This window comes from Streptomyces griseomycini (assembly GCF_014203535.1).
In the GTDB taxonomy this organism is placed as follows: Bacteria; Actinomycetota; Actinomycetes; order Streptomycetales; family Streptomycetaceae; genus Streptomyces; species Streptomyces griseomycini.
Window position 1 is genome coordinate 1 of sequence record NZ_JACHJI010000006.1, and the last position, 55,985, is coordinate 55,985.

The 55,985-nt window shown below is 74.1% G+C and carries 52 protein-coding genes (1 of these 52 running past the window's edge); 35 read left to right on the forward strand and 17 right to left on the reverse strand.

All coding sequences use genetic code 11. The features are described 5' to 3' along the window. The 4 genes from FHS37_RS17595 to FHS37_RS17610 form a co-directional block, all read left to right on the forward strand. Positions 1-276, forward strand: a 276-nt coding sequence (locus FHS37_RS17595; RefSeq protein WP_245005554.1) for an alpha-glucosidase C-terminal domain-containing protein, incomplete at its 5' end; no start/stop codon positions are given. 28 nt (positions 277-304) lie between these two features. Then, a complete protein-coding gene (locus tag FHS37_RS17600; protein WP_184822213.1) occupies positions 305-1,663 on the forward strand; it encodes a maltokinase N-terminal cap-like domain-containing protein in 1,359 nt (452 codons plus the stop codon). 4 nt (positions 1,664-1,667) lie between these two features. After that, positions 1,668-3,893 (forward strand): 1,4-alpha-glucan branching enzyme, encoded by a 2,226-nt coding sequence (gene glgB / locus FHS37_RS17605; RefSeq protein ID WP_184822215.1) that lies wholly within the window; start codon positions 1,668-1,670, stop codon positions 3,891-3,893. Positions 3,894-4,001: 108 nt separating this feature from the next. Beyond that, positions 4,002-5,090, forward strand: a complete 1,089-nt coding sequence (locus FHS37_RS17610) for a glutamate--cysteine ligase 2 (protein WP_184822217.1) — start codon at positions 4,002-4,004, stop codon at positions 5,088-5,090. A gap of 106 nt (positions 5,091-5,196) precedes the next feature. Here FHS37_RS17610 and FHS37_RS17615 read toward each other — a convergent pair whose 3' ends face one another. Continuing rightward, complete coding sequence (locus FHS37_RS17615) at positions 5,197-5,430, reverse strand: DUF6480 family protein (RefSeq protein ID WP_184822219.1); 234 nt, start codon at positions 5,428-5,430, stop codon at positions 5,197-5,199. Between the two features lie 152 nt (positions 5,431-5,582). Between FHS37_RS17615 and FHS37_RS17620 the strand changes: the two genes are divergently transcribed. After that, positions 5,583-7,487: an AMP-dependent synthetase/ligase gene (locus tag FHS37_RS17620; protein ID WP_184822221.1), complete on the forward strand. Its 1,905-nt coding sequence runs from the start codon at positions 5,583-5,585 to the stop codon at positions 7,485-7,487. A 266-nt stretch (positions 7,488-7,753) separates the two neighbouring features. Next, the gene (locus tag FHS37_RS17625; protein ID WP_184822222.1) at positions 7,754-8,188 is read left to right on the forward strand and encodes an ATP-binding protein; all 435 of its coding nucleotides are present in this window, start codon (positions 7,754-7,756) and stop codon (positions 8,186-8,188) included. Positions 8,189-8,210: 22 nt separating this feature from the next. Here the strand turns inward: FHS37_RS17625 and FHS37_RS17630 are convergent, their stop codons facing one another. After that, positions 8,211-8,582, reverse strand: a complete 372-nt coding sequence (locus tag FHS37_RS17630; protein WP_184822225.1) for a PRC-barrel domain-containing protein — start codon at positions 8,580-8,582, stop codon at positions 8,211-8,213. A 495-nt stretch (positions 8,583-9,077) separates the two neighbouring features. Between FHS37_RS17630 and FHS37_RS17635 the strand changes: the two genes are divergently transcribed. From FHS37_RS17635 to FHS37_RS17680, 10 genes are all read left to right on the forward strand, one after another. Continuing rightward, on the forward strand, positions 9,078-13,082 hold the full coding sequence (locus tag FHS37_RS17635; protein ID WP_184822227.1) for a HAMP domain-containing protein: 4,005 nt from the start codon (positions 9,078-9,080) through the stop codon (positions 13,080-13,082). A gap of 103 nt (positions 13,083-13,185) precedes the next feature. After that, entirely contained in the window at positions 13,186-15,672 is a 2,487-nt protein-coding gene (locus FHS37_RS17640) for a SpoIIE family protein phosphatase (protein ID WP_184822229.1), read from the forward strand. A gap of 244 nt (positions 15,673-15,916) precedes the next feature. Next, a complete protein-coding gene (locus FHS37_RS17645) occupies positions 15,917-16,318 on the forward strand; it encodes an STAS domain-containing protein (protein WP_184822231.1) in 402 nt (133 codons plus the stop codon). A 181-nt stretch (positions 16,319-16,499) separates the two neighbouring features. Continuing rightward, the gene (locus FHS37_RS17650; RefSeq protein WP_184822233.1) at positions 16,500-17,399 is read left to right on the forward strand and encodes an STAS domain-containing protein; all 900 of its coding nucleotides are present in this window, start codon (positions 16,500-16,502) and stop codon (positions 17,397-17,399) included. Beyond that, positions 17,396-17,815, forward strand: a complete 420-nt coding sequence (locus tag FHS37_RS17655) for an STAS domain-containing protein (protein WP_184822235.1) — start codon at positions 17,396-17,398, stop codon at positions 17,813-17,815. Before FHS37_RS17650 ends, FHS37_RS17655 begins: the two co-directional genes overlap by 4 nt. Beyond that, complete coding sequence (locus FHS37_RS17660; RefSeq protein WP_184822237.1) at positions 17,815-18,255, forward strand: anti-sigma regulatory factor; 441 nt, start codon at positions 17,815-17,817, stop codon at positions 18,253-18,255. The genes FHS37_RS17655 and FHS37_RS17660 overlap by 1 nt, the downstream gene beginning before the upstream one ends. Continuing rightward, positions 18,255-19,322, forward strand: a complete 1,068-nt coding sequence (locus FHS37_RS17665) for a SpoIIE family protein phosphatase (RefSeq protein ID WP_184822239.1) — start codon at positions 18,255-18,257, stop codon at positions 19,320-19,322. The genes FHS37_RS17660 and FHS37_RS17665 overlap by 1 nt, the downstream gene beginning before the upstream one ends. Next, positions 19,319-21,034 (forward strand): PP2C family protein-serine/threonine phosphatase, encoded by a 1,716-nt coding sequence (locus tag FHS37_RS17670; protein ID WP_184822241.1) that lies wholly within the window; start codon positions 19,319-19,321, stop codon positions 21,032-21,034. Before FHS37_RS17665 ends, FHS37_RS17670 begins: the two co-directional genes overlap by 4 nt. A 529-nt stretch (positions 21,035-21,563) precedes the next feature. Then, on the forward strand, positions 21,564-22,937 hold the full coding sequence (locus tag FHS37_RS17675) for an NAD(P)/FAD-dependent oxidoreductase (protein ID WP_184822244.1): 1,374 nt from the start codon (positions 21,564-21,566) through the stop codon (positions 22,935-22,937). Between the two features lie 79 nt (positions 22,938-23,016). After that, complete coding sequence (locus tag FHS37_RS17680) at positions 23,017-25,260, forward strand: FUSC family protein (protein ID WP_184822246.1); 2,244 nt, start codon at positions 23,017-23,019, stop codon at positions 25,258-25,260. An 18-nt stretch (positions 25,261-25,278) separates the two neighbouring features. On the opposite strand, the gene FHS37_RS17685 is transcribed toward FHS37_RS17680, so the two are convergent. The 5 genes from FHS37_RS17685 to FHS37_RS17705 form a co-directional block, all read right to left on the reverse strand. Then, positions 25,279-25,707 (reverse strand): hypothetical protein, encoded by a 429-nt coding sequence (locus tag FHS37_RS17685; protein WP_184822248.1) that lies wholly within the window; start codon positions 25,705-25,707, stop codon positions 25,279-25,281. Positions 25,708-25,735: 28 nt separating this feature from the next. Then, entirely contained in the window at positions 25,736-26,572 is an 837-nt protein-coding gene (locus FHS37_RS17690) for a DUF1206 domain-containing protein (protein WP_184822250.1), read from the reverse strand. 130 nt (positions 26,573-26,702) lie between these two features. Then, on the reverse strand, positions 26,703-27,005 hold the full coding sequence (locus FHS37_RS17695; RefSeq protein ID WP_184822252.1) for a DUF5133 domain-containing protein: 303 nt from the start codon (positions 27,003-27,005) through the stop codon (positions 26,703-26,705). 32 nt (positions 27,006-27,037) lie between these two features. Further along, positions 27,038-27,901 carry a SigB/SigF/SigG family RNA polymerase sigma factor gene (locus FHS37_RS17700; RefSeq protein WP_184822253.1) on the reverse strand — a complete coding sequence of 288 codons (864 nt, stop codon included), beginning with the start codon at positions 27,899-27,901 and terminating at the stop codon, positions 27,038-27,040. A 205-nt stretch (positions 27,902-28,106) separates the two neighbouring features. After that, positions 28,107-28,550, reverse strand: coding sequence for an ATP-binding protein (locus FHS37_RS17705; protein ID WP_184822255.1), 444 nt, complete (start codon positions 28,548-28,550; stop codon positions 28,107-28,109). A 283-nt stretch (positions 28,551-28,833) separates the two neighbouring features. Between FHS37_RS17705 and FHS37_RS17710 the strand changes: the two genes are divergently transcribed. The 3 genes from FHS37_RS17710 (at position 28,834) to FHS37_RS17720 (ending at position 31,329) form a co-directional block, all read left to right on the forward strand. Continuing rightward, positions 28,834-29,055, forward strand: coding sequence for a hypothetical protein (locus FHS37_RS17710; RefSeq protein ID WP_184822257.1), 222 nt, complete (start codon positions 28,834-28,836; stop codon positions 29,053-29,055). 67 nt (positions 29,056-29,122) lie between these two features. Then, positions 29,123-30,601, forward strand: coding sequence for an aminotransferase class I/II-fold pyridoxal phosphate-dependent enzyme (locus tag FHS37_RS17715; protein WP_184822259.1), 1,479 nt, complete (start codon positions 29,123-29,125; stop codon positions 30,599-30,601). Between the two features lie 272 nt (positions 30,602-30,873). Next, positions 30,874-31,329, forward strand: coding sequence for a cyclic nucleotide-binding domain-containing protein (locus FHS37_RS17720; protein ID WP_184822261.1), 456 nt, complete (start codon positions 30,874-30,876; stop codon positions 31,327-31,329). 7 nt (positions 31,330-31,336) lie between these two features. Here the strand turns inward: FHS37_RS17720 and FHS37_RS17725 are convergent, their stop codons facing one another. Both FHS37_RS17725 and FHS37_RS17730 read right to left on the reverse strand, forming a co-directional pair. Then, a complete protein-coding gene (locus FHS37_RS17725) occupies positions 31,337-32,635 on the reverse strand; it encodes an MFS transporter (RefSeq protein WP_373304227.1) in 1,299 nt (432 codons plus the stop codon). Between the two features lie 107 nt (positions 32,636-32,742). Then, the gene (locus FHS37_RS17730; protein ID WP_184822265.1) at positions 32,743-33,360 is read right to left on the reverse strand and encodes a LysE/ArgO family amino acid transporter; all 618 of its coding nucleotides are present in this window, start codon (positions 33,358-33,360) and stop codon (positions 32,743-32,745) included. A gap of 69 nt (positions 33,361-33,429) precedes the next feature. Here FHS37_RS17730 and FHS37_RS17735 point away from each other — a divergent pair, with 69 nt between their 5' ends. After that, positions 33,430-34,326 (forward strand): LysR family transcriptional regulator ArgP, encoded by an 897-nt coding sequence (locus FHS37_RS17735; RefSeq protein ID WP_184822266.1) that lies wholly within the window; start codon positions 33,430-33,432, stop codon positions 34,324-34,326. A 25-nt stretch (positions 34,327-34,351) separates the two neighbouring features. On the opposite strand, the gene FHS37_RS17740 is transcribed toward FHS37_RS17735, so the two are convergent. Further along, entirely contained in the window at positions 34,352-35,059 is a 708-nt protein-coding gene (locus FHS37_RS17740) for a TetR/AcrR family transcriptional regulator (protein ID WP_184822268.1), read from the reverse strand. A gap of 134 nt (positions 35,060-35,193) precedes the next feature. Here FHS37_RS17740 and FHS37_RS17745 point away from each other — a divergent pair, with 134 nt between their 5' ends. Then, positions 35,194-36,414 (forward strand): saccharopine dehydrogenase family protein, encoded by a 1,221-nt coding sequence (locus FHS37_RS17745; protein ID WP_184822270.1) that lies wholly within the window; start codon positions 35,194-35,196, stop codon positions 36,412-36,414. A gap of 104 nt (positions 36,415-36,518) precedes the next feature. Further along, on the forward strand, positions 36,519-36,770 hold the full coding sequence (locus FHS37_RS17750; protein WP_184822271.1) for a WhiB family transcriptional regulator: 252 nt from the start codon (positions 36,519-36,521) through the stop codon (positions 36,768-36,770). Between the two features lie 51 nt (positions 36,771-36,821). Here the strand turns inward: FHS37_RS17750 and FHS37_RS17755 are convergent, their stop codons facing one another. Further along, positions 36,822-37,271 carry a DUF6098 family protein gene (locus FHS37_RS17755; RefSeq protein WP_184822273.1) on the reverse strand — a complete coding sequence of 150 codons (450 nt, stop codon included), beginning with the start codon at positions 37,269-37,271 and terminating at the stop codon, positions 36,822-36,824. A gap of 164 nt (positions 37,272-37,435) precedes the next feature. On the opposite strand from FHS37_RS17755, the gene FHS37_RS17760 reads away from it, so the two are divergent. Beyond that, positions 37,436-37,786, forward strand: a complete 351-nt coding sequence (locus tag FHS37_RS17760) for a DUF488 domain-containing protein (protein WP_184822275.1) — start codon at positions 37,436-37,438, stop codon at positions 37,784-37,786. 23 nt (positions 37,787-37,809) lie between these two features. Here FHS37_RS17760 and FHS37_RS17765 read toward each other — a convergent pair whose 3' ends face one another. Together FHS37_RS17765 and FHS37_RS17770 are read right to left on the reverse strand one after the other, a co-directional pair. Continuing rightward, positions 37,810-39,483: an FAD-binding dehydrogenase gene (locus tag FHS37_RS17765; protein WP_184822277.1), complete on the reverse strand. Its 1,674-nt coding sequence runs from the start codon at positions 39,481-39,483 to the stop codon at positions 37,810-37,812. A 16-nt stretch (positions 39,484-39,499) separates the two neighbouring features. Next, entirely contained in the window at positions 39,500-40,141 is a 642-nt protein-coding gene (locus FHS37_RS17770) for a TetR/AcrR family transcriptional regulator (RefSeq protein ID WP_184822279.1), read from the reverse strand. Positions 40,142-40,317: 176 nt separating this feature from the next. Between FHS37_RS17770 and FHS37_RS17775 the strand changes: the two genes are divergently transcribed. The 3 genes from FHS37_RS17775 to FHS37_RS17785 are packed head-to-tail and all read left to right on the forward strand — an operon-like array spanning position 40,318 to position 43,626. Further along, positions 40,318-41,556 (forward strand): acyltransferase family protein, encoded by a 1,239-nt coding sequence (locus FHS37_RS17775; RefSeq protein WP_184822281.1) that lies wholly within the window; start codon positions 40,318-40,320, stop codon positions 41,554-41,556. A 49-nt stretch (positions 41,557-41,605) separates the two neighbouring features. Then, on the forward strand, positions 41,606-42,352 hold the full coding sequence (locus FHS37_RS17780) for an MBL fold metallo-hydrolase (RefSeq protein WP_184822283.1): 747 nt from the start codon (positions 41,606-41,608) through the stop codon (positions 42,350-42,352). Positions 42,353-42,393: 41 nt separating this feature from the next. Further along, complete coding sequence (locus FHS37_RS17785; protein WP_184822285.1) at positions 42,394-43,626, forward strand: DUF4032 domain-containing protein; 1,233 nt, start codon at positions 42,394-42,396, stop codon at positions 43,624-43,626. Position 43,627: 1 nt separating this feature from the next. Here the strand turns inward: FHS37_RS17785 and FHS37_RS17790 are convergent, their stop codons facing one another. Further along, complete coding sequence (locus FHS37_RS17790) at positions 43,628-44,500, reverse strand: universal stress protein (protein WP_184822287.1); 873 nt, start codon at positions 44,498-44,500, stop codon at positions 43,628-43,630. Between the two features lie 314 nt (positions 44,501-44,814). Here FHS37_RS17790 and FHS37_RS17795 point away from each other — a divergent pair, with 314 nt between their 5' ends. The 4 genes from FHS37_RS17795 (at position 44,815) to FHS37_RS17810 (ending at position 50,074) form a co-directional block, all read left to right on the forward strand. Beyond that, positions 44,815-46,158, forward strand: a complete 1,344-nt coding sequence (locus tag FHS37_RS17795) for a CAP domain-containing protein (RefSeq protein ID WP_184822289.1) — start codon at positions 44,815-44,817, stop codon at positions 46,156-46,158. 68 nt (positions 46,159-46,226) lie between these two features. Beyond that, positions 46,227-46,904: an AIM24 family protein gene (locus FHS37_RS17800; RefSeq protein ID WP_184822291.1), complete on the forward strand. Its 678-nt coding sequence runs from the start codon at positions 46,227-46,229 to the stop codon at positions 46,902-46,904. A gap of 454 nt (positions 46,905-47,358) precedes the next feature. Further along, a complete protein-coding gene (locus tag FHS37_RS17805; RefSeq protein WP_184822293.1) occupies positions 47,359-48,318 on the forward strand; it encodes a threonine/serine dehydratase family protein in 960 nt (319 codons plus the stop codon). A 139-nt stretch (positions 48,319-48,457) separates the two neighbouring features. Then, entirely contained in the window at positions 48,458-50,074 is a 1,617-nt protein-coding gene (locus FHS37_RS17810) for a serine/threonine-protein kinase (protein WP_184822295.1), read from the forward strand. Here FHS37_RS17810 and FHS37_RS17815 read toward each other — a convergent pair. Then, positions 50,048-51,553, reverse strand: coding sequence for a serine hydrolase domain-containing protein (locus FHS37_RS17815; RefSeq protein WP_184822297.1), 1,506 nt, complete (start codon positions 51,551-51,553; stop codon positions 50,048-50,050). The genes FHS37_RS17810 and FHS37_RS17815 overlap by 27 nt on opposite strands. Positions 51,554-51,624: 71 nt before the next feature. Here FHS37_RS17815 and FHS37_RS17820 point away from each other — a divergent pair, with 71 nt between their 5' ends. Both FHS37_RS17820 and FHS37_RS17825 read left to right on the forward strand, forming a co-directional pair. Further along, entirely contained in the window at positions 51,625-52,620 is a 996-nt protein-coding gene (locus FHS37_RS17820; protein WP_184822299.1) for an LLM class F420-dependent oxidoreductase, read from the forward strand. A gap of 86 nt (positions 52,621-52,706) precedes the next feature. Next, positions 52,707-53,132: an SsgA family sporulation/cell division regulator gene (locus FHS37_RS17825; protein ID WP_184822301.1), complete on the forward strand. Its 426-nt coding sequence runs from the start codon at positions 52,707-52,709 to the stop codon at positions 53,130-53,132. Positions 53,133-53,148: 16 nt separating this feature from the next. On the opposite strand, the gene FHS37_RS39625 is transcribed toward FHS37_RS17825, so the two are convergent. Then, a complete protein-coding gene (locus FHS37_RS39625; protein ID WP_184822303.1) occupies positions 53,149-53,646 on the reverse strand; it encodes a DUF6328 family protein in 498 nt (165 codons plus the stop codon). A gap of 163 nt (positions 53,647-53,809) precedes the next feature. Between FHS37_RS39625 and FHS37_RS17835 the strand changes: the two genes are divergently transcribed. Beyond that, positions 53,810-54,148 (forward strand): hypothetical protein, encoded by a 339-nt coding sequence (locus tag FHS37_RS17835; RefSeq protein ID WP_184822305.1) that lies wholly within the window; start codon positions 53,810-53,812, stop codon positions 54,146-54,148. Between the two features lie 18 nt (positions 54,149-54,166). Here FHS37_RS17835 and FHS37_RS17840 read toward each other — a convergent pair whose 3' ends face one another. After that, complete coding sequence (locus tag FHS37_RS17840; RefSeq protein WP_184822307.1) at positions 54,167-55,150, reverse strand: aldo/keto reductase; 984 nt, start codon at positions 55,148-55,150, stop codon at positions 54,167-54,169. A 347-nt stretch (positions 55,151-55,497) separates the two neighbouring features. Between FHS37_RS17840 and melC1 the strand changes: the two genes are divergently transcribed. Then, complete coding sequence (gene melC1, locus FHS37_RS17845) at positions 55,498-55,875, forward strand: apotyrosinase chaperone MelC1 (RefSeq protein WP_184822309.1); 378 nt, start codon at positions 55,498-55,500, stop codon at positions 55,873-55,875. A 40-nt stretch (positions 55,876-55,915) separates the two neighbouring features. After that, positions 55,916-55,985: the 5' portion of a tyrosinase MelC2 gene (gene melC2, locus FHS37_RS17850; protein WP_184822311.1), read on the forward strand. Its footprint extends 752 nt past the window's final position; the window shows 70 of its 822 coding nt (coding positions 1-70); it begins with the start codon at positions 55,916-55,918; the stop codon falls past the right edge of the window.

A 55,985-nucleotide genomic window follows, 5' to 3' on the forward strand; every position in this document is an offset into this window, starting at 1 on the left:
TCCTACACCGAACTGCCCTCCTCCAACCCCGCGGTCCTCGCCTTCCTGCGCGAGTACGAGGACGACCTGGTGCTCTGCGTCCACAACTTCTCCCGCTTCTCCCAGCCCACCGAACTCGACCTGAGCGAGTTCGACGGACGCCATCCGGTCGAGCTGTTCGGCGGGGTGCGCTTCCCGGCCATCGGCGAACTGCCGTACCTGCTGACCCTCGGGGGCCACGGCTTCTACTGGTTCCGGCTCACCCGAGTCGCATCCCGCATCGGCCGACGACTGTGAGCGTGTGCCGGCGAGAGGAGGCGTCACCATGACGAAGACCGCATTCCTGCTCCCGCGGAGCGCGCCCGCCGAACACATGGGGTCGCTCACCGGGCTGCTGCGCGAGTGGCTGCCGGGGCAGCGCTGGTTCGCCGGCAAGGACCGGCCCGTCACCGACCTCGGAGTGCTGTCGATGACGGAGCTGTTCCCGGGCTGCCTGCACGTGCTGGTCCACGCCGGCCACGGAGGCGTGCCCGCTCCCGGGGGGAACCCCCCGGCCGGCGACTGCTACCAGCTCCTCCTCGGCGTACGGGAGAACCCCTCGCCGCGCCTCGGCAGGGCGCTCATCGGACGGGTGCGGGACGGGCGGCTGGCCGGGACGACGGTCTACGACGCCCTCCACGACCCGCGCGCGGCCCAGCTGCTCCTGGAGCGGCTGCGCCACCCCGGTACCGCGGGCCCGCTGCGCTTCGAGAGCGACGCGTCCCAGCAGGTGCCCGCCGGACTGGTGCCGCGGCTGCTGGACGCCGAGCAGTCCAACTCCTCGCTGGTGTACGGCGACGAGTACATCCTGAAGGTCTTCCGGCGCATCCAGCCCGGGGTCAACCCCGACCTGGAGGTGCCGGGCGCGCTGGCCCGCCAGGGCTGCCACCGCGTCCCCGCGCCGGTGGCCTGGTTCCGCACCACGCACCCCTTCAAGGCGACGCTGGGCGTGCTCCAGCCGTACCTGCGCGACGCCTCCGACGGCTGGACGCTGGCCCTGGACGCGCTCGCCTCCGGTGACGACTTCACCGCGCAGGCGCGCGCGCTGGGCCGGGCCACGGCGGACGTGCACCTGGCGCTGGCCTCGGCCTTCCCGGTGGGCGCGCCCGGGGAGAACGGGCGGACGGCCGCGGGGATGACCGAGCGGCTGACGGCCGCGGCGCACTGCGTCCCCGCGCTCCAGCCCTTCGTGCCGGGACTGCGTGCCGCCTTCGCCGCGCTGACCACCTGCGATCCCGGGCCGCCCGCCCAGCGCATCCACGGCGACCTGCACCTGGGCCAGGTGCTGCGGGCCGGGCGCGAGTGGTTCGTCATCGACTTCGAGGGCGAGCCGTCCCGGCCGCTGACCGAACGGCGCAGCGCCCACTCCCCCGTGCGGGACATCGCCGGGATGCTGCGCTCCTTCGACTACGCCGCCCGGCAGCGCCGCCCCTGGCGCCCGGAGTGGGCGCGCCGCTGCCGGGAGGCCTACTGCGCGGGCTACGCGGCCCGCGCCGGCTGGGACCCGCGCAAGAAGCACGGCCTGCTCCGCGCCTACGAGACCGACCGGGCCGTGTACGAGGTGCTGTACGAGGCCCGGCACCGACCCGACTGGCTGCCCGTACCCATGGCGGCGATCGAGCGCCTCGCCGTGAGAGGAGACTGAAGCCGTGGCCCTGCGTGACACCCCGCTTCCCGAACCGGCCGGGCCCGCCCCGTCCGCCCCCGCGGCCCGCGAGGCCGCACCCCCCCTCGACCCGACCGACCGGGGACGCCTGCTGGCCGGCGCCCACCACGATCCGCACGCGCTGCTCGGCGCCCACCCGGTGCCGGGCGGGATCGCCTTCCGGGCGCTGCGCCCCTTCGCGCGCGAGGTGAGCGTGGTCGTCGGCGGCGAGCGCACCCCGCTCGTCTCGGAGGGCGACGGCCTGTTCTCCGGCGTGCTGCCGCTGGACGCGATCCCCGCGTACACGCTGACGGTGGCCTACGGGGATGACGCGGCCGTGGAGACGCACGACCCGTACCGGTTCCTGCCCGCGCTCGGCGAGCTCGACCTGCACCTGATCGGCGAGGGCCGGCACGAGGAGCTGTGGACGGCGCTCGGCGCGCACCCCATGACCCACCAGGGCGTGGCCGGCACCCGCTTCACGGTGTGGGCGCCGAACGCGCAGGGCGTGCGGCTCGCCGCGGACTTCACCCACTGGGACGGCACGGCGTTCCCGATGCGGTCGCTGGGCTCGTCCGGGGTGTGGGAGCTGTTCCTGCCGGGCGTCGGCGAGGGCACCCGCTACAAGTTCGAGATCCACTCCCGGTACGGCCACCGGTTCCTCAAGGCCGACCCGATGGCCCGCCGCGCGGAGGAGCCGCCGAACACGGCGTCCGTCGTGACGGCCTCGCACTACGAGTGGGGCGACGCCGAGTGGCTCCGGCGCCGGGCCGAGGTGCCCGTGCACGAGGCGCCGTTCTCGGTGTACGAGGTGCACCTGCCGTCCTGGCGGCCCGGACTGACCTACCGCGAACTGGCCGAGGTGCTGCCCGCCTACGTCAGTGACCTCGGCTTCACCCACGTGGAGCTGATGCCGGTCGCCGAGCACCCCTTCGGCCCGTCCTGGGGCTACCAGGTCACCGGCTTCTACGCGCCGACCGCGCGGCTCGGCTCGCCCGACGACTTCAGGTACCTGATCGACGCGCTGCACCGGGCCGGCATCGGTGTGATCATGGACTGGGTGCCGGCGCACTTCCCGAAGGACGACTGGGCGCTGGCCCGGTTCGACGGGGACCCGCTGTACGAACCCGGGGACTCCCGGCGCGCGGAGCACCCGGACTGGGGGACGTACACCTTCGACTTCGCCCGCACCGAGGTGCGCAACTTCCTGGTCGCGAACGCCGTGTACTGGTGCGAGGAGTTCCACATCGACGGCCTGCGGGTGGACGCGGTCGCCTCCATGCTCTACCTGGACTACTCGCGCGAGGACGGCGGGTGGGAGCCCAACGCGTACGGCGGGCGGGAGGACCTGGCGGCGGTGGCGTTCCTGCAGGAGATGAACGCGACCGTCTACCGGCGCTGCCCCGGCGTGGTGACGATCGCGGAGGAGTCGACGGCGTGGGGCGGGGTGACCCGGCCCACCGACACCGGCGGCCTCGGGTTCGGCCTGAAGTGGAACATGGGCTGGATGCACGACACGCTGGAGTACGTCTCCCACGAGCCGGTCCACCGCAAGTACCACCACCACGAGATGACCTTCGCGATGGTGTACGCCTACAGCGAGAACTACGTGCTGCCGATCTCCCACGACGAGGTGGTGCACGGCAAGCAGGCGCTGGTGTCGAAGATGCCCGGCGACTGGTGGCAGCGGCGCGCGAACGTCCGCGCCTACCTCGGCTTCATGTGGGCCCACCCCGGCAAGCAGCTGCTCTTCATGGGGCAGGAGTTCGCGCAGGGCGCCGAGTGGTCCGAGAAGCAGGGACCGGAGTGGTGGCTGCTCGACGACGGGTACCACTCCGCGGGCGACCACCGCGGGGTGCGGGACCTGGTCCGCGACCTCAATGCGCGCTACCGGGCGACCCCGGCGCTGTGGCAGCGCGACACCGATCCGTCCGGCTTCCGCTGGGTCGAGGTGGACGCCGCCGACGACAACGTCTTCGCCTTCCTGCGGTTCGACGCCGGGGGCCGGCCGCTGCTGGCGGTGTCGAACTTCTCCCCCGTGGTCCGGCACGACCACCGGCTCGGCGTCGGCGACGACGTGGTCGCCTGGCAGGAGGTCCTGAACACCGACGCCGCCCGCTACGGCGGCGGGGACGTCGTGAACCCGGACCCGGTCAAGCCCGAGGACGGCTGCCTCCGGCTCACGCTGCCGCCGCTCGCGACGGTGTGGCTGGTGCCGACCGCTCTGTGAGGCCCGGCGACGCCGCCAGGTGTCCGACGTCCCGAGCGGGGCATCCGGGGTCGTACGACCGAGGGCTTCTCGGCGTCGTCGCGGCAGGTCACAGAAAGGCGGCACCACGTGCGCACCGTCGGAGTGGAGGAGGAGCTCCTCCTGGTCGATCCGGAGACGGGTGAACCGCGGGCGATGTCCGCGGCGGTGCTCGCCCGCGCCGAGCGGGACGGCGCGGAGCGGGACGTCTTCGAGAAGGAACTGCACGAGCAGATGCTGGAGTTCGCCACGCATCCGCAGTCCTCGATGGAGAGCCTGCACGCGGAGATCGTCCGCTGTCGCAAGGAGGCGGCGGGGCACGCGGAGGAGATCGGCTGCACCGTCGCCGCGCTCGCCACCTCGCCGCTGCCGGTCAGCCCGTCCATCGGTGTCAGCCGGCGGTACCGGTGGATGGAGGAGCAGTACGGCATCGCCACCCGGGAGCAGCTCGTCCTGGGCTGCCACGTCCACGTCTCCGTCGAGTCCGACGAGGAGGGCGTCGGCGTCGTGGACCGGCTGCGGCCCTGGCTGTCGGTGCTGGCGGCGCTCAGCGCGAACTCGCCGTTCTGGCAGGGCAGGGACTCGGGGTACAGCAGTTACCGCAGCCGGGTCTGGCAGCGCTGGCCGTCGGCCGGTCCGACGGAGATCTTCGGCTCGGCCGAGCGGTACCACCGGCAGGTCGCCGACATGGTGGCCACCGGCGCCATCCTGGACGAGGCCATGGTCTACTTCGACGCGCGGCTGTCCCAGCGGTACCCCACGGTGGAGATCCGCGTCTCCGACGTCTGTCTGCACGCGGAGACCGCGGGGCTGATCGCCACCCTCGCCCGCGGGCTCGTGGAGACCGCCGCACGCGAGTGGAGGGCCGGCCGGGAGCCGCTCGACCCCGGTGTCAGCCTGCTCCGGCTGGCCGCGTGGCAGGCGGCCCGGTCGGGGCTGACGGGCGAGCTGCTGCATCCCGGGACCATGCACCGCATGCCCGCCGAGGCGGTCGTGCGGGCCCTGCTCGACCATGTCGCCGAGGCGCTGGAGGACGCCGGGGACCTCGAACGGGCCCGGGAGGGGTGTGCCGGGCTGCTGCGCGACGGCAACGGGGCACGGGTGCAGCGCGAGCTGCTGCGACGCACCGGAAGCCTGCGGGACGTCGTCACGGAGTGCGTGCGGCACACCCAGGGGTGAGGCGTCCCCGCGGGCCGTCCGGTTCTCGGGGAGGGGGTCCTGCCGGCGGGTTCCCCCGGGGCCGGGTTCCCGGCGGGCGGGTTCCCGGCGCGGGTCCGGCGGGTTCTCAGAGGATGAGCACGAGGGCGTAGGCGAGGAAGAAGGCCGCGATCAGCGCCACGAGGACGAGGATCAGGGTCAGGGGCGCCTTGGCCCAGCCCTTGGGCGGGTTGTGCGTCTCCTGGGGACCGGCCTCGGGCATGCTGCTCTCCGCGGGCGGGGTCTCGCCCGGGGGGACGCCGCCGCCCGGTTCGAGGCCGGTGGTGCGTTCCGGTTCGGGGTCTGGATTGACGTGGCTCATGCCGTCCGGGTCCCCGATCCCGCCGAGATCATCGGTGTGGGAACAGTTGTCGTGATCCCGGCCCCGGGGCGCTTCGGCTCGGCTACATTCAGGCACCGCCGATGACGGTGCTCGTCGGCCGAGTCACACCCCGTACACGTCAGGAGCAGTGCATGCGCGACCTCGCTCTCGCTCCCCCGTCCGCCCCGCCCCTGACCGGGGGCCTCGCCGACAGCCTGTTCGAGACGGCGGCCGAGAACCCCACCCTGCCGATGCTCGCCCGCCGCGCGTCCACGGCCTCCTCCACCTGGGAGGAGATCACCGCGGTGGAGTTCCGCGACGCGGTCGTCGATCTGGCCAAGGGGCTGATCGCGTCGGGGATCTCGCCCGGCCAACGGGTGGCGATCATGGCGCGCACCCGGTACGAGTGGACCGTCCTGTGCCACGCGCTGTGGACCGTGGGCGCCGAGGTCGTCCCGATCTACCCGACCTCCTCGCGCGACCAGGTGGAGTGGATCCTGCGGGACTCCGGGTGTGTGGCCGTGCTGGTCGAGGACGAGCAGGGCGTGATGACCGTGGGGTCCGTGTGTGCCTCGCTGCCGCTGCTGCGGCACGTCTGGCAGCTGGACGCGGGCGCGCTGGACCAGCTGGTGGCGCGCGGCGAGTACATTCCGCTGGCCACGGTCGACTCGATGCGCCGCATCGTGCTGCCGGACTCCACGGCCGTCATCGCCTACACCTCCGGCACCTCGGGTCACCCCACGGGCTGTGCCCTGAGCCACCGCAACCTGGCCTTCCCCTGCGACACGCTGCTGGCGGGCTGGGGGCACACGGCGGCACCGCCCGGGGAGCAGGGCGCCGTCCTCGCCTTCCTCCCCTTCTCCCACGTCTACGGCCTGATGATCCAGGGGCTGTGCGTGCGCGGCGGCCTGCTGATGGGGCACGAACCCGATCTCGGCGGGGAGTCCCTGTCCTCGGCCCTGCGCACCTTCCGGCCCACCTACCTGTACGCCGTCCCGTCGCTGCTGGAGAAGATCTACAAGAACTTCCTGCGCACGGCGCAGCAGGCGGGCCGCGGCACCCTGTTCGAGCGGGCCGCCGACACCGCACGGGACTTCGCCGCCGCACTGGAGCGGCACAGGCTGGGCCGCGGCCCGGGGCCGGGCCTCGATCTGCGGTTGCAGCACGCCCTGTACGAGCGCACGGTCTACCGCAGGCTGCGGGCCGCGCTGGGCGGCCGGGTGCGCCGGGCCACCTCCGGCGGTTCGCCGCTCAGCCGCGACCTCTCCCTCTTCTACGAGGGGATCGGCATCTACGTCCACGACGGCTACGGGCTCACCGAGACCGGCGGCGGGGTGACGATGCAGCCGTTCGGCCGGGAGAAGTCCGGCACCGTCGGGCAGGCGCTGCCGGGCGCCGAGATCCGGGTGGCCGACGACGGGGAGATCCTGGTGCGCGGGCCGTCCGTGTTCCAGGGGTACGTGGGCGACGAGACCGCCACCCGGGCCGCGCTGAGCGGCGGCTGGCTGGCCACCGGCGACCTCGGCCGGCTGGACGCCGAGGGCTACCTCACGATCACCGGCCGCAAGAAGGACACCATCGTCACCAGCAGCGGCAAGAGCGTGGCGCCGGCGGCGCTGGAGCAGCGGCTGCGGATGCACCCGCTCGTCCACCAGGCCGTCGTCGTGGGCGACAACCGGCCCTGTGTGGGTGCCCTGATCACCCTGGACCCGGAGTTCCTGACCCACTGGCGGGCGGCCCTGTCCCTGCCGGGCGACGCGCCGACCCGGGAGGCCCGGGAGGAGAACGCGCTGCGCGAGGAGATCGCGCGGGCGGTCGCCGCGGCCAACAGCAGTGTGTCGCGCTCGGAATCGATCCGGGTGTTCCGGGTGCTGCCGGAACCCTTCGACGTGACCAACGGGTTGCTCACGCCGTCGATGAAGCTGCGCCGGGACGAGATAGTGCGGCACTACGCGCTGGAGATCGACGCGATGTACCAGTCGCGTTCGCGTCCGCGGCGGACGCCGGACCACGAGGAGACGACGGGCTGGGACGACTCGGACAACGTGTTCCGCTGAGCGCCCGGCCCGCGAGGGGGTGCCCACCGGTGAGCCCGGTGGGCACCCCCCTCGTGCGTCCGGGACCGACGGCGTGTCCGGGGCCGACGGCGCACCGCGCGATCGCGGTCGCCCCGTTCCGTGCTCCGCGGCACCGGGTGACGTGTTTGTCACCGGCAGCTCACGGGCATGCGGGCGCGTAGGCTCCGCCAGCACGGGAACCCACAGACCGGAGATGCAGAGAAAGCAGGACTACCGCCCCGCGATGCCGGGGCCTGGAAGGCGAGATGGCAACCGAGCCGCATGGGGACAGGACACTGGCTGCCGAGGAGATCACGAGCCGCATCGCCAGCTTCCCCGGGGAGCTGCACGACGTCACGGACGCGCGCATGGTCGCGGAGGAGTTCCTCTTCGACCTGGCCCGCGTGTCGGCGCCGGCGGCCCCGGAGCACTGGGACGACATACTCCTGGTCGTCACGGAACTGGCAGCCAACGCGGTCCAGTACGCACCGGGACCCTTCCAGCTGCGGCTGCGCAGGACGTTCGACGGTGTGCACGTCGTGATGCACGACACGAGCACCACCGAGCCCGCCCCGCGGCCCTTCCAGCCGAGCCGCGGCGGGGGCGGCATCGGCTGGCACCTGATCCACACGTTGTGCGATCAGGTCAGTGTGGTCAGCGACGACCACGGCAAGGACATCCACGTCTTCCTGCCCTGGTGACCCCGGCCCGGCGGCACGGCACTCACCCGGTGGGGGTCTCACGCGGCGGCAGCCGGTGGTAGTAGTCGCCGACCCTGCCGAGGTACGCGGGGTCCATGGTCTCGCTGTCGGTCCGGAACCGGGGCGCGCCCTTCACCTCGGCCCTGCTGCACGACACCGCTATCCTCCGCTCCCCGGTGTCGATGCCCTCGACGACGCCCACCGGCACCAGGACGCTGCGGCCGAACACCCAGACGCCGGTGTCGACGACGAGATGCCGCATGCCGTGGTGGTCGGCCTGCCGGTCCACGTGGCCGATGGTGCCGTCGTTCGCGACGACGGTGTAGCCCGTCAGGTCCCGCTCCTGAACGTCGCTCAGGTCCGGCGCGTACGACCAGATGCTGTCGATGGGCACGCTGCTCCTTGCCTCCCCGATGAGTGCGGACACCCGGAGCGGGCGGCGGGTCCTGCGTGTGGTCGGCCGTCCGGCTCCACAGCAGCAAATACCCGGCCAGCGCGGGCGCATTCGGAGGGCGCGGGCCCAAAACCGCGCGCCGGCGGTCCCGCGTCGCCGCACCCCTCCCGGACCGGTCGCCTCCCGCGCGGAGAGCCGTCCCCCGGCCGGGAACCCGGCCGGAACCCTCGGTCGGACACCCTTGATCGAAATCCGGCCGGGTACCCCCGCACAACCGGGTCATGCGCGGTTCTCACGATTTTTTCCGGCCGGTTCCCGGGGCGGTCGCCACGCTTTGTCCCCTGCCCGGGAACTGGGTTAGCCTTCGGCGTATTTCTCATCACGCAGATCCGTGAACAGCGGAAACGCACACTTATTGGCCGGGCCGGGGACGGTTCGGAAGGGGTCTCGAGTTCTCGGTGCCGAGAGCTCATGGGGAGCGGAACGAGGGTGCGCATGACCGGCAAGAGCGCCGAGGGGACCGATGCGGTGCCGCGGGACCAGGAACTGAAACAACTCCTGGCGGGGCTGACGGCCGTACGGGACGGTGACTTCGGCACCCGGCTGCCGGACGACGCGGACGGCCTCATGGGGGACATCGCCAAGGTCTTCAACGGCATGGTGGACCAGCTGTCGGTGTTCACCTCCGAGGTGACGCGCGTGGCCCGCGAGGTCGGCACCGAGGGGGCGCTGGGCGGGCAGGCCCAGGTCCCCGGCGTCTCGGGCACCTGGGCCGACCTGACGGACTCGGTGAACGCCATGGCGGGCAACCTCACCGCGCAGGTCCGCAACGTCGCCCAGGTGACGACGGCCGTCGCCAAGGGCGACCTGTCCCAGAAGATCACCGTCGACGCGCGCGGCGAGATCCTCGAGCTCAAGAACACCATCAACACGATGGTCGACCAGCTCTCCGCCTTCGCCGACGAGGTCACCCGCGTCGCCCGCGAGGTCGGCACCGAGGGACGCCTCGGCGGACAGGCCGACGTGCAGGGCGTGAAGGGGACCTGGCGCGACCTCACCGACTCGGTGAACTTCATGGCGGGCAACCTCACCGGTCAGGTCCGCAACATCGCGCTGGTGGCGACGGCCGTCGCCAAGGGCGACCTGTCCCAGAAGATCACCGTCGACGCGCGCGGCGAGATCCTCGAGCTCAAGAACACCATCAACACGATGGTCGACCAGCTCTCCGCCTTCGCCGACGAGGTCACCCGCGTCGCCCGCGAGGTCGGCACCGAGGGACGCCTCGGCGGACAGGCCCAGGTGCGCGGCGTCTCCGGCACCTGGAAGGACCTCACGGACAACGTCAACGTGATGGCGTCCAACCTGACCGGCCAGGTCCGCTCCATCGCCCAGGTCGCGTCCGCCGTGGGCCGGGGCGACCTGTCGCAGCGGATCAGGGTGGAGGCCGCGGGCGAGGTCGCCGCGCTGGCCGACGTCATCAACACCATGGTCGACACGCTGTCGGCCTTCGCCGACGAGGTCACCCGCGTCGCCCGCGAGGTCGGCACCGAGGGACGCCTCGGCGGACAGGCCCGCGTGCCGAACGTCGCCGGCACCTGGAAGGACCTCACCGACAACGTCAACTCCATGGCCAACAACCTCACCGGCCAGGTGCGCAACATCGCGCTGGTGACGACCGCGGTGGCCCGGGGCGACCTGTCGAAGAAGATCGACGTCGACGCGCGCGGCGAGATCCTGGAGCTGAAGACGACCATCAACACGATGGTCGACCAGCTCTCCGCCTTCGCCGACGAGGTCACCCGCGTCGCCCGCGAGGTCGGCACCGAGGGACGCCTCGGCGGACAGGCCGAGGTGGAGGGCGTCTCGGGCACCTGGAAGCGGCTGACGGAGAACGTCAACGAGCTGGCCGGGAACCTCACCCGGCAGGTGCGGGCCATCGCGGAGGTCGCGAGCGCCGTCGCCGAGGGCGATCTGACGCGCTCGATCACCGTGGAGGCCTCCGGTGAGGTCGCCGAGCTCAAGGACAACATCAACTCGATGGTGGAGTCCCTGCGCGAGACCACCCGGGCCAACCAGGAGCAGGACTGGCTCAAGACCAACCTCGCCCGCGTCTCCGGCCTGATGCAGGGGCACCGCGACCTGCCGGTGGTCGCCGAGCTGATCATGGACGAGCTGGTGCCGCTGGTGTCGGCCCAGTACGGTGCCTTCTACCTCGCGGAGGACGGCGACGACGGCCCCGAGCTGCGGCTCGTCGGCTCCTACGGCTACCCCGACGACGAGACCCGGCCCACCCGGATCCCCTTCGGCCGCACCCTGGTCGGCCAGGCCGCCCGCAGCCGCCGCACCATCACGGTGGACGAGCTGCCGCCGGACTACGTGACCATCTCCTCGGGGCTCGGCCAGGTGGTGCCGACCGCGCTGGTGCTGCTGCCCATCGTGGTCGAGGGCCAGGTCCTCGGCGTCATCGAACTGGCGTCGGTGACCCCGTTCACCCAGATCCACCACGACTTCCTGGCCCAGCTGATGGAGACCGTCGGCGTCAACGTCAACACCATCGTGGCCAACGCCCGCACCGACGAGCTGCTGGCCGAGTCGCAGCGGCTGACCGCCGAACTCCAGGAACGCTCGGCGGAGTTGCAGTCGCAGCAGGAGGAACTCCAGCACTCCAACGCCGAGCTGGAGGAGAAGGCCGCGCTGCTGGCGACGCAGAACCGGGACATCGAGGCGAAGAACCTCCAGATCGAGCAGGCCCGGCAGGAGCTGGAGGCACGGGCCCAGCAGCTGTCGCTGGCCTCGAAGTACAAGTCGGAGTTCCTGGCGAACATGAGCCACGAGCTGCGCACCCCGCTGAACAGCCTGCTGATCCTGGCCCAGCTGCTCGCCCAGAACCCCTCGCGCAACCTCAGCCCGAAGCAGGTCGAGTACGCGCAGATCATCCACTCCGCGGGCTCGGACCTGCTGCAGCTGATCAACGACATCCTCGACCTGTCCAAGGTCGAGGCCGGGAAGATGGACGTCAGCCCCGAGCGGGTGACGCTGCGCCAGCTCATCGAGTACGTCGAGGCCACCTTCCGGCCCATGACGATGCAGAAGAGCCTGGACTTCACGGTGACCACGGCTCCCGGCGCACCGGCCGACCTGCTCACCGACGACTCCCGGCTGCGGCAGGTGCTGCGCAACCTGCTGTCCAACGCGGTCAAGTTCACCGAGCGGGGCAGCGTGGAGCTGCGCATCGAACCCGCGGCGGCCGACGAGGTGCCCGACGGCGTGGTGCGGGGCGGCTCCGTGGTGGCCTTCCGGGTGAAGGACACCGGTGTCGGCATCCAGGAACAGCACCTGGAGACGATCTTCGGCGCCTTCCAGCAGGCGGACGGCACGACCAGCCGCAAGTACGGGGGCACGGGGCTCGGCCTGTCCATCACCCGGGAGATCGCGCACCTGCTCGGCGGTGCGGTCACCGTGGACAGCGTCGCGGGCCAGGGCAGCACGTTCACGCTGTTCCTGCCCGTGGCCCGGCCGGACTTCGAGGCGCTGCTGCGGCCCGCCGCGCAGGCGGACCGCGGCCCGGCCGAGGACGCCGCGGACGCACCGGCCCGGCAACAGCCGGCGATCGAGGCGGGGACCGGCGCGGGACGGCGGCCGCGGCGGCTGCTCGTCGTGGAGGAGCGACCCCGGGGTCTGCTGACCCTGGTCGCGGAGAGCGTGGTCCAGGACGTCACGCACGGCGGGGGCGACGGCACCTCGCGGCCCCTGGTCGACATCATCACCGCCGTCGGCGCCCAGGAGGCGGCCGGTGCGCTGGCCGCCGAGCCGTGCCACTGCGTGGTGCTGGAACTCGGCATGGCGCAGGAGGAGGTCACCCGCTTCCTGGAGGCGCTGCGGGGGGATTCCGCCCTGACGAGCGTGCCGGTGCTGGTGCACAGCGGTCACCGGGCCGACGCGGCGGTGGAGGAGGCCCTGCGGTCCCGCGCCGAGGGCACGGCGCTGGAGTTCCTGTCCAGCCTCGACGAGCTGCGCGAACGCATCGCCCTGCACCTCTCCGCCGAGGAGCCCGGCGACGTCCTGTCCCTGGTGCGTCCGGACGAGGCGCAGCGTCCGGCCCCGCCGGCCGTCGTGGACGGCTCGTTCTCCGGCCGCACGATCCTCGTCGTCGACGACGACGCACGCAACCTCTTCGCGCTCAGCGGGATCCTGGAGCTGCACGGCTTCCGCGTCCTGCACGCGGAGAACGGCCGCAAGGGCATCGAGCGGCTCGTGGACAACCCGGACGTGGCGCTCGTGCTGATGGACGTGATGATGCCCGAGCTGGACGGCTACGCCGCCACCGCCGAGATCCGCGCCATGCCGCAGTACGCCGAGCTGCCCATCATCGCGGTCACCGCGAAGGCGATGCCCGGGGACCGGGAGAAGAGCCTCGCCTCGGGGGCCAGTGACTACGTCACCAAGCCGGTGGACACCCAGGACCTGATCGCCTGCGTCCGGCGCTGGCTGCCCGCATGACCCGCGCGACGACGCGCCGCGTCCCGCACACCGGCGGGACCGGCGCCCCGCCCCGCCTCCCCTTCCGCGCCCCAGGGCCCCGCCGCCGAGGAGCATCCGCACCGTGAGCATCAGCGAGCACCCGCCCGAACCGCAGTCCGGTGCCCCCGGACTCGGACCCGGCCGTCCCGCGTCCGCCGGCGCGCCGGTGCCGGCGGCCGGGCCCGCCCTCTCCCCGTCCCCCGCGGACGTCCCGTCGGCCGGGCCCGCCGGCGTGTCCGCCGACTCGCCCGTGGGCCGGCTCGCGGCCACCGTGGACCGGCTCAGCCGCGAGGTGCGCGCCGCCCAGGCCGAGGCCGAGGGGCGCGCCCTGATCGAACTCGCCAAGGGCATCCTCGTCGAGCGCCTGGGATGCGGCCCCTCCCAGGCCGCCCGTCAGCTCGCCGAGCTGACCGAACAGGCCGGGACGACCCCGCTGGAGTTCGCGGTCGAGGTCATCAACCAGGCCGCCCGGGACCGGATGTCCGAGGTGACGGACGCCTTCCTGGCCGCCACCCGGGCCGCCGACGACGCGCAGGCCGAGGCGGCCGCCGTGCGGCTGCGCGCGGCCGAGAGCGGGGCGCTGGCGGCGGACGACACCCAGGCGGTCGCCGAGTCGCTGCTCGAGCAGGCGCTGCGCCCGCTCGGTGCGACGGCGGTGGCCATCTGGGCGGCCGGCGCCGACGGGTCGCTCACGCTGGCGGGCAGCGCCGGGTTCTCCCCGGCCGAGGCGGCGCGCTGGTGCTACGTCCCGCCGGACGTGGCGACGGTCGCCCGCCGCGGGCTCATGGAACGCGACGGTCTGTGGATCACGTCGCTGGCCGACACGGGACTGCCCAGCGTCGGCCGGCCCCACCACCCGGACGGGGGCAGGGCGGCCCTGCCCGCCGGCGTCGGGGGACGCGTGCACGGCGTGCTGGAGATCGTCTGGCCGTCGCCGCTGCCCGAGCAGCCGCCGCAGATCGTCCGCCAGGTGGAGGCCCTGGCCGAGCTGTGCGCCCACACACTGGAGACGTACACGGCGCCGAGCGGACCGCCGCACCGGCCGCGGATGCTGCCGGACGCCGCGGAGCTGATGGACCTGGCCGACGGGCTGCACGACCCGGCGCTGGTCCTCCTGCCGCACCTGGACGCCTCCGGGAACCTGGTGGACTTCCGCATCCAGCACGTCAACGGCCGCTTCCTGGACCCGGCGGGCCGGCCGCGCGCCATGGTCAGCGGCGCCCTCCTCCTGGAGGCCTACCCGATGGCCGTCGGGGAGGGCGAGCTGTTCCAGCGGATCGAGCGGGTCTACGCCACGGGCGAGCCGTTCCGGGCCCGGCGCATGAACCTGACGGCGCTCGTCGGCCAGGTGCCGCTGTCGGCGGTCGCGGACATCAGCGTCAGCCGGCACGGCTCCGGCATCCTGTTCATCTGGCGCATCGAGGACGAGGCGGCCCGGCTGGCGAGCCTGCTCCAGCACGCCCAGCGGCTCGGCCGGATCGGCGGTTTCGAGGAGAACCTGCTCACCGGGGAGATCACCTGGAACGGGCAGCTGTTCGACCTGTACGGGCGCCCGCGGTCGAGTCCGCCCGTGCCGCTGGAGAACCTGCCCGCGCACGCCCACCCGGACGACGCCGTCACCATCGGCCGGTTCCTGCGCACCCTGCTGCACCGCCGGCGCCCCGCCTCGGCGGCCTTCCGGCTGCAGCGGCCCGACGGGGTGACCCGGCACATCCGGGTCGTCGCCGAACCGGTCCTGGACACCGACGACCGGCTGCTCACCGTCCGCGGCGCCTACCAGGACATCTCGGCGCAGCACTGGACGGAGGTGGCTCTGGCCGCCACCCGCGACCAGCTCGCGCACACCGAGCAGCAGGCCAGCGAACGCGACCGGCTGGCGCTGCAGTTGCAGCGCGCCATCATGCCGCCCGCCCAGGCGCCGTTGCAGGTGCCCGGTCTCGACGTGGCCGTCCGCTACCGCCCCGCGGAGACCGAGCAGTTGGTGGGCGGCGACTGGTACGACGCCGTGGTGCTGCCGTCCCGGCTGGTGCTGCTGTGCGTCGGCGACGTCGCCGGTCACGGCATAGAGGCGGCGACCAGCATGGTCGTCCTGCGCAACGCGCTGCGCGGTCTCGCCGTCACCGGTGCGGGCCCCGGGCAGCTGCTGTCGTGGCTGAACATCGTGGCGCACCATCTGACGGGCGCGGTCACCGCCACCGCGGTCTGCGGCCTGTACGACCCGGCCTCGCGCACGCTGCGATGGGCCAGGGCGGGCCATCTGCCGCCCGTGCTGGTGCGCGGCGCCGAGGCCGCTCCGCTGCCGCTGGTGCGCGGGCTGCTGCTCGGTGCCGTGCCCGATGCCTCGTACGAGGAGGCGGAGGTCCAACTGGCCCCGGAGGACAACCTGTTGATGTACACGGACGGTCTGATCGAGCGCCGGGACCTCAGCGTCGAGGAGTCCCTGACCCACCTGCTCACCACCGCCTCCACGGCCCTGGGCACGCTCGACCAGCGGCTGGACCGGCTGCTGACGTACAGCAGGTCGGACACGGACGACGACACCTGCATCGTGGGCATCCGGGTCGGGTGAGGCGGAGGGACGGGCGCCGGCGGCGGCCGAGGCATGGCACGGCGATTCGGGGGTACGCGCGGCTGCGCGGTGAGAGTCGACCGGCAGGCCGGCAGGTGAGACCGACAGGTGAGGGGGTGTCCGGCAGGTGAGGAAGCACAGGCCGCCGCCCCCGAGAGCGTGATCACCCCGTGCGTCCGGACCGGCGTGCGTCGACATCCCCGTAGGGGTAACCAGCCCTGGCCGTCGTTTGTTGGAGGTACTCGTGCCCATTGCCCAGAACCCTCTGTCCGTCGAGGTGACGCTTCCCCGGGAGGACGTGGCCCTGCTCACGGTGGAGGGGTACTTGGACGTCGACACCGCGACCGAGTTCCAGCACCACCTGGCGAACCAGCTCCATCACGGCCGGCGGCACTTCCTGCTCGACCTGTCCGCGGTCCCCTTCATGGACTCGTCCGGCATGAACATCATCCTCCGCGTCTACCAGGAGGCCCGCGAGCTGCCGGGGAGCGTGCACATCATCTCCCCCACGTCCGCGGTCCGCCGCATCCTGGACCTGACCGGCGTGAGCATCACGGTCCCGGTCTCCGAGAGCGTCGACGAGGCGCTGGGGCGCGTCGACCGGCTGCCGCGCGCCCTGGAGGAGGAAGGGGAACCCGAGGGCTGAACGGCGTACGCGCAAGGCCACCACGTCCCCGCGTCGGGCTCCGACGGGGGGACGAACGCGTGTGCGGGACACGGTGCCGTACGAGGTCGGGGCGTCGTTAGAGTGGTCTTCCGGCAGGCCCGATCGCCGTCTCGTCGCCCCGAACGGGCCCGACGCGCAACGAGGATGAGGAGAACGACAGGTGCCGGAGCACGAAGCGGGCGGAACGCTCGGAACGTCGACGCTCGAGGTGAGGGACTTCCTGCGCCGCCGACGTGAGCAGATCGCCCAGCGGTGGGCGGACGAGCCCCTGTTCCGTACGGTGTTCACCGTCTCACGCGACGAGGCGGTGGAGGCGGGCAAGGCGGTCGTCGACGCGCTGGCCCAGGTAGCCGACTCGCAGCGGGTCGAGGACCCGGACGCCGCGGGCTTCACGGGCGTGCGCGAGCAGCTGGCGCGGATGGGCGCGGCCCGCTCCCGCGCCGGGCTGTCGGCCACGCAGATGTCGAGCGAGCTGGCGGCACTGTGGCCGCCGGTGGAGAACCTCCTGGTCGCCGATCTGGACCAGGCGCCGCCCGAGGAACTGCGGGAGTGCTCGACCACGCTCAGCGTCCTCATGGGCACGCTGCGGCTGGTGGCCATGCAGACGGCGCTCAGCGAGGGGCAGGCCCTCATCGACCGGCAGCGCCTGCAGCTGCTGGAGGTGGCCACGCCGGTGATCAAGCTCTGGGACGGCATCGTGGCGGTCCCGCTGATCGGGACGCTCGACAGCGCCCGCAGCCAGGTGGTGATGGAGACGCTGCTGAACGCGGTCGTCGACCAGCACGCCCGGTTCGCGATCCTCGACATCACCGGTGTGCCGACCGTCGACTCCCTGGTGGCGCAGCACCTGATGAAGACGGTCGCCGCGGCCCGGCTGATGGGCGCGGAGTGCGTGGTGTCCGGCATCCGTCCGGCGATCGCGCAGACCATCGTGCACCTGGGTCTGGACCTCGGCACGGTGAAGACCCGCGCCTCCCTCGCCGACGCGCTCGGGTACTGCCTGCACGAGCTGGGGGCGAACATCGTGAACGCGACGCCCGACGGTGCGGGCCGCCGGTGAGCGAGGGGTTCTCCCGCCCGGTCGCGGGACACGTGCCGGTCCTCAGGCTCGGCGACGTTCTGCTGGTCACCCTCCAGGGGGACCTGCACGACAGCACGGCGCAGCAGCTCCAGCAGGACCTGTCCGAGACCATCGCCCACAGCCGGGTCACGGGTGTGGTCATCGACATCTCCGGAGTGGAGATCGTCGACTCCTTCCTCGGGCGTGTGCTGGCCGAGATCGCGGCCCAGGCCGAGCTGCTGGCCGCGCGGACCGTGGTGGCCGGCATGCGGCCCGCGGTCGCCATCACGCTGGTGGAGCTCGGTCTGACGCTGCCGGGGCTGCGGACCGCGCTCACCACCGAGGCGGCGATGGAGCTCCTCGCGCAGCCCATCGTGTCGTCCCGCTCCGGCGGCCTGCGCCAGGGGAGTCCGTGATGCACACTGCCGCGGGCGTCGAGGCCTGCCTGCCCATCCGGTCGGACATGGATCTGGTGTGGGTGCGCCAGCACGTGCGGCAGGCCGCCGCCCGGCTCGGCTTCGGTCTGGTGGACCAGACGAAGCTGGTGACCGCCGCCAGCGAGCTGGCGCGCAACACCCTGGTGCACGGCGGGGGCGGTCAGCTGGAGGTGTCGCTCGTCACCGCCGACGGCGTCAGCGGACTGCGGCTGGCCTTCAGCGACTCCGGACCGGGCATCCCCGACCTGGAGCGCGCGCTCAGCGACGGCTACACCTCGGGCGACGGGCTGGGCATGGGACTGGGCGGCGCACGGCGCCTGGTGCACGACTTCGAGGTGGAGAGCGTTCCCGGGTCGGGGACCACGGTGCGGGTGACGTCCTGGGTGGGCCGGCCGCCGCGTCCGCGCGAGGAGGTGTGATGCCCCGCGTCTGGGACGTCCCGGTGCAGGACTCGACCCGGGTGCGCGACGTCCGGGTCGCGGCGGAGGAGGCGGCGGCCCTGGCGGGGCTCGACGCGTCGCGCACCGCCACCGTGTCGCTGGTGGCGACCGAGCTGGCCACCAACCTCCTCAAGCACGCGCAGGCCGGCGAGGTCCTCGTCGACGTCGTGGACCCGCCCGTCCCGCGGGAGGGCCGGCCGGAGCGGGTCGTGCAGATCACCGCGGTCGACCACGGCCCGGGGATCGCCGACGTGGCCGCCGCGCTGCGGGACGGGTTCACCACGGCCCGTTCGCTCGGCGCGGGCCTGGGCACCTGCCGGCGCCTCGCCGACGACTTCGACCTGCACAGCGTGCTCGGCCGGGGCACGGTGGCGGTGGCCCGCGTGGGCGCCGCCGCCGACGGCGTGCCGTCCGGCGACGGCCCCCCGAAGGCGCCCGGCGTGCGCGCCGGTGGCGTCAACGTCCCGTTCGCCGGCGCGGACTTCTCGGGGGACGCCTGGGCCTGGGTCAGGTCCGGCGACCGTCTGACCCTGATGCTGGCGGACGGGCTGGGCCACGGCGGCGAGGCCGCCCGCGCCTCGACGGCCGCGGTCGAGGCCCTGCGCCGACGGCCCGGGCTGTCGCCCGCCGAGGCGCTGACGGAGATCCACGGAGCACTGGCCGGTACCCGGGGCGCGGCCGTCGCCGTGGCCCAGCTGGACCTGTGGGCCGGCCGGCTGCGGTTCGCGGGCATCGGCAACGTGGGGGCCCGGCTGCGCGAGGGTGACCGCTGGCGGTCGCTGCTGTCCCGGCCCGGCATCGTCGGCGTGCACCGGCCCCGCACCCTGCGCGAGGACGACGTCGCCTGGTCCGGGGAGAGCCTGCTGATCCTGCACACCGACGGCCTGCCCAGCCGCTGGAACCCGTCCGCGGACACCGGGGTGCCGTCGGCCGACCCGGCCGTGACGGCCGCCGTGACGATCCGGGACGCCGGAAGCCCCGCGCGCCCGGTGCGGGACGACACCGCCGTGGCCGTGCTGGCCCCCACCCCGGCGGACCGCTCATGACACACGCATGGCAGATCAGCACCGTCACCGACGCGGCACGCGCCCGTATCGCCGTCGCGCGGCTGGCCGCGGAGTGCGGGGTGCCCACCGTCGAGCGCGCCCGGCTGACCGCTGCGCTCAGCGGCCGGCTGCGGCAGTGCCTCACCAAGGGCGGCACCTGGGTGCTCACCCTGGACGCGTCCGGCTCCCCGGCCGGGGAGGGGACGCTGCACGCCGTGCTGACGCCCTCGCCCGGCGCGGGGGCCGCCGACCGGACGCCGTGGACGGTGACCGTCCCCTGCCCCGAGCCGGTCCGGGCGTCCGGCGGCGCCGCGGTGGCCGAGGATCCGGCCGACCTGTCCGAGGCGCTGCTGGGCGCCGACGAGGACACCGCCGTCGTGCTGGACAAGCTCACCGAGCAGGAGGAACTGGTCGCCTTCCACCGGGAGGAGCTGCACCAGACCAACCAGGGCGTGCTGGCGCTGCACGCCGAACTGGACGCGGCGGGGCGCGCGCAGCGCGAGGCGTTCGCCGCCGAGCGGCGCGCGCGCAACGAGGCGGAGGAGGCCCGCAACAGGCTGACGTTCCTGGCGGACGCGAGCCCGGTGCTGAACGCCTCGCTGAACCACGACGAGATCGTGCGCCGGCTGCCGGAGCTGCTGGTGCCCCGGTACGCCCGCAGCGCCGACGTGTGGCTGTTCGACGACGGGGACGACCGGCACCGGTCCGCGCACCACCCGGCCGCGGCGGTCCGCGCGGCCCGCACCGGGCGGCCGCAGTACGCCGCCGACCACCCCGGCGGCCTGCCCGGCGTCGACGACCGGCCGCCGTCGGCCCTGGATCCCGAGAGGCCCCTGCTCTGCATCCCGCTGCTGACCCGCCGTGCGCCGCTGGGCGTGCTGACCCTGTCGCCCCCCGGTGAGCGCTGGGACCCGGACGACGCCGTGATGCTGATCGAGTTCGCCCGGCGGGCCGGCATCGCCATCGACAACGCCCGCCGCTTCGAGCACAACCGGGACATCGCCGAGACGCTGCAGCGCGCCCTGCTCACGGACCTTCCGGTCACGCCGCGGCTGAGCCTGGCCGCACGCTACCTGCCGGCCACGCACGGGCTGAACATCGGCGGCGACTGGTACGACGCGTTCCGTCAGCGGGACGGCAGCCTGATCACCGTGATCGGTGACGTGACCGGGCACGGGCTGCACGCGGCGGTGATGATGAGCCAGCTGCGCACCGCGCTGCGCGCCTACGCGGTCGACGGCGGCAGCCCCGGCCGGCTGCTGACCCGGCTGCACGGGTTCCTGCACCACCTGCAGCCCGATCTGTACGCCACCGCCGTCATCGCCCGGTTCCACCCGGACGAGCCCACGCTGACGTGGGCCGCCGCGGGCCATCCGCCGCCGGTGCTGCGGCTGCCCGACGGGCGGGTGCGCACGCTGGACGCCAAGCCGGGCGCGATGCTCGGCATACCGCTGAAGCAGGAGATCGCGGACCACACCGAGCGGCTGACGCCGGGCTCGACGCTCGCGCTCTACACGGACGGGCTGGTCGAGCGGCGGGCCCGGGGCATCGACCCGGGCATCGAGCGGCTCGCGGCGGCCCTCGGTTCGTTCGGTCCCGAGGAGCTGGACGCGGACCTGGAGGGCTCGGCGGACCGGATCCTCCGTCCCCTGCTGAGCGACTCCGAGCGCGACGACGACGTCTGCCTGCTGCTGTGCCACCTGCACGGCTGAACCCGAGGCGCTGACCGGGGCACTGCCCCGGAACACCGACGGCGGCCGGTCGTCCGGCGGCGGCCGGGCGCACGGCGTGTGCGGCCGGCCACCGGGTCTCCGTCCGCCGTGCCGCACCCTGCGGCGGGCCCGGCGGCCCCTGCCCCGGGCCCGCCGGCACGGGCTCCCGGGGTCCAGGAGCGCCGGGCGGGACCGAACCGGTGCGGAACGGACCGGCGGAGTCCCTGCGGGACGGCCGGGCCGCCGCGGCCCGTGGCGGCCGCCGCGCCCGTCATCGCCCGGGGCACGGCACCGCGGTGGGCGCACAGCGGCCACCGGACCGTCCGTGGCACAGGCCCGAGGTGCCGGCGCGGGGGCCGGCGGCGGGGTGTTCTCCGAGGTCGCGACCGGACCGTGCACCGCCGGACCGCCGCACGCCCCCGCCCACTTCCCGGTGCGGTCCGGCGCGTGTACGGGCATCGTGGTGCCGAAGAGGGGCACGCGAGAGGTGCGGGCGTTCGACGCGGACCGCCTGGAGCCACAGGAAGGAATGGACACCGTGACACGACCCAGGATCCTGGTGGTGGGCGCAGGCTTCGCCGGTGTGGCGTGCGTGCGCCGGCTGGAGCGCAGGCTCGCCCCCGAGGAGGCCGACCTCACGCTGGTGACGCCGTTCTCCTACCAGCTCTACCTGCCGTTGCTCCCCCAGGTCGCCTCCGGGGTGCTGACCCCGCAGTCGATCGCCCTCTCCCTGCGCCGCAGCGAGAAGTACCGCACCCGGATCATCCCGGGCGGGGCCATCGGCGTGGACCTGAGGTCCAAGGTCTGCGTCGTCCGCACCATCACCGACGAGATCGTCAACCAGCCCTACGACTACATCGTGCTCGCCCCCGGCAGCATCACCCGCACCTTCGACATCCCGGGGCTGACCGACCACGCGTTCGGGATGAAGACGCTGGCCGAGGCCGCCTACCTCCGTGACCACGTCATCTCCCAGCTCGACCTCGCCGACGCCAGCCACGATCCGGCCGAGCGGGCCTCGCGGCTGCAGTTCGTGGTGGTCGGCGGCGGCTACGCGGGGACCGAGACCGCGGCCTGCCTGCAGCGGCTGACGCACGCCGCCGTCAGGCGCTACCCGCGGCTGGACCCCGGCCTGATCAAGTGGCATCTGATCGACATCGCCCCGAAGCTCATGCCCGAGCTGGGCGAGAAGCTCGGACGCAGCGCGCAGGAGGTCCTGACGCGCCGCGGCATCGAGATCTCCCTGGGCGTGTCCATCGCGAAGGCGGGCCCCGAGGAGGTCACCTTCACCAACGGCCGGGTGGTCCCCACCCGCACCCTGATCTGGACCGCCGGGGTCGTCGCCAGCCCGCTCATCGCCACGCTCGGCGCGGAGACCGTCAGGGGCCGGCTCGCGGTCAACGCGGACATGTGCCTGCCGGGCCACGACGGGGTGTTCGCGCTCGGCGACGCCGCGGCGGTGCCCGACGAGGCCAAGGGCGACGGCGCGGTGTGCCCGCCGACCGCGCAGCACGCCCTGCGGCAGGGCAGGCAGGTGGCCGACAACGTCATCGCGACGCTGCGCGGCCAGCCGATGCGGCCCTACCACCACAAGGACCTCGGACTGGTGGTGGACCTCGGCGGCACCGACGCGGTCTCCAAGCCGCTCGGCCTGGAACTGCGCGGCCTGCCCGCCCAGGCGGTGGCCCGCGGCTACCACTTCGCGGCGCTGCGCACCAACGTCGCCAAGGTCCGGGTGGCGACCAACTGGCTGCTGAACGCGGTCGCCGGTGACGATTTCGTCCGCACCGGCTTCCAGGCGCGCAAGCCGGCCAAACTGCACGACTTCGAGTACACGGACGCGTACCTGACGCCGGAGCAGGTCCGGGCGCACGTCGAGGAAGCGGGCCGGGCGGTGCGGTGACGCGGCCCGTGGACGGCCGCCCGCGTCCTGCGGGACCGGCCTTCGGACCGACGCCCGCGGCGGGAGAGAGCACGGCGGCGTGAAAGCGGCGGGACGCCCGGTGCGGGCACGGCTGCGGGACCGCCTCGCGGCGTCCGACCCCGGGCTGCTGCGGCTGACCGCCGGACTGCGCACGGTGGGCGCCATCGCGCTGACCCTGGCCGTGCTCGCCGCGCTGGGCTTCGGGATCACCCGTCTGGTGACGGGGGCCATGGCGGCGATGGTCGCCACCTTCTCCGTCCGGGAGAGGCAGCGCGCCGCCCAGGCCGTCACGCTGGCCCTCGGGCTGCCGGTGGCGCTCGCGTCCGTGTCGCTGGGCGCGGTGCTCAGCGAGCGGGTCGTGGCCGGTGACGCCTTCGCCGTCGTCCTCGTCTTCTGCGCGGTCTACGGCCGCCGGTTCGGCGACCGCGGGACCGCGCTCGGCCTGATCGGCTTCCAGCTCTACTTCGTGTCCCTGTTCGTCGGCGCCTCCGCCGCGGAGCTGCCCGATCTGTGGGTGGCCCTGACCGTCGCCTTCGCGTGCAGTGCCGTGGTGCGGTTCGCCGTCGTCCCCGTGGCGCCCGCCGGTCTGCTCGCGCGGCTGCGCCAGGCCTTCCGGGCCCGGCTGGCCCAGCTCGTCTCCGCGCAGCTCGCGCTGCTCGACGCCGGCCCGGACGAGGTGGACAAGGCGCTGGAGGACGTGCGCACGGGTACCTCCCGGCTGCACGAGACGGCTCTGATGATCCAGACGCGGCTGGAGGAGGGCACACCGGACGAGTCGGCGGCGCGGCTGGTGCAGCGCCGGATCGCGGACGCCGAGATCGCCGCCGAGCGGCTCGGCCTGCTCCTGCTGTCCGCCCGCAGCGCCGAACGGGCGGACACCCTCACCCTGCACCTGCCCGGCGCGTCCGCCCCGGAGGTCGGCCGGCTGCCCGGGCCGGAGGAGGCCACCGCCCTGCTGCGCCGCGACCTGCTCGCGCTGCGCGCGCTCGTGCTGCGCACCGGGGCGCCCGGGGTGGCCGTGGCCCAGATGCGCAACCGGCTGCTCGGCTACCGGGACGAGGAGAACCTGCCGGCCACGACGCCGGCCGTACGGGACGTGTTCCGGGCCGTCGGCGAGGCCGCCCGCGCCGTCATGGGGCTGCGCATCGCTCTGGACGGCCCGCAGGACGAATCGGACGACACCCCGGCGACGGCCCGCTCCCGGGAGGAGCTGGACGCCGAGGACGCCGCCATCGACGCGGGCGAGGAGACCGAGCCGGCCGAGCTGCCGAAGGGGCTGCAGCGGCCCACCACGCGCGCCGCCGTGCAGATCGCCGTGGGCTCGACGCTGGCCATCGTCGGCGGCGAGCTGCTGTCCGCGGACCGCTGGTACTGGGCCGTGCTCACCTGCTGGATCGTCTTCCTCAACACCGCCTCGACCGGCGAGATCCTGGTCAAGGGCTACCGGCGGCTGCTGGGCACGCTGTTCGGCGTCGTCGCCGGCATCGCGCTGGCCGCTCTGGTGGGCCGGCACACCTGGACGGCGTTCGCCCTGGTGCTGGTGCTGATCTTCGTGATGTTCTACGCGGCACCGCTGTCCTACACGCTGACGTCGTTCTTCGCCACCGCGATGCTCGGGCTGCTCTACACCCTGCTGCACACCTACAGCTGGGAGGTGCTGGTCCTGCGCCTGGAGGAGACGGCGCTGGGCGCGGCCTGCGGGGTCGTCGCGGCGGCGCTGGTGCTGCCGGTGCGCACCGACCGGCGGACGAACGAGCTGCTGGTCACCGCGCTGGAGCGGCTCTCCGAGGTCACCGAGGCCGCCGTCGGGCAGCTCAGCGGCGGGCCCGCGGAGGACCTGCTGGACAAGGCGCGGGAACTGGACCAGGCGCTGGGCGACCTGCGGGGCGCCACCCAGCCGCTGACCCACCCGGTCACCCCGCTGCGGGCCCGGCGCGCCACCGCCCGGTACGTCGTGGCGCTGCTGGAGACCTGTGCCTACCACGCGCGGGCGCTGGCGGCGACGGCCGAGCTGCTGCCGGCCCATCCCGCGATCGCCGCGGACCCCCGGCTGCGCGGGGCGGCGGGGCGCACCGTGCGCAACATCGGGACGATCGCGGCCCGCGTCGCCGACGAGGAGGTCACCGCGGCGGTCGGGACGGGGCCCAGCATCGCCTCGCTGCTGGGCGGTCCCGACGGCGACGCCGCCGCGCGCTACGGCCGGATCACCGGCCGGGTGCTGCGGCACCTGGAGCGGCTGGACGAGGCCGTGGTGGGCCTCGCCCGGCCGCTGGGCATCCCGGTGGCGGCGCCGGAGCGGTGAGGGGCGGCCTCCGGCGGGTCAGAAGTCGGTGGGCAGTCCGCTGGCCTCGGCGATGCCGCGCAGTTCCTCGTTCTGCCGGTGCCGGTCCCTGATGTAGTCGGCGATCTCGCCGAGACGGGACGGGTCGGCGGCGGTGGCCGCGTCGGTGACCACCCTGACCGGTCCCGTCTCGTCGACCTCCAGCTCGACCACCTCGTTGTCCAGGCGGCCGGTGACGGCGGTGGCGATGACGAGGGCGGCCTCGTCGCGGACCTCCTGGGGCAGTTCGTCGTCCCCGCCGTCCAGTGCGACGTCCAGGCCGGACAGGCGGTGCTCCTCGATCGCCTGGAGGACCGGCTCCACCACACGGAGCAGAAGCCGGTAGTCCTCGGTGTCCATCCGGACGCGCAGGAGGTCGAGGTAGACGTCCACGGGCCGGCCTTCCGGGGGGATCTCGGATTCGCTCATCCACTCCGTGTTCCCCGCACGCGGCCGGTCAGACCCGCCGCCATCGGGCCAGGGCGAAGGAGAAGACCCCGAACAGCACCAGTCCCGCGGAGACGCAGACCAGCAGCCACGGGCCGAGCGGGGTGCCGGCGAAGCTGCGGAGGGTGTCGTCCAGGCCCTTGGCCCGGTCGGGCTCGTAGGCGATCGCCGCGCGGACGATGAAGGCGCCGGCCGCGGCGAACACCAGGCCGCGGGCCGCGCCGCCGCCCACGCCGGTCACGTCGACCAGCCGGCGGGCCCGGGGGCTCAGCTCGCCGAACTTCAGCTTGTCGTGGTACTTGCGCCGGACCGCCTGGACGCCGATCCACACGCCGACACCGACGATGACGGCTCCGCCCAGGCCCACCAGCCACTGTCCGGCGGGCAGCTCCATGGCCCGGGCGGTGAGGTCCCGGGACTGCCGGTCGCTCGATCCGCTCCCCTTGCCCCGGTCCACGGCGAAAGCCAGCACCGAGGAGGCGACGAACGCGTAGAACACGCAGCGCGCGACCGCGAGCAGCCGCTTGCGCGCGCTGCGGCCGTCCTTGCCGACCGCCCCGAAGAGCGCCTCGGTCAGCCGCCACAGGGCCATACCGACGAGTCCGACGCCCAGCGCCCACAGCAGCGCCGCGCCGAACGGCTTGTCGGCGAGTTCGGCCAGGGCGCCGCCGCGGTCCGCCTGCCGTCGTCCGTCGCCGAAGGCGATCCGCAGCGCCAGCACACCGACCAGCAGGTAGATCACCCCCCGGGCGGTGAGTCCCGCCCGCGCGGCACCCTCCCTGACCGAGCCGTTCGCCGCCCGTCGGGCGCCGGCCCGCCCCCTCCATGTCATTGCACGCGTGTTCATCCGACCTCCTGGTCCCCGGATGCCCCGGCTTCGGCCGCGCACACGCGGTCGGAACGGCGAGGCGGCCGAGACGCGCGTCGACCGTCCTCACCCGTGCGGGTGAGGACGGTCGACGCGCGTGCCGGCGGGCCTACACGGGGGCCGGGGCGCCGGCCGGCTCGGCGGTGTCCCGCCGGCGGCGCCCGGCCGACGGCACGAGCGCGTCCGGCCCGGGGTGCGGGGCGGGAACCGTTGTCGGGGCGGCCGCCAGCCAGCGGTGCGCGGTCCTCAGGGCGTCCTCCACGTCACGGGTGCCGGTCGACACGCACAGGGTGTACGCCAGGTCGCTCAGGCGCGGGTCGGCGGCGTCCGGTCCGGGCACGGCCCGGGCCGGACGCAGGGCCTCGTACTCCTCGACGAGCCGGCGCAGCACGGTGGGGTGGGGCTTCAGCATCTGTCTCGCTCTCTGGTCCGGGGCGGGCGCGTTCACGCCGTCGCCGAATGTCCGCCGGTGCCGCGACGGCCCGTGCGCTGTCCCATCGCCTCCGCGCGCACCCGGGCGCAGCTGCGGCTGATGAGACGGGAGACGTGCATCTGGGAGATGCCCAGCCGGTCGGCGATGCGGCTCTGGGTCATGTCCTCGAAGAAACGCATGTAGAGGATGGCCCGCTCGCGCTCCGGCAGGCGGCGCAGGCCTTCCTTGGCGGACTCGCGGTCCACCACGATGTCGTAGGACGCGTCGGAGGCGCCGAGGGTGTCGGCGAGGCTGTAGCCGTCGTCGTCGGACGACAGTTCGGCGTCCAGCGACAGGGTGCTGAAACTCTCCAGCGCCTCCATCCCGGCACTGACCTCCTCCTCGGTCAGCCCGGTGTGGGCCGCGATGTCCGCCACGGAGGGCTCGGGGCTGCCCGGGTTCTGGGTGAGCTCGCGCCGGGCCACCCGCACCTTGTTGCGCAGTTCCTGCACGCGGCGGGGCACGCGCAGGGCCCACATCCGGTCCCGGAAGTGCCGCTTGACCTCTCCGGTGATGGTGGGGACGGCGTAGCTCTCGAAGGCTCCGCGACTCGGGTCGAACCGGTCGATGGCCTTCACCAGTCCCAGTGCGGCCACCTGGCGCAGGTCCTCGACGGACTCGCCCCGGTCGCGGAAGCGGCCGGCGATGCGGTGGGCCATGGGCAGCCACGCGGTGACGAGCTCGTCACGCACGGCGTCCCGCTCGGGGCCGTCCTCCAGGTCGGCCAGCCGGGCGAAGAGGGCGGTGGTGTCGGGGGCGTCGTCGTGCCGCCTGCGGGGCGCGGCGGTCGTCGTGCGGGGGGTACCGGGACGGGGGGTGGACGTGTCAATGAGCATGCGGTTTCGCTCCCGAACGGTGGTTTCAGGGTTCTACCGCGGGGCGGTCGCTGCCGGGACGCCCGGAGGGTCCGCAGCAGGCATACCGCTCCCGCTGGCGCGCCTCCGGTCCGAAGCACGCACTCCGATTGCCCTGCCGCCGGTGGAACAAACTCCGCTTCGTCCCGCAATCTGCGAGGGGCCCCGGCCGACGCTCGGGGCGGCCTCAGTACAGGGGCACCACGGCGGTGATGCACTTGCCGCCCGCGGGAAGGTCGGACACCCGGATGTCGCGGGACAACCGGCAGACGATGGGCCAGCCGTGGCCGCCGGGCCGACGGCGCCCCTGCGGATCGGTCACCGGCAGGGAGACGGGCAGTCGGTCGCTGCGGTCGCTCACCGACAGACGCACTCCGGGGCCGCTGACGTCGACCTGGAAGTCGGTGACGCCGCCCCCGTGCAGGATCGCGTTGGTGGTGAGCTCGGAGGCGACGAGCAGCACGTCCGCCAGGGCGTGGGTGTCGCAGGGCGTGCGGGTGGCGCGGCAGCGCTCGGACACGGCCCGCTCGACGGCCTCGCGCACCTCGGCGGGCCGGCGCGGGCGGGACGGTCCGGCCCGGCGCGCGCCGGGCGGTTCGAAGACGGGTTCGGTCATGTGCTCCTCACACATCCTGTGGCTCCCTGGGATGGCGAAACTCGATGGGAAGGAGGTCGGCCCCTGGTCGGCGGACGCGGCGGCCGGATCGGACGTCCGGCCGCCGGCGGGGTGCGCGGGCGGTCTCCGTGTCCCGTCCGCGGTCGCGGGGGTGGTCCCCGTCTTCGAACGCCGCGGGTCTCCTGTTCCGGCTCACCTGTCCCGGTACGGACAAACCTCTCATCCTGTTCCCGGCGGACCTCTCGCCCGTTTCCCGAACGCCTGCCATCCGAACGGCGCACAGGGGTACGCGGAGTGCATGACCGATGTGGTGGACTCCGACGAACTGCTGCGGCGCATCCAGCGGGCGCGGGCCTGCGCGGCGCGGGAGGAGCAGGCCTGGCGTGCCAGGGGTGACGAGGCCGGACGGACGGATCCGGGCGCGGCGCGCGACGCCGACGTGCACAGGACGGCCTACGAGGTCGTGCTGCGGGTGCTGGACGAGATCCTGACGCCGGGCAAGCACCCGGCACAGGGCTGACCGGGCGGTCGCGCGGGGCGCCGGGGCCGGGCCGATTGGCGCGGACGGCGCCGGGCACCCGGGACGCATGACTGTCGATCACGGCCGGGCACCGGTTCTGGAAGCTCTGGAGGACTATCACCGCAAGGGACGGCTGGGTTTTTCGCCGCCGGGGCACAAGCAGGCCCGCGGTGCCGACCCCGGGGTGCGCGCGGTGCTCGGGGACGCCGTGTTCCTGGGCGACGTACTGGCCTCGGGCGGTCTGGACGACCGGCTCACCCGGGGGCAGGTGCTGGAGCGGGCCCAGGAGCTGATGGCCGACGCGGTGCACGCGGACCACACCTTCTTCAGCACCTGCGGCAGTTCGCTGTCGGTGAAGGCGGCGATGCTGTCGGTCGCGGGGCCGCACGAGAAGCTGCTGATCGGGCGTGACGCCCACAAGTCGGTGGTGGCGGGGCTGATCCTGTCCGGGATCGAGCCCGTGTGGGTGGAACCGCGCTGGGACGCGGAGCGGCACCTCGCGCATCCGCCGTCGGCCGAGGAGTTCGAACGGGCCTTCGACGCCCACCCCCAGGCGCGCGGCGCGCTGGTCACCAGTCCGACGCCGTACGGCTCCTGCGCGGACCTGCGGGCGATCGCCGAGGTGTGTCACCGGCGTTCGCGTCCGCTGATCGTGGACGAGGCGTGGGGCGCGCACCTGCCCTTCCACCCCGATCTACCGTCCTGGGCGATGGACGCGGGTGCCGACATCTGCGTGACCAGCATCCACAAGATGGGCAGCGGCCTGGAGCAGGGTTCCGTCTTCCACCTGCGGGGCGACCTGGTGACGCCGGCGCTGCTGGGGATGCGCGCGGACCTGCTGGACACCACCAGCCCGTCGGTGCTGATCCACGCGGGGCTGGACGGCTGGCGGCGGCAGATGGCGCTGCGCGGCAAGGAGCTGCTGGGTGCCACGCTCGACCTCGCGGCCGACGTCCGGGCCGCCGTCGAGGAGATCGACGGGATGCACGTCGACGGCCGGGACGACTTCTGCGGCCCCGGTCTCGCGGACGACTTCGACCCGCTGCCCTGCGTCATCGAGCTCGACGGCCTCGGGATCACGGGGTACCGGGCGGCGGACTGGCTGCGCGAGCACCGGAGCATCGACGCGCACCTCGTCGACCACCGCCGCATCGGGATGCAGATCACCCTCGGCGACGACCGGGAGACGACCGGCGAACTGCTCTCGGCGCTGCGGGACCTGGCGCGGGCCGCGCGGGACCTGCCCGGGGCGCCGCGGGTGGCGGTGCCGTCCCCCGGCGAGCTGCGGATGGAGCAGGCCCTGCTGCCGCGGGACGCGTTCTTCGGGCCGGCCGAGGACGTGCCGGTGGGTGAGGCCGCCGGACGGGTCGCGGCGGAGATGATTACGCCGTATCCGCCCGGGATCCCGGCCGTCCTGCCGGGCGAGCGGCTCACCGAACCGGTGCTGCGCTACCTGCGCACGGGGCTGGCCGGCGGCATGAACCTCCCGGACCCGACGGACCCCGCCCTGGAGACGGTCCGGGTCGTCGCCGGGGGCACGGGGTGACGCCGGAGTGAAACGGGTCACCCGGCCCGTCCCCGGTTCCGCGGAACCCCCGGAGATGGTTTATCGTTCATCCATACGTGGTGACGGAGTCGACGGTCCGGTCCTCCGTGCGCCACCTCTTACGGCCCTGGCTGGTTTCCCCCGTCCAGCCAGGGCTTCTTCATGCCCGGCGGCGGAAACTTCCGTCCGCCGAGGTGCTCCGCGCGGCGTCAGCGGCTGAAATGGGCGTAGGGAAAGCAGCGGAACCTACGCCCGGCGAGGAGTCCCGTCCCATGACCAAAGCGATCAAACTCCTGACCGCCCTCCCTCCTCCGCAGCGGCAGCGTCTGATGGCGCTCGCCCGGGAGGTGTCGTTCCCCGAGGACGCCCGGATCTTCGAGTCGGGAGGCACCGCCGACCGCTTCTGGGTCATCCGCTCCGGCGCGGTCTCGCTGGACCAACGGGTGAGCGCCCTGCACCGGGTGACGGTGGCCGGCCTCGGCGCGGGCGACCTGCTGGGCTGGTCCTGGCTGTTCCCGCCCCACCAGTGGGACTTCGGCGCCGTGGCCTTCAGCCCGGTGCGCGCCTACGAGTTCGACGCGGCGGCCGTGCTCCGGCTGTGCGACGAGGATCCGCGGCTCGGACTGACGCTGGTGCGCGGGGTCGCCGAGATCCTCGCCCACCGGCTGGAGATGACCCGGGGGCAGCTGATGGAGCAGTACACGATGCACCGGCGGAGCGTGCCGTAGCCCGGCCTCACACCCGGTGGCGGCGCAGCGCCGGCACCGCGGCGGCCAGGGCGAGCATCACGACGACGACCAGGATCCCGCCGCCGGCCACGGCCGCCCGGGGGCCGAAGGCCGAGCCCGCGGTGCCGTGCAGGACGTCGGCGAGCCGGGGGCCGCCCGCCACGACGACGGTGAAGACGCCCTGCATCCGGCCGCGCATCTCGTCGGTCGCGGCGGACAGCAGGATCGCCCCGCGGAACACCATCGAGACCATGTCGGCGACCCCGGCGACGGCGAGGAAGGCCACCGCGAGCCACAGGCTGTCGCTCAGCCCGAACCCCGTGACGGCGGCGCCCCAGACCACCACCGACCCGATGACCATCCAGCCGTGCCGGCGGGCCCGGGAGTACGTGCCGGAGAACAGCCCGCCGACCACCGCGCCGACGGGGATCGCGGCGAACAGCAGCCCCAGCGCGAAGCCCTCGCCGTACGGGGCGAAGGTCTCGGAGGCGAGCTGTGGGAACAGCGCGCGGGGCATGCCGAGGACCATGGCGACGATGTCGGCGAGGAAGGACAGCAGCAGCACGGTGTGCCCGGAGATGTAGCGGAACCCCTCCGCGATCTCCCGGAGGCCCGCGCGGCGCGCCACCGTCGCGGTGAGCGGCGGCAGGGCGGGCAGGCGGTACACGGCCCACACCGTGACGCACAGGGCCAGGGCGTCGACGAGGTACAGCTCGGGCAGGCCGACGACGGGGATGAGCGCACCGGCGAGCAGCGGCCCGGCCACCTGGCCGGTCTGCATGACGGTGGAGCCGAGGGCATTGGCGGCGGGCAGCTCGTCCTCGGGGACCAGGCGGGCGATGCTCGCGCTGCGCGCCGGCGCGTTCAGCCCCCAGAAGGCCTGCTGCAGCGCGAGCAGGGCCATCAGCACGGCCACGGACTCCAGCCCGGTGACCGCCTGGACCCAGAACAGCAGGGAGGTGACGGCGATCCCGGTGTTGGTGATCAGCAGCAGCGTGCGGCGGTCCACGCTGTCGGCGACCGCCCCGCCCCACAGCGCGAAGACGATCAGCGGCAGCAGTCCGGCCAGGCTCGCGGCGCCGACCCAGGCGGAGGATCCGGTGATGTCGTAGATCTGCTTGGGCACGGCGACCGCGGTGAGCTGGCTGCCGACCGCCGTGACGGCGGTGGACGCCCACAGCCGGCGGTAGGCCGGGCGGCGCAGGGGGCGGGTGTCCATCGCCCAGCGGCGCCGTCCGCGGCGCGCGGGTGCCGGTGACGCCGGGTCGTCCGGCCGGGGTTCGGTACTGCTCTCGCTGGTGTCCACGACCGCCCTGGTTGGTGCGTACATCTTCTTGGTCGGGGCTCAGTGTCGCAGCACCGGGGATCCCCCGTCCCCTGGGATCCCCCGCGTCCCCCGTTCCCCGGGCCGGCTCAGCTCCCGGCGAGGAGGGTGACGCCGAGGACGATCATGGTGGTGGCGACCAGGGCGTCCAGGACGCGCCAGGCGGCCGGCCGGGCCAGGAAGCGGCTCAGCAGGCGGGCGCCGAACCCGAGCGCGGCGAACCAGCAGACGCTGGCCAGGACCGCGCCGAGGCCGAAGGTCCAGCGCAGCGGGCCGTGGTCGGCGGCGACCGAGCCCAGCAGGAACACCGTGTCGAGGTAGACGTGCGGGTTGAGCCAGGTCATCGCGAGACAGGTGAGCACGGCCCGGCGGCGCGACCGCGCCGATTCGCCCTCCGTCTCCAGCCCGGCCCCGCTCGGCCGGACGACCCGGCGGGCGGCCAGGGCGCCGTAGCCGAGCAGGAACGCGCCGCCGATCCAGCCGACCGCGGTCAGCGCGCCGGGCCACGCCACGACCACCGCGCCGATACCGCCGACGCCCAGGGCGATCAGCGCCGCGTCGGAGAGCGCGCAGATGGCGACGACGGCGGGCACGGCCTCGCGGCGGACGCCCTGGCGCAGGACGAAGGCGTTCTGGGCGCCGATGGCGACGATCAGGGAGAGGCCGGTGCCGAAACCCGCGGCGGCGGTGGTCAGAGTGCTGGTCATGGCCAGGACGCTACGGGTGGTCCGGTGTGCAGTACAGCTAAAGATTCTTACGTACCCTTAGCTGCCGTGATGACTGATCTTCCCCTGGACCAGGTGCGGACGCTGCTCGCGGTGGTGGACGAGGGGACGTTCGACGCGGCCGCCGCCGCGCTCCACGTGACGCCCTCGGCGGTGAGCCAGCGGGTGAAGGCGCTGGAGCAGCGCACGGGGCGGGTGCTGCTGCTGCGCACCAGACCGGTGCGGCCGACCGAGTCGGGCGAGGTGCTGGTGCGGCTGGCCCGCCAGGTGGCCCGGCTGGAGCGGGACGCGTACGCCGAGCTGGGGCTGAGCGGGGCCGGGGAGCCGACCCGGGTGTCGGTGGCGGTGAACGCGGACTCGCTGGCGACCTGGTTCCTCGGGGCCCTGACCCGCGTGCCGCCCGAGGCACGGCTCTGCTTCGAGCTGCGCCGGGAGGACGAGTCCCACACCGCGGCCCTGCTGCGGGAGGGGACGGTGATGGCCGCGGTGACCTCCTCCCCGGACGCGGTGCCGGGCTGCTCCGTGCGGCACCTGGGGCGGATGCGCTACCTCCCCGTGGCGAACCCGGAGTTCGCCGCGCGGCACCTCACCGGGCCGCTCCCGGACGTGCTGCCGCGGGTGCCCGTGGTGGTGTTCGACCGGCGGGACGACTTCCAGGACGGCTTCGTCCGCCGGCTCACGCGCGGACGCGCCGAGGCGGGCCCGCGGCGTCACTACGTACCGACGTCCGAGGGATTCGCCGAGTCCGTCGCCGCGGGCCTGGGCTGGGGCATGCTTCCGGAGGCCCAGGCCGTCCCGCTCCTGAGCGCCGGCCGTCTCACGCTCTTCGCCCCGGGCCGCGAGGTCGACGTGTCCCTGTACTGGCAGCAGTGGCGGCTGGACTCCCCCGCCCTGGCGGCGGTGGCCGACGCGGTCGCGGCAGCGGCGGAGGAGGCCCTGCGGAGGTGAGGGCTCCGGTGCGGACCGGGCCGGATCAGGGCGCGTGCGGCCCGAGCCGGGCCGCGGCGCTGTCCAGGAGCATGTCCAGCGCCGTCGGGTAGGCGCTGGTGACCATCCGGGTGGCCAGCAGCGGGGCCGCTTCGGCGATGCGGGGGTGGGTGGCGGCGGGGAGGCGGGCGTAGGTCGAGCGCCACATGTCCTCGTCGGCGCGCCGCGCGGCGCCGGGCAGGGCCAGGGAGGCGGCGTCGAGGGCGGCGAAGGCCAGCGTGGTGTCGATGAAGGCGTGGTAGACGCGGACCGTCTCCGGCAGGGGGAAGCCGGCGGAGCGGAGCACGTCCAACACCGCCTCGTCGGCCGCCAGTTCGTTCGCGCGGCCGGAGACACGGCTCGCGGTGAGGACCGCCGCCTGCGGGTGGGACAGGTAGGCCGCGTGGATGCGCAGCCCGACGGCCCGCAGGTCGGCGCGCCACTGCCCCGTCGGTCGCCAGCCGCGCAGCGCCCGCCCGACGAGCGCGTCGCCGATGGCGAGGGTCAGCTCGTCCATGCCGCGGAAGTAGCGGTACAGGGTGCTCGGGTCGCAGTCCAGGGCGAGACCCAGACGGCGGGCGGTCAGTCCCGCGTTGCCGTGCTCGCGCAGCAGCCGCAGCGCGGCCTCGACGATCAGCGTCTCGGACAGGACGCGGCCGCTCTTCGTCGGCCTGCGCCGACGCCGCCGCTCCTCGGGGACCACACGCTTCGGCATCGCCGTTCCTCCCGCCGGGCCTTATGCCAACGCCATTGACCTTACGTCGGCGCGGGGCGTTGTATCTCCGGCCAGGGGCCCCGCATCACATCCGCCGTCCGTGAGGACGAAGAGGACGAAAGGGAGTGCTCGTCATGCGTGTACTGCTCGTGGGAGCGGGCGGAGTGGGGACCGCGATCACCCGGATCGCGGCCCGGCGGCCGTTCTTCGACCGGATGGTCGTGGCCGATCACGACCCGGCCCGGGCCGAGGCGGCGGTCGCGGCCCTCGGCGGGGGCGGCGCCCGCTTCCGCGCCGAGCGCGTGGACGCCGGCGACGAGGCGCAGGTGACGGCGCTGCTCGAGCGGCACGGCTGCGACGTCCTGCTCAACGCCACCGATCCCCGGTTCGTGATGCCGTTGTTCCGGGCCGCGCTCGGCACCGGTGCCACCTATGTCGACATGGCGATGTCCCTGTCCCGGCCGCATCCGGAGCGGCCGTACGAGGAGTGCGGGGTGAAGCTCGGCGACGAGCAGTTCGCGCAGGCCGACCGGTGGACCGGGGCGGGCGCGCTGGCCCTGGTCGGCATGGGCGTGGAGCCCGGCCTGTCGGACGTCTTCGCCCGGTACGCCGCCGACGAACTCTTCGACGGCATCGAGGAGATCGGCGTCCGCGACGGCGCGAACCTCACGGTGGACGGCTACGGCTTCGCGCCGTCCTTCAGCATCTGGACCACCATCGAGGAGTGCCTCAACCCGCCCGTGGTGTACGAGGCGGAACGCGGCTGGTTCACCACCGAACCCTTCAGCGAGCCGGAGGTCTTCGACTTCCCCGCGGGCATCGGCCCGGTGGAGTGCGTGAACGTCGAGCACGAGGAGGTGCTGCTCGTCCCGCGCTGGGTCGACGCGCGCCGCGTCACCTTCAAGTACGGTCTGGGCCGGGAGTTCATCGACACCCTCAGGACACTCCACCTGCTGGGCCTCGACCGCACCGAGCCGGTGACCGTGCCCGGCCCCGGGGGCCCGGTGGAGGTCTCCCCCCGGGACGTGGTCGCCGCCTGCCTGCCCGACCCGGCGGCGCTGGGCGACCGGATGCGCGGCAAGACCTGCGCCGGCACCTGGGTGCGGGGCGTGAAGGACGGGGCGCCACGGGAGGTGTACCTGTACCACGTGGTCGACAACGAGTGGTCCATGGCGGAGTACGGCTGTCAGGCCGTGGTGTGGCAGACCGCCGTCAACCCGGTCGTGGCCCTCGAACTGCTCGCCACGGGCGCCTGGTCCGGCACGGGCGTCCTCGGGCCGGAGGCGTTCCCCGCCCGGCCGTTCCTGGACCTGCTGACCGCCTACGGGTCGCCCTGGGGCATGCGCGAGCAGTGACGCGTCGCACCCGGTCCGCTGTTTCGCCGTCCGCCGACAGGTGACCCGAGGAGGAGCAAGGCACCCAAAGGGTGCGCAACCACTCCGATCGCAGGTGACTTTCGATGGACAACTGGCGGAATCGCGCGGCCTGCAGGACCGAGGACCCGGACCTCTTCTTCCCGATCGGCGCCTCCGGACCGGCCCTGCTGCAGACGGAGCAGGCCAAGGCGGTGTGCCGACGCTGTCCCGTCCGGGAGCAGTGCCTTCAGTGGGCGCTGGACACGGGGCAGTCCATCGGGGTGTGGGGCGGCACGAGCGAGACGGAACGGCGTGCGCTCAAGCGGCGCGCGGGCGCACGGCGCGGCTCCGGCTGACGCCCGCCCCCACCCCGGCGCGGCGGCGGCCGGCCCCCGGCCCTCCGGCGTTCAGCGGCCGGTCCGGCGCAGTGGCCCCCAGGGATGTTCCTGGCGGGCCACTTCCGTCTGCGCCTCGTCGATCACGCCGAGGTCGATCCAGCACAGCGGCCGGACATCGGTGACCAGCGGCTCGTTGTCGGGGCCGCGGCCGTTCTCCCGTCCCTTGAGCACCCAGGGGCGTACGCCGCGGCCCTTCTCGTGCGGCAGGTGCGCGTAGTCGTGCAGCCTGCGGGCCACCCACAGCCCCACCGACCGGTCCTGCCACCACTCCTCGACGTCGAGGGGATTGGCGGACAGCCCGGACATGGCCACGCCGGTGAGGTCGTCCTTGCTGGACACGGCCCGCAGGTCGGTCGCGGGTCCCCTGGACCAGCGCACGTACAGGCCCCGGTCGCGCTCGACCAGCGCGGTGAGCTCGGCGAGCGATTCCACGACCGGCAGATCGTCCGATGCGCTCATGGATGACCTCCCTCCAGACGTCAGGCGGACGTAGTACCCGCCCGGCGCGATCGGAATCTGACCGTCCGGCCGTGCGCGCCGAGGTCCGGCCCCGGGCGGTGTCCGCCGCGCCGGTCCCGGCCCGCGGCAGTACGCTCGCGGGACACCACCGGATGGGAGCGATCATGAGCGTGCGCGTGCGCCGTGTCCACGAACCGCCCGAGCCGGACGACGGGGTCCGCGTCCTGGTGGACCGGTTGTGGCCGCGCGGTCTGTCGAAGGACGCGGCGCGGGTGGACGAGTGGCCCAAGGGACTCACCCCCTCGACCGAGCTGCGCCGCTGGTACCACGCGGGCGAGGGGACGTACGAGGAGTTCCGCGAGCGCTACGAGGCGGAGCTGGCCGCTCCCGAGGCCGCCGGACTCCTGGACCGGGTGCGCGGACTCGCCGGGAAGGGCCCGGTCACCCTGCTGACCGCGGCGAAGAACCCGGACCGCAGCCACGCCGCGGTACTGGCCCGCCTCCTCGGGGACTGAGGGGCGGGCCGGCACCGCGTGTCCTACGCCGTCTGCGCGGCCGCCGCCCGCCCCGCCGCGCGGCCCGAGAAGAGGCAGCCGCCGAGGAAGGTGCCCTCGAGGGCGTTGTAGCCGTGGACGCCGCCGCCGCCGAAACCGGCGACCTCGCCGGCCGCGTACAGCCCCTCGACCGGCCGGCCGTCGGCGCCGAGCGCGCGGGAGTCGAGGTCGGTCTGAATGCCGCCGAGGGTCTTGCGGGTGAGGATGTGCAGCTTGACCCCGATCAGCGGGCCGGCCGCCGGGTCGAGGAGACGGTGCGGCACGGCGACGCGGCCGAGGCGGTCGCCGAGGTAGCGGCGGGCGTTGCGGATGCCCTGCACCTGGGCGTCCTTGCTGTACGCGTTGCCCATCTGGAGGTCCCGGGCCTCGATCTGGCGCCGGAGGCCGGCCGCGTCGAGCAGGGGCTCGTCGGTGAGCGCGTTCATCTTCTCGACCAGCTGCTCCAGGGTGGGGGCGGTCACGAAGTCCGCGCCGTTGCGCAGGAACGCGTCCACCGGTCCGGGGGCGCCCTTGCCCAGGACCCGTTCGCGCAGGAACCCGGCCCGGTCCTTGGCGGTGATGTCGGGGTTCTGCTCGGAGCCCGAGAGCGCGAACTCCTTCTCGATGATCCTCTGGGTGAGGACGAACCAGGAGTGGTCGTACCCGGCGATGTCCTCGGTGGTGCGCAGGTGCCTCAGCGTGCCGAGGGTGTCGTAGCCGGGCAGGCAGGGCTCGGGCAGACGGCGGCCGAGGGCGTCGAACCACATCGAGGACGGTCCCGGCAGGATGCGGATGCCGTGGCCCGGCCATATCGGGTCCCAGTTGCGCAGGCCCTCGGTGTAGTGCCACATGCGGTCCCGGTTGACCAGCCGCGCGCCCGCGCGGGCGCTGATGTCGAGCATCCGCCCGTCGACGTAGGCCGGGACGCCCGTGACCATCTCGCGCGGCGGGGTGCCGAGCCGCTCTGGCCAGTGCCGGCGGACGAGGTCGTGGTCGGCGCCGATGCCGCCGCTGGTGACGATCACGGCCTGGGCGGTGAGCTCGAACTCGCCGACCGCCTCGCGGTTGGAGGCGACACCGCGCGGTGCGTCGTCCTCGGCCAGCACGGTGCCGCGCACCCCGCGCGCGGTGCCGCCCTCGAGGACCAGTTCGTCGACCCGGTGGCGGTGGTGGAAGGTGAGCAGTCCGTCGCGCGCGGCCTGCCGGGCGTACCGGACGAAGGGTTCGACGACACCGGTCCCGGTGCCCCAGGCGATGTGGAAGCGGGGCACCGTGTTGCCGTGCCCGTCCGCGCGGAGGTCGCCGCGCTCGGCCCAGCCCACGGTGGGCAGGAACCTGATGCCGTGCCCGTCCAGCCAGGACCGCTTCTCCCCCGCCGCCCACTCGACGTAGGCGCGCGCCCAGCGCATCCCCCAGCTGTCCTCGTCGTCCGGCCGGTCGAAGCCCGCGCTGCCCTGCCAGTCGCTCCAGGCCAGCTCGAAGGAGTCCTTGATGCCCAGGCGCCGCTGTTCCGGGGAGCCGACGAGGAACAGCCCGCCGAAGGACCAGAAGGCCTGGCCGCCGAGGTTGGCGGCGTTCTCCTGGTCGACCAGGGCCACCCTGCGGCCCTTCCCGGTCAGTTCGTGGGCCGCGGCCAGGCCCGCGAGGCCCGCTCCGACGACGATGACGTCGGCGTCCATGGCGACCGTCCCTTCCTCATCCGCGCCCGCGTGGGGCCGGCTCGGCGCTGCCGTCGGTGAGCAGCGCGGTCAGCAGTTGTTTCAGCCAGGCGCGGGCGTGCTCCACGTCCCGGTCCAGCAGCAGTTGGGTGGTGACGCCGTCGTACGCGGCGACCACGGCGTGCGCGGCGCCGTCCGCGTCGCCCAGGACGGCGGGCAGTTCGGTGTGGCCGCGGGCCCGGGCCAGCCGGTCCGCGACGGCCCGCCGCAGCCGCGCCCGGTGCTCCAGCAGTGCGCGGGCCACCTCCGGGTCGCGGGCGGCGTGCACCAGGAAGTCCGTCTTCACCAGCAGCCAGTCCCGGTCGAGCAGCAGCGCCTCGGTGACCCGGTCCACGGCGGCGGGCACGTCGAGGTCGGGTCCGTCCTGGGCGAGGGCGCCGGAGACCTGCTCCGCGATCAGTTCGGCACGCTCCGCGTACAGGGCGAAGAACAGCTCGTCCAGGCCGGCGAAGTTGGAGTAGAAGGCGCCCCGGGTGTAGCCGGCGGCCTCGCAGACCTCCTCGATCGAGACGTGTCCGAAGCCCTTGGCCGCGAACACGGAGAACGCCGCTTCCAGGAGGTTCGCGCGCGTGCGGGCACGGCGTCCGGTCACGCGTCCGGTCGCGCCGTCCACCGCCATGTCCGCCCCCGCTCCCCGTCCCCGCGTTCGATACGGGAACGTATCCGATGCACCGGTGTATCGAAAGGCCCCGGAACGGCGGGACCTCGCCGCCCGGCCCGGCGCACGCTCCGGAAGCCTGTCCTCCTCCGTCCCGCTCCCCCACACTGGGCCGCACCGCCGGACGGGGAGGGGCGATGGGCACGGACGCGGAGCGGCCGGCGGGCACCGGCCGGCGCGGGGAGCTGGACGCGCTGCGCGCCCTCGTCGTCCTCGGCCTGGTGTTCTTCCACTCCGCCCTGGTGTTCTCCCCCGACGACGACTTCTACGTCAAGAACCCGCGGACCACGGACGCGGTCACCGTCCTCGCCGGGTTCGGCGTGGTGTGGGCGATGCCCGTGCTGTTCCTGGTCGCCGGCCTCGGCGCCCGGCACTCGATCCGCCGCCGCGGGGCCGGGGGGTTCGCCCGGGAACGCGTGCTGCGCCTGGGCGTCCCCCTGGTCTTCGCGACGCTCGTGCTGTGCCCGCTCCCCCAGTGGCTGCGGCTGCGCGCCGCCGATCCCGGGTACGACGAGCCGTACGGACGTTTCTGGCCGCGCTTCCTGACCGTCCGTCCGGACCTCGCCGACTTCCCCTTCGTCCTGGAGGGGGACCACTTCGAGACCGGGCACCTGTGGTTCGTCGTGCTGCTGCTCGCCTTCTGCCTGCTGCTCGCACCGGTCGCCGCCCGGCTCGCGACCGCCGCCGAACGCGTCGCCCCCGTGCTGCGACGCCGCCCGGCGCTGCTCCTGCTGCCCGCGCTGCCGCTCGCCGCGGTCAACGCGCTGCTGGGCATGGAGGAGGGCTTCGCGGGCTGGAACCGCTGGGCGTACCTGCTGTTCCTCCTCCACGGTTTCGCCCTCGCCGACGACGGCCGGGTCCGGGAGGCGACGCGCCGCGCGGCCGTTCCGGTCGGTGTGCTCGGACTGGTGCTGTTCGCCGGGACCGCGCCCGGATTCGTCGCGGGGGACGACCCGTTCACGGCCCGGACCCCCTCGGCGCTGGGCACCCGGGCGCTGTTCGGGGCGGCCGGGTGGTGCTGGGTGGTCGCGATCCTCGGCCTGCTGGACCGGCCGGCGCGCCCGCGGACACGCCCGGAGCGGGGCGGCGGGACCGCGGTCCTGCGGTACCTGGCGCTCGCCGCACTGCCGTTGTACGTCCTGCACCAGCCGGTGGTGGTCGCCTTCGCGTACGGGGTGGTCGGGTGGCCGGCCCCGATGGCCGTCAAGTACGCGGTGATCGTGGCCGCCTCGCTGGCGGTGATCCTCCTGGTGTACGAGTACGGGGTGCGCAGGAGCCCGGTGACGCGCTTCCTGTTCGGGATGCGGCCCGGGCCCCGGCCCCCGGCCGCCCGGGAGCCGTCGAAGCCGGACCCACCGCTTCCGCCGCCCTCCTGACCTGCTTTCCTGGTGCCGGAGACCGGGACGACGAGAGCGCGGGACGACCATGCGGGCGGATGTGCGGCACGTGGCGGACGGCACCTACCTGGTGCACGGCACCCACACCAACTGGGTGATCCTCACGGAGGGGGACGCCGTCACGCTGATCGACACCGGCTACCCCGGCGACCGCGGGCGGCTCCTCGACTCGCTGGCGCAGGTGGGGAGTTCCCCGGAGGCGGTGGCCGCCGTGCTGATCACCCACGCCCACAACGACCACCTGGGCTCCGCCGAACACCTGCGGGCCGCGTACGGCGCGCCCGTGTACGCCCACGAGGCCGAGGTCCCGCACGCACGGCGGGACTTCCTCCACCAGGTGACCGTCGGACGGGTTCTGCTGAACGGCTGGCGCCCGGGTGTGCTGCCCTGGGCGCTGCGCGCCCTGCGCTCCGGCGGGACGGCCGACACGGCGGTCGCCGCGCCCGAGCCGTTCCCGCGACCGGGTGCGCTCGACCTGCCCGGCCGGCCCGTCCCCGTGCCCACACCCGGCCACACCGACGGGCACTGCGCCTTCCACCTCCCGCACGCCGGGGTGGTGGTGTCGGGCGACGCCCTGGTGAGCGGTCACCCCACCTCGCGGACCAGGGGACCGCAACTGCTGCCGGACATGTTCCACCACGAGCGCGCCGCCGCCGTGGCCTCGCTGGACGCCCTGGCGGAACTGGACGGCGACCTGCTGCTGCCCGGGCACGGACCGGTGCACCGGGGACCCGTCCGGGACGCGGCCCGCCTGGCCCGCGGGCGGGCGCAATAGAGTGAGGTGACGATCACCCGCGAGACGAGGACACCCGAGGCATGGCCCTGCAGATCAACGCGACCAACCCGGAGCACCCCGCGCTCCTGCTGGCGCTGCCGTGGCACCTGCCCCTGGAGGAGTGGCCGGAGGAGTACCTGGTGCCGCTGCCGCGCGGCATCTCCCGGCACGTGGTGCGCTACGCCCGCGCCGGCGACGAGGTGATCGCGGTCAAGGAGCTCGCCCAGCGGCCCGCGCTGCGCGAGTACGAACTGCTGCGCGACCTGGACCGGATCGGCATCCCCGCGGTGGACCCGCTCGCCGTGGTCACCGGCCGCACCGACCGCGCCGGGGAGCCGCTGGAGAGCGTCCTGGTCACCCGGCACCTCGGCGGTTCGATGCCGTACCGGTCGATGTTCGAGACGACGCTGCGGCCGGCGACCATGCACCGCCTGATGGACGCCCTCGCCGTGCTCCTGGTGCGGCTGCACCTGGCCGGGTTCGCCTGGGGGGACTGCTCGCTGTCCAACACGCTGTTCCGGCGGGACGCGGGCGCCTACGCCGCCTACCTCGTGGACGCCGAGACCGGCGACCTGCACCCGCAGCTGAGCACCGGCCAGCGCCAGTACGACCTCGAACTGGCCCGCGTCAACATCAGCGGCGAGCTGCTGGACCTGGAGGCCTCCGGGGCGCTGCACCCGTCGGTCGACCCGGTCGACTTCGGCACCGAGATCTGCTCCCGCTACCAGGGCCTGTGGGAGGAACTGACCCGCACCTCGGTCTACCCGGCGGGCAAGTACCACTACATCGAGCGCCGCATCCGCCGCCTGAACGACCTCGGTTTCGACGTGGCCGAGATGCAGATCGAGCACGCCTCCAACGGCGACACGGTCACCTTCGTGCCCAAGGTCGTCGACGCCGGGCACCACCAGCGCCAGCTGCTGCGCCTGACCGGGCTCGACGCCGAGGAGAACCAGGCCCGGCGGCTGCTGAACGACCTGGAGAGCTGGATGGCCACCCAGGACGACTACGCCCCGGGCGACGTCCTGGGCGCCCGCCCCGAGGTCCTCGCCCACCGCTGGGTGCGGGAGGTGTTCCGCCCCACCGTGCGTGCCGTCCCGCCGGAGCTGCGCGGCGCGATGGACCCGGCGGAGATCTACCACGAGCTGCTGGAGCACCGCTGGTACCTCTCCGAGCGGGCCCAGCACGACATCGGTCTGGACACGGCGGTCGAGGACTACATCAGGAACATCCTGCCGAAGGCCCGGGAGACGCTGCAGCCGACGGAGGAGTGAGTCAGACCTGCGGCACCACGGCCACCGGGCAGTCCGCGTGGTGCAGCACCCCGTGGGCCACCGAGCCGATCCGGGCGCCGACGGCCGTGCGCCGGTCGCGGCGGCCGACGACCATCAGCTGGGCCGTGCCGGCCACCGACAGCAGCACCTGGCCGGCGCTGCCCATCTCCACGTGCTCGACCACGTGCACGTCCGGGTAGCGCTCCCGCCACGGCGCGAGCGCCGCCGCGAGGGCCTTCTGCTCGTACGGTTCCAGCCCTCCGGCCTCGTCGAGGAGCTGGAGCGAGGCGGTGCTGTAGGCGAACATCGGCGGCAGGGTCCAGGCGCGGACGGCACGGACCGTGGCCCCGCGCCTGGCGGCGGTCTCGAAGGCGAAGCCGAGCGCGGCGGCGCTGTCCTCCGGGTCGCCGTGCTGGCCGACGACGATCTCGTGCCCGGCGACCTCGTTCGACGGCCGGTCCCCGGCCCGGACGAACACCACCGGCCGCCGGGCCTCGACGATCACCTGCTGGCCGACCGAGCCGACCAGGAAGCCCATGATCCGCCCGTGTCCGCGCGAGCCGAGCACCAGCATCTCGGCGTCCGCCGCGGCACCGGCCAGGGTCTCGACGGCGTCGCCCTCGAGGACGTCCGTCGTCACGGCCAGGTCCGGATGCCGTTCGGTGACGGCGCGGGCCGCCTCGCCGACCGACTCGCGCACCCACCCCTCCTGCGTGGCGGCGTCCCCCGTGTCCACCCCGTCGTGCGTCTGGAACCGCCAGGCGTGCACCACCCTCAGCGGCAGCCCGCGGCGCACCGCCTCCCGTTCCGCCCAGGCCAGCGCGGCGAGGCTCTCCTCGGTTCCGTCGATCCCTGCGGTGATCGGGCGCGTCATGCCGTCCTCCCGGTGTCGTGTGCACTGCGCGCGGTCCAGTCTTCCCCACGCCGCCGTCATGACTCCTGCAGGGGCAGCCGACGGTGGGCGGCGCCGACGGCCGGGCGGGCGAGGCCGGAGGGCCGTCTCCTGAGGCCGCGCTCGAGCTCTTCCGCGGATGCGCACGCGGAAGAGCTCTCCCTCCGGACCGGCTCCGGAGGGCCGTCGGACCGGGGAGGTCCGCCGCTCGCCGACGTCCGGGGAACCGCCGTTACCGGCCGGTCGTTGTCCAGAGACCCCCCACCGGTCCGGTACGGCGACAGCAGGGCGGTGCGATGAGCGAGTTGGTCCCCGGCGGGAACCTGGCCCTTCCGGGCGGTGCCGTGACGGTCCGGGTGCCCGGGCCCTTCGACGTGTCCGCGCTGATCACGGACGACGGCGGCCGGGTCCGGGACGACGGCGACTTCGTGTTCTACAACCAGCCGTCCGCCCCGGGAGCCCGCCTGAGCGGTGACGCGCTGACCGTCGACCCGCGAGCGCTGCGTCCCGGCGCCACCCGGGTCACGGTGGCCGTCAGCCCCGCCGAGCCCGGCGCACCGCTGAGCGGCCTGCCCTCCCCCGTGCTCCGGGTCACCGACTCCGGCGGGCGTCCGCTCGCCCGGTTCTCCCCGCCCCGCCCCCGGCAGGAGACCGTCCTGCTCCTCGCGGAGATCTACCGGCGCGGTGAGGGCTGGAAGCTGCGTGCCCTGGGCCAGGGCTACGCCGACGGACTGGCCGGCCTCGCCCGGGACTTCGGCGTGGACGTGGAGGAGGACGGGGCCACCGGGACGGGGACGATTCCCCGCCGTCCCCTCTCCCCGCCACGCCCGGCGGCCGCACCGTCCCCGGTCGCCGCGCCGCCCGCCCGGGACGGTTTCCTCGACCTGGTGAACGCGGCCCGCGCCGCCGCCGGTTCTCCCCCGGTCGCCCACGACCCGCGGCTGGCCGACGCGGCGCGGGAACACGCCGGCGTGATGGCGGGGGCGGGACGCCTCGGCGTCGAGGGCGTGGACGGTGTCTCCGTCCACCAGCGGGTCGTCGCCGCCGGGTACGCGTACCTCACCGTCGGCGAGCACCTGGTCTCCGGCCCCCGCGCCGTCGCCGGACTCGTCGACCACTGCCTGCGCCACGAGGCGGCCCGGCGCACCGTGTGCGACCCGGCCTTCACCCACGCCGCCCTGGGGTCCGCCCACGGCGGCGGGTCCGGTGACGTCTACTGGACGGCGCTGTGGGCCAGTCCGCTCACCCCGGACGGCCTGGACCGGACGGCCGCCGAGGTCGTCGACCTCACCAACCGGGAGCGCACGCGCGCCGGACTGCCGCCCCTGTCCCGCGATCCCCTGCTGACGGCGGCCGCGCAGGCGCACAGCGCCGACATGGTGGCCCGCGACTTCTACTCCCACACCGCGCCCGACGGCGGCAAGCCCTGGGACCGGGCCGCGGCGGCGGGCTCCGCGCGGCGGACGATCGGCGAGAACATAGCCTGCGGCCAGCGTTCGGCCGCCGAGGTCGTCCGGGGGTGGATGAACAGCCCGGGTCACCGCGCCAACATCCTCAAGCCGGACTTCACCCACATCGGCGTCGGCTTCGCGGGCGGCGGCCGGGCGGGCACCTACTGGACCCAGCTCTTCGGTGCCTGACGGCGCCTCACGGGCGCGGTCCTTCCGCGACGGTGGCGGAGGGACGGACTCCGAGCGAGGATGCCCCCATGAAGGGTGACCTGTTTTCCAGTCAGCACATGGTGCAGCCGGCCACGGCTCCGGGCATGACGGTCGAGAACGCCAAGTGCCTCAGGTACGCGGTGAACGGTGAGATGCTCGCCCGGCAGGGCGCGATGGTCGCCTACCGCGGCAGTCTCCAGTTCGAGCGCAAGGGCCAGGGCGTGGGCGGCATGCTCAAGCGCGCGGTGACCGGCGAGGGCCTGCCGCTGATGGCGGTGCGCGGGCAGGGCGAGGCCTGGTTCGCGCACGAGGCGCAGAACTGCTTCATCGTCGAGGTCGACCCCGGCGACGAGTTCACCGTCAACGGCCGCAACGTGCTGTGCTTCGACTCCACGCTGTCGTACCGCATCGCCACCGTGAAGGGTGCCGGCGTCACCGGTGGCGGCCTGTTCAACAGCGTCTTCACCGGGCACGGCCGGCTGGGACTGGTCTGTGAGGGCAATCCGCTGGTCATCCCGGTCTCGTCGCAGTATCCGGTGTACGTGGACACCGACGCGGTCGTCGGCTGGACCGCGGGGCTGGCGACCTCGCTGCACCGTTCGCAGTCGCTCGGCTCGATGCTGCGCGGCGGGTCGGGGGAGGCCGTGCAGCTGATGCTGCAGGGCGAGGGGCACGTCGTCGTGCGGCCCAGCGAGGCGACACCGCAGAAGACGCAGCAGCACTGACGGTCCGTCACCCGGTCCCCGGCTTCGCTCGAGCGGTGCCCGCGGTGGCCCGCGCCTCACGGGTGGTCCGGCCGCGCCCGGCCGACCTCCTGCCCGACCGGCGTGCCGGCCGATGTGCCGGCCGCCGGCACCGCGCGGCCGGGTGCGGGCGATCCCGTGCACGGCGATCCGCGCGAGCGGGAGGCCCTCCCCGGTGCCGGTCGCGCGGCGGACGCCGGTGGCCGCACGGCGGACTCCGGGGGTTCCGCGTCCCCCACCGCGCTCCGGGGAGCCGGGCGCGGATCCCGGAGCGGCGGCCGCCGGCCCGTGGTCGCCGCCCGGCTTCCCGGTCCGGCCGGACCTGTGACCGGCCGGTCCCGCGACGGCCCGGCGAACGGTGTTGACCTCGGCCGCCCTCCCGGGTGAGGGTGCATCACGGCGCGGATCACGTCCCCGTGCCGGAGAGGTGACGAGCGTGATCGGCATCGCCGACATCGAGGCCGCGGCCGGGCGGATCGCCGGACACGTGGTGCGGACCCCGACCGTGGAGAGCCCCGGGCTGTCGGCGCTGCTCGGCGTCCCGGTCACCGCGAAACTGGAACTGCTGCAGCGCACCGGCTCGTTCAAGGCGCGGGGCGCGACGGCGAAGCTGCTGTCGCTGAGCGAGGCCGAGCGGGCCGCCGGGGTCGTGGCGGTGAGCGGCGGCAACCACGGGATCGCCCTCGCGGTCATGGCCCGTGCCCTCGATGTGAAGGCCACGGTGGTGATGCCGCGCTCGGCTCCCGCCCGGGCCGTGGAGGTCGCGGAGTCCGCCGGCGCGTCGGTGCGGCTGACCGACGACATGGACGGCGCGTTCGCGCTGACGACGCGGCTCCGGCAGGAGGGGCTGACCCTCGTCCACCCCTTCGACGATCCCGTGGTGATCGCCGGACAGGGCACCGTGGGACTGGAGGTCGCCGCGGACGCCGGCGACCTCACCGACGTGCTGGTGAGCATCGGGGGCGGCGGGCTGATCGCCGGCGTGGCGGCGGCGCTGCGGGCGCTGCGGCCCGGGGTGCGGGTCTGGGGCGTGGAGACCGAGGGCGCGCAGGCGATGTCCGGGGCACTGGCGGCGGGCGGCCCGGTGCCGGTCGCGCTGTCGTCGATCGTCTCCACGCTCAGTGCCCCGGCCGCGTCGCGGCTGACGTACGAGCATGTCTCCCGGCTGGTCACCGAGGTGCTGGTGGTGCCGGACCGGGAGGCGGTGCGCGGGTCGCTCGAGCTCGCGGACCACGCCAAGGTGTGGGCGGAGCCGGCCGCCGGCTGTCTGCTGCCCGCCGCGCGGCGGGTGCTGGAGCGGGTCGGTGAGGGGGCCCGGCTCGGGCTGGTGGTGTGCGGGGGCAACGTCACCCCCGGGGACATGATCGCCTGGACGGACCGCTTCGGGCTGCGCTGAGCGTCCCGGCCCGTGCGGACGCGCCCTTCCTTATTACCGCCGGTTACCGACAATTCCCCTGCCTCCTCTTGAACGGACCCCGTCCGTTCCCCCGTACCTCTGGGCAAGGGGGAACCCGCGGTTTCGAAGAGGGATGGCCATGGGCAGGGCGCACGTCTCCACACACCGGCCGGTCGGCGGACGGTACCGGCTGGTCGAGATCACCCATCGCGAGACCAACAGCGTCTGCTGGTACGCCGACGACCTGCAGACCGGCCGCCCGTGCCTGGTGACGCAGACCGTGCTGCCGGAGGATCCGGACGGCACCGCGCGGCGCGTCCCCTCCCGCGTCCTGCGGACGACCGAGAGCGTGTCACGGCTGTGTCCCGGACGGATCGCCACCGTCGTCGACGCCGTCGGCGAGGACGGCTCGCTGTGGACGGTCACCGCCTGGATCGACGGCACACCGCTCGGCGAGGTCCTCGCCGAGCAGGGCACCCTCAACCACGTGCGGACCGCCCGCATCGCGCTGGAGCTGCTCGACGTGCTGGACGCCGCGCACGCCGGGGGCATCACGCACGGGGAGCTCAGCCCCGCCCAGGTGTTCGTGCGGGAGAGCGGTCCCGTGGTCGTCACCGGGTACGGGCTGGCCGGCTCGACGTCGGTGCCCCGGCTCACGGCACCGTCGTACGCCGCCCCGGAGCAGGCCCGCGGCGAGCGGAGCGGCCCGGCGGCGGACCTGTGGGCGCTGGGCGCGATCCTCTACACGATGCTCGAGGGCCGTCCGCCGTTCCGTGACCGGGGCCGGCCCGAGTCCACGTTGAAGGGGGTGGACCGGCTGCCGCTGCGCACACCGGTGCGGGCCGGTCCGCTCACCCGGGTCGTCCAGGGGCTGCTGCGCAAGGACGCGCGGGAGCGGCTGACCCGGCAGGTGGTCCGCGAGGTGCTCACCCGCGTGCTCGACGAGGACCCCGGGGCCGCCCCGGGGGCGGTGCCGAGCCCCCGGCTGCGCGGCGGACACACCGCCGCCCTGCGGTACGTGCGGCACGTCGGCCGGGAGTGGAGCAGACGGACCATGGTCCTCGGCACCACCCTGGCCGTCGTCACCGTGGCGGTGGCCGTGCTCGCCGCGACGCGGGGGCTGCCCGGCACCGACTCCGCCGCCGACGCGCCGACGGCCCCGCCGGCCTCGGCGTCCGCGCCGGGCGGACCGCGGGCGCCCGACGGCCGGGGGACCTCCCGGCCGCCCGCCGCGCCCACGCCCGCCCCGTCGCCCTCGGGCACGGCGGACCTCCCGTCCGGCTACCGGACCTACCGCGCGCCGGAGGGCTTCTCCGTCGCGCTGCCCGAGGGCTGGGAGCGGCGGGACACCTCACGCGCCGCCGACCTGGCCTACCGCGTCACCTTCGGCGCGGACGGGGATCCGCGCACGCTCGCCGTCACCTACAGCGAGCGCGTGGGGTCCGACGCCGTGGCCGTGTGGCGGGACGACGTGGAGCCGCCCCTGGAACGGTCCGGCGGCTACGAGCGGATCGGCGCGATCCGCGCGACGACGTACCAGGGACGCGAAGCCGCCGACATGGAGTGGTACGCCGGGGCCGGCGGCGACCGGGTGCGCACCTTCGGCCGCGGGTTCCTCCTCGGCGGCGGGCGCGGCTTCTCGCTGCGCTGGACGACACCGGCCGCCGACTGGGAGGAGTCCGCGAGCCGGGAGGCGCTGCGGACCTTCCTGCGGACCTTCCGCCCGGCCTCAGGCTCCTCGGACCGAGGGGACTGAGGCACCCGAGGGGGTTCCCCCCTGTTCGGGCGGGGCCGAGGGCCTGGGGGAGCGCAGCGTGCGCAGGGGCGCCCCGTGCAGCGGGCGGGTGTGCCAGCGGGCCGTGAAGGTCCGGTCCGCGAGGGAGCACCTGACCGTCAGGCGGTGCGGGGTCTCCAGGAACACCACGTCCACGGCGAGGGTGCCGTCCTCGGCCCAGCCACCGCTCACGGCGGTGGGCAGCGGTTCCTCGGCGGTCGTCCATCCCGGCCCGCCGAGCCGTGTCCCGAGCCGGTGGCCGCCGTCGGTGAGCCACAGCGTCCAGCCGCCGTCGGCGTCCGCCGTGACCTCGGCCGCGGTCAGGGTCGGCTGGTCGGCGCAGGCGCCGCCGTACGGGGCGAACACGGCGGCGGACCAGTCCCGCGCCCGCTCCGGCGGTGCCGGGCTCCCCCCGGCCGGCGGCAGGGCGAGCCGTTCGAGGCGCTCGCGCAGAGCGGTGTCCGCGGCCTCCCGGCCGGAGAGGGGAGCGGGGCGGAAAGCGGGCAGGAGGTGCCGCCAGACCAGGTTCAGGTAGTCCTGCATCCGCCCGGTCGCCGACGTGGCGGCGACCACCGCGTCGTGCTCGGGCAGGATCAGGCAGAACTGCCCGTACGCCCCGTCGCCGCGGTACCCGTGCCGGGACATCCAGAACTGGTAGCCGTAGCCCCGGTCCCAGTCCTGCCGGTCCTGCTCCCCCATCGCCCCGGCGGTCGGTACGTGCGGGCGCGAGGCGCGGGCGACCCAGCCCTCGGGCAGCAGCCGCTCGCCCTGCCAGACCCCGTCGTTCAGGTACAGCAGGCCGAGCCGGGCGACGGCGTCGGTGGCGGCGTGCAGTCCGCTGAAGCCGAGCTCGCGGCCGGTGCCGTCCCGCAGCCACAGCGCCTCGCCGACGCCCAGCGGGTCCAGCAGCCGCGGCCGCAGGTAGGCGGTGAGGGACTGTCCGGTGACCCGCTGCACGATCGCGCCGAGCGTGTAGGTGTTGGGCTGGTTGTAGGCGAAGACCGTGCCCGGAGCGCGGTCCGGGGGCAGCAGCAGGAATCCGCGCACGGGTTCGGCGGGGTCGGTGCCGTACGCCTCGTCGACGGTCTCGCGCCCGTGGCCGCTGGCCATGGACGCGACGTGCCGCACCCGTGTCGCCCGGCTGTGCGGGTGGGTGATGTCGGCCTCGAACTCCGGGAAGTACGACAGCACCGGGGCGTCGAAGTCGATCAGCCCCTCGGCCTCGGCGAGGGCGGCCGCGGTGGCCGTGAAGCTCTTGCTGAGCGAGTAGAGCAGATGCGGGCGTGAGGCGGTGTACGGCGCCCACCAGCCGGAGGCCACGAGGTGGCCGTGGCGCAGGATCATCAGGCTGTGCGGCTCGATGTCCGGGGCGGCTTCGAGGGCGTCGAGGAAGGCGTGGACGCCGGACGCGTCGACGCCCTGGGCGGCCGGGGCGGAGGCGGGGAGCGGGCGGGCACTCATGGGGGCATCCTGCCCGGCCGCCGTCGGGCGATCCACCGTTTTCCCGTTCCGCGGCCGGGGACCCGGGCACCATGGTGCGAATCGGATACACGATGATGACCGAGCAGGCCGGGCCCCGGGAGCTGGTCGGCCACGTGGTGCGGGCCGAGGAGGCGGGCTTCGACTTCTCGGTGACCTCGGACCACTACTTCCCCTGGCTGCGCTCGCAGGGCCACTCGCCGTACGCGTGGAGCGTGCTGGGCGCCGCGGCCCAGGCCACCTCGCGGATCCCGCTGATGACGTACGTGACGTGCCCGACGTTCCGTTACCACCCGGCGGTGGTGGCGCAGAAGGCGGCGACGATGCAGTTGCTGTCCGAGGGCCGGTTCCGGCTGGGGCTCGGCTCGGGCGAGAACCTCAACGAGCACGTGGTGGGCGGCGGCTGGCCGGCCGTGGACGTGCGGCACGAGATGCTCGAGGAGGCGGTGGAGATCATCCGTGCCCTCTTCGAGGGCGGTCACGTCACCCGTCACGGCACCCACTTCGACGTCGAGTCGGCCCGGTTGTGGGACCTGCCGGACCAGCCGCCGCCGATCGGCGTCGCGGTCTCCGGGAAGCGGTCCTGCGCCCTCGCGGGCCGGCTCGCCGACCTGGTGATCGCCACGGAACCGAAGGCGGAACTGCTCGACGCCTTCGACCGGCACGGCGGGGAGGGCAAGCCGCGGGTGGGACAGCTGCCGGTGTGCTACGACCCCGACCGGGACGCGGCCGTCGAGCGCGCCCACGCCCAGTTCCGCTGGTTCGGCAACGGCTGGAAGGTCAACTCCGAGTTGCCGCACCCGGACTCCTTCGACCTCGCGACCCAGTTCGTCCGGCCGGACGACGTCGCCGGGTCGATCCCGTGCGGCAGCGACCCGGAGCACTTCGTCGAGGCCGTCCGCCCCTACGTGGAGGCCGGTTTCACCGAGGTCGCCCTGGTGCAGATCGGCGGCGAGTCGCAGCCGCAGTTCCTGGACTGGTCGGAGAAGACGCTGCTGCCGGCGCTGCGGGACGCCTTCGGCCGGCCCGCGGGTCCGGGCGGGGAGTGACTCAGGATTCACCCGGAGAGCTGAGCATCTTACGCGGGCGCGGGGTACTAGAGGGCTCTACGTCGGTACGTCCCGGAGGCCCTCTCGTGAACTCGTTCGTGCACAAGACCCTGGTGGTGGAGCTCCAGGCGGGCGACGCGGGTCGCTTTCCCGTGCTCGTCCACCTGAGTTACGACCCCTCCGACCCGTTCGCCGTCACCATGGTCTTCAGCCACGACGGCCGGGTCCTCGCGCGCTGGCAGCTGGACCGTGAGATGGTCGCCGACGGTCTCACCCGCCCGGTGGGGACCGGGGACGTACGGCTGCGCCCGGAGTCCCGGGGCGTGGGGCGGGAGCTTCGGATGGAGTTCCTCGGTGAGGCCCATGCCGACGGCGGGAGGCACCACGCGGTGGTGTTCGCCTGGGCCGAGACGATCGGCGACTTCCTGCACGAGACCCACCGGCTGGTCCCGCCGGGGCGCGAGGAGGTCCGCGTCGACGACTTCCTCGCGGACGTGCTCGCGGGGAGCTGAGCCGCGGGCGTGCGGCTCAGCGTGTGGTGTGACGGTGCCGGGCCCACATCGGCAGGCCGAACCAGCACAGCAGGTACCACCCCACCACTCCGGCGACCAGGTACGGGACGAAGTCGTCGTCGGTCGCCACGCGCAGGATCAGCAGCAGCGAGGCGCTGGTGGTGGCGAGCAGCAGCAACAGACCGAGCAGGGTCAGCCGGGAGGCCCACTGCACCGCCTGCGGCTTGATGCGCCGTCCGGAGACGAGGCGGTGCAGCGACACCGGGCCGATGAGCGCGCCGGTGGCGCACGCGCCCAGGACGACGGTGACGATGTAGATCGTCTGGTCGGTGTCGGACAGGCCCGCGTACTTCGGGGTGAACACGACGGTCAGCAGGAAGCCGAAGAGGATCTGCACGCCCATCTGGGCGACGCGGACCTCCTGGATGAGTTCCTGCCACATCCGGTCCGCTCTCTCGTCCTCGGTCTCGTTCCGCCCCCTGCGCCTGTCCTGGCCCTGCTCCGCGTCCGGCACGGTGCACCTCCCTGGGTGAACGACGTCGGCCCTCTCCTGCCGAGAGTTCCCCTTCTGCCGCCGTTCCCCTCGGTCGGACCGCGGTTTGGGGGCGCGGTGCACGGTTACACGGACCGCGATGCCGCCGAGGCGATGACACCGAGGCCAGGAGGTCGTGGCACGCATGTCCGATACCCAGCTCACCGTGACGCTCAGCGGCGGGGACGCCGACGACGCACGCGCGGTCGTCCGGGCCCTGGAGGGGACGTTCGGGGCGCCGGACCAGTCGCCCTCCGACGAGAGGGCGACGGTCCGCGTGGCGACGTTCACCGGAGGGGGGCGGGAGAAGGCCCCCCGCGCGGACGCCGGCCGGCTGTCGGCGCCGGTGACCGTCACCGTGCAGGGCACCCCGGAGGCGGTGCGGCGGGCGAGCGACACGCTCACGCGGGCCTTCACGGCACGCGACGAGGGCGCCGCCTCCGGCGACCAGGAGCAGGAGAGGCAACTGCTCCTGGAGCCGTGATCCCCTACCGGACCCGCCTCACCAGCGGGATTCGACCTGGTCCTTGATCCTCCGCTCGTAGAGGTCGCGGATCGCCGTGAGCGTCGCGTCGGACAGCTCCGGCAGCCGTGCGGCGGCGGCGTTGGCGCGGGCCTGCTCGGGCGAACGGGCACCGGGGATGACGGTGGTGACGCCGGGCTGCTGGGCGATCCAGCGCAGTGCCAGCTGGGCCGGTGTGTACCCCTCGGGGGCGAGCGCGGCGAACTCCGCCGCGGCCTCGACGCCGGTCGCGTAGTCGACGCCGGAGAAGGTCTCGCCCTGGTCGAAGGACTCGCCGTGCCGGTTGAAGGTGCGGTGGTCGTTCTCGGGGAAGACGGTGTCCCTGGTGTACTTGCCGGACAGCAGGCCGGAGGCGAGCGGAACCCGGGCGATGATGCCGACGCCGGCCTCGCGGGCGGCCGGGAGCACCTCGCGCAGCGGCTTCATGCGGAACGGGTTGAGGATGATCTGCACGCTCGCCACGTTGGGGCGGGCGATCGCGGTCAGCGCCTCGGCGCAGGTCTCCACGCTGACCCCGTAGGCGGCGATCCGCCCCTCCTCCACCAGCGTGTCGAGGGCGTCGAAGACCTCGTCGGTGGAGTAGACGGGGGTGGGCGGGCAGTGCAGCTGCACCAGGTCGACGCGGTCGACGCCGAGGTTGCGCCGCGATCGGTCGTTCCAGGCGCGGAAGTTGTCCAGGACGTAGTTCTCGGGGATCTGGTCGACCCGGCGGCCCATCTTGGTGGCGACCAGCACGTGCAGATCGGGCCGCCCGCTCAGGAACGACGCGATGGTCTGCTCGCTGCGCCCGTCGCCGTACACGTCGGCGGTGTCGAAGAAGGTGACTCCCGACTCGGCGGCGGCCTCCAGCACCGCGAGGGCCTCCTTGTCGTCGACGTCACCCCAGTCCGCCCCGAGTTGCCATGTGCCGAGACCGATCACGGAGGCGTGCTGACCCGACCTGTCGAATGTGCGCTCGTCCATGGCGTCAGTCTGTCATCCCTCACGGCGAGCGGCAGAGGCACCTGTCCGGTGGTGGGCCCCGGGCACGCGTCCCGCGGGATCGCGCCAATCTCGCGGCGTGACACGGGCCACGCGTCGCGCGTCCCTCGCGGAGGATCACCCGGCGAGGCGTCCCGACGGGAGCGGATTTTCCCCTTCCGTCGTCACACGTCCCCCACGAGCGACAAGATCATCTTCGTTCAAGTCTGTACGGCATGACGGAGATCGCCCGGATCGCGGCCAACCGCCCCAGGGGCATTTCCCCCGCCACCGGCACGGGCGATAGGCATGCGGGGTCCTGATCCGGAACCGACCCCCAGGAGATCCACATGCCGGAACTCAGCCGTCGCCGCGCGCTCACCGCGGCGGCCGCCCTCACCGCCGCCGCGGGGGTCCAGCCGGCCCTCGTCCCGTCCGCGCGGGCCGCCGAGGGCGCCGGGCACCGCCACGACTCCCCCGCCGGCTTCGACGAGGTCTACCGGGGCCGCCGGATACAGGGCCGGCCGGTCACCGCCGGTGGTCACCACCACGGGCCCGGGTACGCCGTGTTCGTCGACGGCGTGGAACTGCACGTGATGCGCAACGCCGACGGCAGCTGGATCAGCGTCGTCAGCCACTACGAGCCGGTCCCCACCCCGCGCGCCGCAGCCCGCGCCGCGGTGGACGAGCTGCAGGGCGCCCCGCTCCTGCCCTTCCCCACCCGCTGACCGACCGACCACCGCCGCAGACACCGGGAGCACCCCGCACATGACCGTCCGCAAGAACCAGGCGAGCCTGACCGCCGAGGAGAAGCGCCGCTTCGTCGCCGCGCTGCTGG

Coding starts and splice junctions, on each gene's coding strand:
- FHS37_RS17810 (WP_184822295.1), top strand. CDS start 48,458: ATGGGCAGGGCGCACGTCTCCACACACCGGCCGGTCGGCGGACGGTAC.
- FHS37_RS17660 (WP_184822237.1), top strand. CDS start 17,815: ATGCACACTGCCGCGGGCGTCGAGGCCTGCCTGCCCATCCGGTCGGAC.
- FHS37_RS17790 (WP_184822287.1), bottom strand. CDS start 44,500: ATGACGCGCCCGATCACCGCAGGGATCGACGGAACCGAGGAGAGCCTC.
- FHS37_RS17745 (WP_184822270.1), top strand. CDS start 35,194: ATGCGTGTACTGCTCGTGGGAGCGGGCGGAGTGGGGACCGCGATCACC.
- FHS37_RS17675 (WP_184822244.1), top strand. CDS start 21,564: ATGGACACCGTGACACGACCCAGGATCCTGGTGGTGGGCGCAGGCTTC.
- FHS37_RS17700 (WP_184822253.1), bottom strand. CDS start 27,901: ATGCTCATTGACACGTCCACCCCCCGTCCCGGTACCCCCCGCACGACG.
- FHS37_RS17720 (WP_184822261.1), top strand. CDS start 30,874: ATGACCAAAGCGATCAAACTCCTGACCGCCCTCCCTCCTCCGCAGCGG.
- FHS37_RS17670 (WP_184822241.1), top strand. CDS start 19,319: ATGACACACGCATGGCAGATCAGCACCGTCACCGACGCGGCACGCGCC.
- FHS37_RS17635 (WP_184822227.1), top strand. CDS start 9,078: ATGACCGGCAAGAGCGCCGAGGGGACCGATGCGGTGCCGCGGGACCAG.
- melC1 (WP_184822309.1), top strand. CDS start 55,498: ATGCCGGAACTCAGCCGTCGCCGCGCGCTCACCGCGGCGGCCGCCCTC.
- FHS37_RS17795 (WP_184822289.1), top strand. CDS start 44,815: ATGAGCGAGTTGGTCCCCGGCGGGAACCTGGCCCTTCCGGGCGGTGCC.
- FHS37_RS17705 (WP_184822255.1), bottom strand. CDS start 28,550: ATGTGTGAGGAGCACATGACCGAACCCGTCTTCGAACCGCCCGGCGCG.
- FHS37_RS17755 (WP_184822273.1), bottom strand. CDS start 37,271: ATGAGCGCATCGGACGATCTGCCGGTCGTGGAATCGCTCGCCGAGCTC.
- FHS37_RS17625 (WP_184822222.1), top strand. CDS start 7,754: ATGGCAACCGAGCCGCATGGGGACAGGACACTGGCTGCCGAGGAGATC.
- FHS37_RS17835 (WP_184822305.1), top strand. CDS start 53,810: ATGTCCGATACCCAGCTCACCGTGACGCTCAGCGGCGGGGACGCCGAC.
- FHS37_RS17740 (WP_184822268.1), bottom strand. CDS start 35,059: ATGCCGAAGCGTGTGGTCCCCGAGGAGCGGCGGCGTCGGCGCAGGCCG.
- FHS37_RS17770 (WP_184822279.1), bottom strand. CDS start 40,141: ATGGCGGTGGACGGCGCGACCGGACGCGTGACCGGACGCCGTGCCCGC.
- FHS37_RS17685 (WP_184822248.1), bottom strand. CDS start 25,707: ATGAGCGAATCCGAGATCCCCCCGGAAGGCCGGCCCGTGGACGTCTAC.
- FHS37_RS17600 (WP_184822213.1), top strand. CDS start 305: ATGACGAAGACCGCATTCCTGCTCCCGCGGAGCGCGCCCGCCGAACAC.
- FHS37_RS17785 (WP_184822285.1), top strand. CDS start 42,394: ATGGCCCTGCAGATCAACGCGACCAACCCGGAGCACCCCGCGCTCCTG.
- FHS37_RS17780 (WP_184822283.1), top strand. CDS start 41,606: ATGCGGGCGGATGTGCGGCACGTGGCGGACGGCACCTACCTGGTGCAC.
- FHS37_RS17715 (WP_184822259.1), top strand. CDS start 29,123: ATGACTGTCGATCACGGCCGGGCACCGGTTCTGGAAGCTCTGGAGGAC.
- FHS37_RS17800 (WP_184822291.1), top strand. CDS start 46,227: ATGAAGGGTGACCTGTTTTCCAGTCAGCACATGGTGCAGCCGGCCACG.
- FHS37_RS17815 (WP_184822297.1), bottom strand. CDS start 51,553: ATGAGTGCCCGCCCGCTCCCCGCCTCCGCCCCGGCCGCCCAGGGCGTC.
- FHS37_RS17690 (WP_184822250.1), bottom strand. CDS start 26,572: ATGAACACGCGTGCAATGACATGGAGGGGGCGGGCCGGCGCCCGACGG.
- FHS37_RS17765 (WP_184822277.1), bottom strand. CDS start 39,483: ATGGACGCCGACGTCATCGTCGTCGGAGCGGGCCTCGCGGGCCTGGCC.
- FHS37_RS17760 (WP_184822275.1), top strand. CDS start 37,436: ATGAGCGTGCGCGTGCGCCGTGTCCACGAACCGCCCGAGCCGGACGAC.
- FHS37_RS17615 (WP_184822219.1), bottom strand. CDS start 5,430: ATGAGCCACGTCAATCCAGACCCCGAACCGGAACGCACCACCGGCCTC.
- FHS37_RS17665 (WP_184822239.1), top strand. CDS start 18,255: ATGCCCCGCGTCTGGGACGTCCCGGTGCAGGACTCGACCCGGGTGCGC.
- FHS37_RS17820 (WP_184822299.1), top strand. CDS start 51,625: ATGGTGCGAATCGGATACACGATGATGACCGAGCAGGCCGGGCCCCGG.
- FHS37_RS17730 (WP_184822265.1), bottom strand. CDS start 33,360: ATGACCAGCACTCTGACCACCGCCGCCGCGGGTTTCGGCACCGGCCTC.
- FHS37_RS17620 (WP_184822221.1), top strand. CDS start 5,583: ATGCGCGACCTCGCTCTCGCTCCCCCGTCCGCCCCGCCCCTGACCGGG.
- FHS37_RS17695 (WP_184822252.1), bottom strand. CDS start 27,005: ATGCTGAAGCCCCACCCCACCGTGCTGCGCCGGCTCGTCGAGGAGTAC.
- FHS37_RS17710 (WP_184822257.1), top strand. CDS start 28,834: ATGACCGATGTGGTGGACTCCGACGAACTGCTGCGGCGCATCCAGCGG.
- FHS37_RS17775 (WP_184822281.1), top strand. CDS start 40,318: ATGGGCACGGACGCGGAGCGGCCGGCGGGCACCGGCCGGCGCGGGGAG.
- FHS37_RS17750 (WP_184822271.1), top strand. CDS start 36,519: ATGGACAACTGGCGGAATCGCGCGGCCTGCAGGACCGAGGACCCGGAC.
- FHS37_RS17735 (WP_184822266.1), top strand. CDS start 33,430: ATGACTGATCTTCCCCTGGACCAGGTGCGGACGCTGCTCGCGGTGGTG.
- FHS37_RS17840 (WP_184822307.1), bottom strand. CDS start 55,150: ATGGACGAGCGCACATTCGACAGGTCGGGTCAGCACGCCTCCGTGATC.